A 57,671-nucleotide genomic window follows, 5' to 3' on the forward strand; every position below is an offset into this window, starting at 1 on the left:
TTTGGACAACCGAACTCTATTTTTAAACGTTTTAATCGCTGGTCAAGTAGTGGTAAGTTACTCACTATATTCAAATTATTATCACTGAATACCGATATGGAATGGCTATTCATCGATGGTTCCCATATTCGTGCTCATCAACATTCTGCGGGTATTGCTGATCAGGCAATCTCTAAAAGTGCAGGAGGAAACTCCTCCAAAATACATTTAGTTGTAGATTCAAATGGGAATCCTATTGATTTCATTATTACTGATGGAACACACATGATGTTAAGTCGCACCTGATTTAATTTCAAAACTCATTTAAATGAGGCAGAGATTGTATGTGCAGATAAAGGCTACGATTCAGAGCCATTAAGACAGCAGATTAGAGCAACTGGAACAAAAGCGAATATACCTAAAAAATCCAATAGCCAATCAAACAATGACCATATGGATTGGTATTTATATAAAATCAGGCACTTAGTAGAAAATATGTTTTGTAGGTTAAAGCAATTTAGAGGGATAGCCACTCGATACGACAAGTTAAAACGGAACTATGAAAGTTCTGTTGCATTAGCTTGTATATTTTTATGGCTCCCCTTGTAGGTTAAATTATGAACCCTAAATGTCAACAGACCCTAAAGTAAAACTCATTCCAAACGATGGTTTTGCAATTCAGCCTGTTGATCTATAAAAATTTAGTCTTGCGCTGTTTTCCATACTTTAAATGCCATTTGCATTTGTTGTTGAATTTGTACAGGGACTTTATTGCGTTCTAAATTGGAAAAATCACCACGATAGGTTTCTGCCACAATTGAATTTGCCAAATCTTCGATTGCAATTCGTCCTTTGTGCTGATATTGCGCAATATCTGCTTCAGTGAGTGCAATATCCCAACAAGATACAACTGAGCTCATATCGACAGCAATACTGAGATAGTATCGGTCTTGGGCTTGGTAGAGTTCCCAAAAGTGTGCTTGTTGCTCAATAAGTTGCATAGTCATTCATCAATTGTTATAAACATATTAAATTTAACTACCTACTAATAGCTTTATTAAAAGCGTAAATGACTAATTTTCCAATTCTATGATGTTTATATGCCTCTTCAATTGTAGTCACATGGTTTTTTGAATGCGCATAAGCATGCCTCCACTCTAAAAGTTGAGAATATTTCTCATTAGGATGCCTACCATTCATCATCTTTTGATATCTTTGCATTTCTTGGGTAAAGACTAATTCCTTAGATGGTGAAAAAAGTTTTAAGTAATTACATAAGTCTTTTCTCTGTATTTTACTATTTAATTTTTTATAGTTCTTTTCTATAAAATGTGAAAAATCAGTATGAACTGAATCAGCATGTTCAATCATTATTTGTTTAACGAGATTTTCATATATCGCACAAATTGCAACTAAAAGTAAGCCTGCTAAATCTGCACGTATCGGAGTATTAGCTAGATTTGAACTAGGCGCTATCCTATCAAAGTCTGTTACTAATTTATCTACATATGCCAATTCTAGTTTTAGAGTTTTGAAATCCACTTTAATGTCTCAAGCAAGAATTTTTTTAGCAGCTTCAATACGTGCTTTTAAAACAGCATTATCTGCCGTTGGTCCAACAGTATTATTCATAAATTCTTCTATTTTTAATAAATTTTCATATTTGGTTAATAAATAGCTATCGTCAATATTATCCTGCTCAAGTAGAGCCACAAACACAGCTTCAAGTATTGCTGTATTTATTACTCCCTTTGGTCTAAATGGATTAATAATATTATTTACTATAACTCTACAAACCTTAGGAAATCTGTCGACAAACAATTTTGCTTTGGGACTATCAAAACTCCGATTATTTTTCATAGTCAAATTTAAAAATTTAATCATTGGTCTTTCGTATGATGACCAATTATTAAATAGTCCAAACAATCTCAATATTATCTCAATATCTTTTTGATTTTTATGTGGTTTTTTAAAACCTAGAATTTTAAGCCAATCTGGATTTAAATTTAAATTTTGCAATACAGAAACAATATTTCCTCTATAAACAGCGTTACGAATTTCTTGTGGCTTTAACTGTGTACCACCTGTATTTAATCTTTGAAAAATATAAAAGACACAATCATTATTTTCAATTGGAGAAATTTGCCTGATATTTATTGCCCTTAAAGTAGAATTTTTTATTTTTCTTTGATCCTTTGGATCTAATTCCAGAAATGTTTTATCATTATAAGAAGATGTATCAGATAACCCTGTTAATTTAAAAACTTTCCTCTTCCCTTGATCATCTTCTTCACCAAAATACCCTTCTAAAAAGTATTTCACTGACAAAATACGTTGCTGCCCATCAATTACTTCTAAATTATCTTCATCATTTACGTAAAAAAAAACTTGTGGAACAGGAAGCCCCATTAAGAATGATTCAATTAATCTAGATGCTTGATCAATTTTCCATACAAAGTTACGTTGATAGAAAGGAATTATCAATTCATTACTATCAAGTTTCATTGTTAACAACTCTAAAGACGGATCTGATGGGTTAACTGACAAATCAAATTTTATATCTGGAATAATATCATTTTTTGTTTCCTCATCTAGTTGTTTTTCTATAAGCTCTTCAAAATTAGTATTATTTTCAACCATCACACATCCCATTGAAATCATTTAAAAAAACAATATATCTACAATGAATATTTTTATCTAGTATAAAACATAAAAAAACCACCCTCTCGGGTGGTTTTTTAATCGCCAACTGCGTCTTATTGAGCGCGGTTTTTGATTTTGCGGATGGTTTCCAACTGAGCAGCAGTTTCTGCAAGCGCAGCCAAAGCAGCAGCAGCGTCCAAATCGCTTTTTTGATTTGCAAGCAACTGTTCAGCATTTTTACGTGCTTCAAGAATTGCAGCTTCATCTAAGTTGTCAGCACGAACTGCAGTATCTGCAAGAACCGTAACGACATGCGGTTGAACTTCTAGAACACCACCAGATACATAGATTAACTCTTCTGTACCGTTTTCAAGCAGAACGCGAATCGCGCCCGGCTTGAGCAAAGTGACTAACGGCGCGTGACCAGGCATAATACCCAATTCACCGCCAGCACCTTTTGCGATAAGCATTGTCACAGTGCCTGAGTACAAAGACTCTTTAACACTTACAACATCACATTGCATAGTCGACATGTGAATCTCCTAAATGAGAGTTGCTAATTAAAGCTTCTCGGCTTTAGCGATCACTTCGTCAATACCACCAACCATATAGAACGCTTGTTCTGGGATGTGATCGTATTCACCAGCTAGAAGACCTTTAAAGCCACGAATTGTTTCTTTAAGTGGTACAAGTTTACCAGGAGCACCAGTAAACACTTCAGCTACGTGGAACGGTTGAGAGAAGAAACGTTGAATCTTACGTGCACGGTATACAGTAAGTTTGTCTTCTTCAGCTAACTCGTCCATACCCAAGATTGCGATGATGTCTTTAAGCTCTTTATAACGTTGCAATACGTTCTGTACAGAACGTGCAATTTCATAATGCTCAGCACCAACAACCAATGGATCTAACTGGCGTGAAGTAGAGTCAAGTGGATCGATCGCTGGATAAATACCAGAAGATGCGATGTCACGGCTCAATACTACAGTTGCATCTAAGTGAGCAAATGTAGTTGCAGGCGATGGATCTGTTAAGTCATCGGCAGGTACATATACCGCTTGGATAGATGTAATCGAACCAGACTTAGTCGATGTAATACGTTCTTGAAGAACACCCATCTCTTCTGCAAGCGTCGGTTGGTAACCTACTGCAGATGGCATACGACCTAAAAGAGCAGATACTTCAGTACCAGCCAATGTGTAACGGTAAATGTTGTCAACGAACAACAATACGTCACGGCCTTTACCGTTTTCATCTTTCTCATCACGGAAGTATTCCGCCATCGTCAAACCAGTTAACGCTACGCGTAAACGGTTACCTGGTGGCTCATTCATCTGACCGTAGACCATTGCTACTTTGTCAAGAACGTTAGAATCTTTCATCTCGTGATAGAAGTCGTTACCTTCACGAGTACGCTCACCAACACCAGCAAACACAGATAAACCTGAGTGTGCTTTCGCGATGTTGTTGATCAATTCCATCATGTTTACAGTTTTACCAACACCGGCACCACCGAATAAACCAACTTTACCACCTTTTGCAAACGGGCAAAGTAAGTCAATGACTTTAATACCTGTTTCTAAAAGGTCAGTAGAAGCTGCTTGTTCAGCATAAGAAGGTGCTTGACGGTGAATCGGTAAACGCTCTTCAGTCGCTACAGGACCAGCTTCGTCGATTGGGCGACCAAGAACGTCCATGATACGACCTAAACATGCAGTACCTACTGGTACAGAAATTGGCGCACCAGTATTAGACACGTTTAGACCACGTTTAAGACCTTCAGTAGATCCCATTGCGATGGTACGAACTACACCATCACCAAGTTGTTGCTGAACTTCTAAAGTAGTTTCAGTACCGTCAACTTGGAGAGCGTCATAGATCTTAGGAACGCTGTTGCGTTCAAACTCGACGTCGATAACCGCGCCGATGATCTGAATGATACGACCGCTACTCATTGCTGTCTCCTCAATTCAAAATAATGTTAAACGGCAGCGGCACCACCAACGATCTCAGAAATTTCCTGAGTAATCGCGGCTTGACGCAGCTTGTTATAAATGAGTTGTAGGCTCTTGATAAGCTCACCTGCGTTATCAGTTGCAGCTTTCATTGCAACCATACGTGCAGATTGCTCACATGCGATGTTTTCAATCACACCTTGATAAACCATAGACTCAATGTAACGAACCAATAAACCATTTAAAAGCTCTTCAGCTTCTGGTTCATATAAGTAATCCCAACCATATTGACGGTTAAGATCTTCGTTCGTATCAGCCGCAGCCAAAGGAACGAGTTGTTCGATTTTTTGGTTTTGAGTCATGGCATTGACAAAGCCGTTTGACACAAGATAAATACGATCTAATTCGCCTTTATCGAATGCATCTAACATCACCTGTACAGAACCAGTTAACTGTTCAAGACTTGGTGCATCACCTACGTTTGTAGTTGCTCCAAGTACTTTACCGCCGTAGTTTTTAAAAAACGAAACCGCTTTTTGACCAATCAAAGCAAATTGAACTTCAATTGACTGCTCTTGTTGCTGTTGGACGTGTTTAACCACTTTTTTGAACAAGTTAATGTTCAAACCACCAGCAAGACCACGATCTGAAGAAACAATGATATAGCCAACGCGTTTTACTGGGCGTTCAACCATATAACGATGTTTGTATTCAGGATTCGCTTGTACCAAATGAGCAATTACACGGTGCATATTTTCGGCATACGGACGGCCCTGAGCCATGCGCTCTTGCGCACGACGCATCTTAGAAGCTGCTACCATCTGCATCGCGCGAGTAATTTTCTGCGTGCTTTTGATACTAGCTACTTTGGCGCGAATTTCTTTTAAATTTGCCATACGCTTAACCTAGTATTCGAAAGCCCTTTCGAGCTTCCGAAGGTTGATCCGTGAACCAAACCTTAACTAGATTCAACATCGTTGAATCTTAGTAAGTTTGAGTCGCTTTAAAGCTTTCAATACCTGCTTTAATTGCAGCTTCGATGTCTTTGTCGTAGTTACCAGTTGCATCGATGTTTTGCATTAACGCAGCATGCTCTGAACGGAAGTAAGAGATCAACGCAGTATCAAAGTCTACGATTTTCTTCACTTCAACGTCAGCCATATAGCCTTCGTTAGATGCATAAATTGAAACTGCTTGGTCAGCAATTGAATATGGAGCATATTGTTTTTGCTTCATTAATTCAGTTACACGTTGACCATGTTCAAGTTGCTTACGAGTTGCTTCGTCAAGGTCTGAAGCGAACTGAGCAAACGCAGCCAATTCACGGTATTGTGCAAGAGCGGTACGGATACCACCTGACAATTTTTTGATGATCTTAGTTTGAGCAGAACCACCAACACGTGATACAGAGATACCCGCGTTCACAGCAGGACGAATACCTGCGTTGAATAATGATGTTTCTAAGAAGATCTGACCGTCAGTAATCGAAATTACGTTTGTTGGTACGAATGCAGATACGTCACCCGCTTGAGTTTCAATAATTGGCAATGCAGTTAATGAACCAGTTTGGCCTTTAACTTCACCATTCGTGAATTTCTCAACATAGTCAGCAGATACACGAGAAGCACGCTCAAGTAGACGTGAATGAAGATAGAACACGTCACCAGGATAAGCTTCACGACCTGGTGGACGACGAAGAAGCAATGAAATTTGACGGTAAGCAACAGCTTGTTTAGACAAGTCATCATAAATGATAAGCGCGTCTTCACCGCGGTCACGGAAGTACTCACCCATTGTACAACCAGCATAAGGTGCTAGATACTGCATCGCTGCAGGATCAGCAGCAGCTGCTGCTACAACAGTCGTGTACGCCATAGCGCCAGTTTCTTCAAGCTTACGTACTACGTTCGCAATTGTTGATTGTTTTTGACCAATCGCAACGTATACACATTTAATGCCTGACTGCTTTTGAGCAATGATCGCATCGATCGCCATTGCTGTTTTACCAGTTTGACGGTCACCGATGATCAACTCACGCTGACCACGACCAACAGGGATCATTGTATCTACTGATTTATAACCAGTTTGTACAGGTTGATCCACTGATTGACGCCAAATAACACCTGGTGCTACTTTTTCAACAGCATCAGTAAGTTTTGCATCAATAGGGCCTTTACCATCAATTGGGTTACCCAAAGCATCTACTACACGGCCTAAAAGTTCTGGACCAACCGGAACTTCTAATACACGACCTGTGCAACGAGCTTTTTGACCTTCTTGAAGGCTTAAGTAGTTACCTAAGACAACGGCACCCACTGAATCCTGTTCTAGGTTCAGTGCCATACCAAATAAGCCGCCGTCGAATTCGATCATTTCACCGTACATTGCATCAGCAAGGCCGTGAATACGCACAATACCGTCGGAAACCATAACAATGGTCCCTTCGTTCTTAGCGGTCGCGCTGGTGTCCAGATCGCCGATACGCTGTTTAATGAGCGCACTGATCTCGGATGGATTCAGTTGTTGCATTGCGCTATACCTCAATCTTTTTAAAGTTCAGTCTTCTGTTCGCAGTTATTTTTAACAATTACGCTAGAAGACGAGTCCGCATTTTTTCAAGCTTGCTAAGCGCAGAATCATCTATCACTTGGTCGCCTGCACGAATAACAACACCAGCAATCAATGCTGGGTTTACTTCAACTGTAATTTTCACAGCGCTGTTCAAACGTTTTTCTAACGCATGAGCCAACTTCTGTTCTTGCACTGAGTCCAGCGGGAAAGCTGACTCAATCACAACATCTACAGTGTTGTTATTTTGCGATTTGAGTTGTTCAAATTCTGTGTCGATTTCAGGTAACAATGCTAAACGGCCATTGTCTGCAAGAAGTGTCAAAAAGTTTGACACAGCTTCAGTTTGTTCATTACCTAAAACTTTCGCAAAAAGACCAACCTGCTCAGCAGGTGTCAACTCAGGGCGATTTAAATAAGCGGAAAATGCTTCATCTTGCACCGCAGCACTGAGCAGTTGTAATGCATTTGACCAAGCGTCAGTTGCATTTTGCTCAGATGCATAAGCAAATGCTGCTTTAGCGTATGGGCGTGCCAACGTCAAGAGTTCAGCCATATTCGCCTCTCTTAAAGTTTAGCAGCCAGCTGATTCAGCATGGCATTATGAGCTTCTGCGTCAACTTGTTGGTTCAGAATTTTCTCTGCACCAGCAACTGCAAGAGCAGCAACTTGTTGACGTAATTCTTCACGAGCAGAATTGATGTCTTGGTCAACAGCATCTTTCGCTTGTTGACGAATACGCTCACCTTCAGCAGATGCTTGAGTACGCGCTTCTTCGATCAATTGTGCCGCACGACGGTTCGCTTGTTCGATCAATTGAGCCGCTTGTGCTTTCGCCGCATCAATTTCTTGCTTAACTTGTGCTTGTGCATCAGCAAGATCAGCTTTCGCTTTCTCCGCAGCGTTTAAGCCATCAGCGATTTTACGCTGACGCTCACTAATCGCATTGATTAGTGGTGGCCATACAAACTTCATGCAGAATGCGACAAATATCGCAAATGCAATCGCTTGGCCAAACAATGTGAGGTTGATATTCATTGCAAATTCCTCAAATAGTGAATTTCGGAATTAAGCTGATTAACCTACAAATGGATTAGCGAAGATGAAGAACAAGCCAATACCAACACCGATCATAGGCACAGCATCAAGAAGACCCGCGATTAAGAACATACGAGTTTGAAGTTGTGGAGCCAATTCTGGTTGACGAGCTACAGCTTCAAGGAAGCGACCGCCTAAAAGACCAAAACCAATCGCAGTACCTAAAGCACCAAAAGCGATCAAGATAGCAGATGCAATTGCAACTAGACCTAAAGTGAGTTCCATGATAATTCCTCAGAGGTTAGGTTTATACCAAATTAAATTAAAAAAATTATACCTAACCACCTGATGACAGTTAGGCAATACCATTAATGTTTTTCGCTTGCCATGCTCAAGTATACGATTGTTAGCATCATGAAAATGAAGGCTTGCAACGTAATAACAAGAATGTGGAAGATAGCCCAAGGCACAGACAACGCCCATTGGATCCAGAAAGGTAACAACGCGATCAAGATGAAGATCAACTCACCCGCATACATGTTACCGAATAGTCGGAGCGCCAATGAAATTGGACGTGCAAGGAATGTTACCAATTCTAGAATCAAGTTCACTGGAATCAATAACGCTTTTGCAACTGGGTTACTTGGATTAAATGGGTTAAGTGCTAATTCACCAACGAAACCGCCGATGCCTTTTTCACGGATACTATAGAACAAGATCAACGCAAATACAGACAATGACATACCAAGGGTAATGTTAGGATCTGTAGATGGAACAACCTTGAAGTAAACGTGGTGAGGGTCCATGCCAAATACACTTGCACCAATTTGTTGTGCTAGATAAGGAATCCAGTCAACAGGAATTAAGTCCATCGCATTCATGAGGAAAATCCACACAAAAATGGTCAAGGCTAAAGGTGCAATTAAACGTGATTTACCATGAAACGTATCACGAACACTTGAGTCAACAAACTCGATAATCATTTCGATTGCAGACTGGAACTTGGTAGGAACACCAGAGTTTGCAGCTTTCGCCACACACCAGAATATCAAACAGAAAATCAAACCAAGGCCAATTGACCAACCCATTGAATCCAAGTGAATAGCAGTGAACCCCATCTGTTGAGCTTCTGCACCATTCTCAGCCAATTTCCAAGTACCATCTGGCATTTTGCCATAGGTCATATTGGTCAAGTGATGCTTGATATACTCGGTCGAAGTCAGGGCATGTTCTTCAGCAGCCATAAATCACACCTGGTCAATGTCAAATAATAAATAGGGTTAACGAATATCGCGTGCTGCATGATATCTCGTTAATCCCCAAAAAAATTTTCAATTTCTGCTGCGCTTATACTCGTTTTTGTTGCCGTGCTACCCAAAATGGAGCAACCCACGACATCGCCTGCACGAGAATAAAACCACAAAACAATGCTACCGGGGATAACGGTTTAACATTGCTTAAAATTAAAATGAAACCAACGATCACAATTGCAAATTTGCCCATCAAGCCTCGATACATGTTCGAAAGAACCTGTTTTGAAGCACGTGCACCAGCGGCTCGAAACGACTGCCAAGAAAAATAACAACTGGCAAGCCAACATAACAGTGCACCTAATGCTGCACTTAAAGCCGCAGTCGAGTCTTTCAAGACCCACGCTACCAAGGCTGAAACAGGTATCATTAATGCTTGTAAATAGACCAAAGCTTTTGCTAATCGTCGGTCAATCAAGCGACTAGTTTGGCTCATTTTTTATCCACTCACAGCATAAATGCTTGACAAGTTTAGCTGATGATCGTTTTTAATCGCAGGCATTATAGAGTTACACCCCTGAACATGCAATCTTTTCCCGACCTTAGTCGTGTTTTTTTCGATATACAGGTTGCTTTTCATATGAGCATTTGTTGATTAATTTTTGCATCATTTTCGTGCATTAAGTACGCAGGCTTGTGTCTGTTGTGCCAAAGCTTGCCATGCAACCACAAAATCTTGTTGTTTTGCTAAAGTCTCATCAACGGATTGAAAAGAAATTTCTCCCAATTTTCGATATTGACTTGGACTTGCACTGGCTTCTGCAAGCAAACACATTTTTTTGTAAGGACGCGTATCATTTAAAAACTTGATTTGTGTAACAGTCGGTGCCACATGTGGATCATCCGTCATTGCACCTGCAAATTTTAAATTGAGAGAACGTTCAAGATATTGGTAAGCATCGTGATATGCCCAATAAGGACGTGCGGCACCCGCTGTGGTAATTTTTTGTGAAGCGAGCAACATTTCATTGGCAAATTTTTTCGCGTTATTCCAATAAGCAGTTTTATTTTCAGGATGCTGTTGTGATCTCAAGGCAGCAATAAAGAAGCCTATGCGTACTGCATTGTTTGGATCTAACCAAACATGAGTATCTATCGTGTCTTTAAGTGCAATGCCTTTCGGATTTCTAAGTGGAAGCGCCTGAATAATACCTGAGTCAAGAATCGAGATAGCTTTAGCATTGTCTCCAAGAACTTTTTCTAAAGGTGCTTCGTGTGCTTTACCCAACCAAACCACCAATGAAGCATCCATAATCGTCTTTCGATTATCTGGTGTTAACTGTACATCATGCCCGGTCTGATTCCCTAACAGCAAAACAGGTTCTTCTACTCCTTGGGTGATTTCTTTTGCAATCAGATAAATAGGATGAGTAGAGACCACCAAAGGCGCTTGAGCCCAAGTGACACTAGCAAATAATGCACATAAGCAAAAAGCGATCATGCGATTCATGGGAGTGTATTACCAAAAAAAATTTATGTTATAGTATAACAAAAGTTAAAAAATACCTACGCCATTCGTAAGTTGATAGAGCTTCATGTTAATATTTATGATTCTCTTCATTCAAATAAGAAGTTTTGAGGTCTGATATGAGCTTATGTTCACACGAACACCATGATACTTTGCATGGTGTACACGATCATCTCAATGTACAAGAGCGTTTATCAGAAGCAGAAAACCTTTGTGCAACCTCAGGCGCGCGTCTTACTCCCTTACGTAAAGAAGTACTGGAGTTGATTTTGAATGCATCAGGACCCGTTGGTGCATATGACCTTTTAGCCAAGATGAAAGGTGCTGCGGAACGACCAGCAGCCCCTCCAACGGTATATAGAACACTCGACTTCCTTTTAGAAAAAGGATTTATTCATCGTTTAACCTCTATTAATGCCTATATCCCTTGCTGTCATCCACGTGAAGGACATCAAGCTGCTTTTTTGATCTGTACTGAATGCCATACAGTGAAAGAAGCTTCAGCAATAGGTTTGATTCAACAATTGAATCATTTGGCAGAGTCCGACCAGTTCAAAGCACATCATAGTATTATTGAGATTTCAGGAATATGTCAGCAGTGCTCAAGCAAAGCGTGAACACCCCCCTTGTTCAGCTAAAGCAGATCAATGTCCAGATTGATGATCGTGACATTTTAAAAAATGTAGATTTTTCGCTACAAAAACAAGAAATTGTCACGCTTATTGGTCCCAATGGTGCGGGTAAATCCACATTGATCAAAGTTCTGTTGGGTATTTTAAAACCCAATTCAGGGAGTATTGTCAGTTCATCAAAACTGAAACTCGCCTATGTACCTCAAAAATTCAACCCCTCTCATAGCCTTCCATTAAGAGTAAAAGATCTTCTTGATCTGGAAAAATGTGATAAAGCCATTAAAGCAGAAATCATTCGCGATACAGGCATAGCCAAACTCGAAAACTCTAAAGTACAACAACTTTCCGGTGGCGAACGTCAACGCGTTTTATTAGCACGAGCATTATTACGTCAACCTGATATTTTAGTCTTAGATGAGCCTATGCAAGGTTTAGATATCCAGTCTGAGGCAGAGTTATATGGCTATGTTCGAAGTTTACCTGAACGTTATGGTTGTGCCATCTTGATTGTCTCTCATGATTTACAATGGGTGATGCAAGGAACACAACGTGTTGTATGTTTAAACAAGCATATATGTTGCAGCGGCTTACCAGACAGCATTCAACAACATCCTGAGTATCAGGCTTTATTTGGTGACACTTTTGGCAAGCAACATGCCTTTTACCAACATCACCATGATCATTGTGCACATGGTGACTCTGCCAAAACCTGTGAACACGGTCCACATCCTCACATTCACCCTGAACCGGAAGCTTAAACCATGATGGAATGGTTAGAATTACTCTTACCTGCTTGGATCATGGGCACACTGTTGGTGTTTCTAACTGCACCACTGGGCTGTTTGATGTTATGGCGCAGAATGTCTTTCTTTGCAGATACCATGGCTCATGGTACTTTGCTGGGTGTGGCTTTGGCAGCAGTGTTAAGTTTACCGCTCTGGGTCGGTGTTACTTTTACCGCAGTACTTTTGGTTGCTGTGCTGTGGGTTCTACACGACCCTCGCCTGCCAAATGATGCTTTACTTGCTTTATGCGCAGCCACCCTACTCTGTTCAGGTTTATTGCTGATCCAGCACTTACCTGCTTTACGCCCAGAACTATTGAGCTATTTATTCGGTGACTTACTGACGATTGAATGGTCTGACTTAGCTGTTTTCGCGGCTGTCATTATTGGCGCTTTGGCAATTTTGTATTCTCACTGGCAGGCGCAAATTCAAATTGCGATTGATCCAGATATTGCAGTCAGTGAAGGTGTTAATGCCAAATGGCAACGTTTAATTTTTATGTTGTTATTGGCATTGTTCACGGTACTGGCTTTACGTGCGGTCGGCTCGTTGCTGATGGGTGCTCTTCTGGTTATTCCTGCTTTAGCTGCACGTTTGATTTCGCACTCACCTAAACAAATGGTGATCGGTGCTTTTGTGATTGCACAAATTGGTGTCACTGTAGGCTTATGGTCAAGTGCAGCATTAAATATTTCAACAGGTCTAAGCATTGTTTTGACCATGTCTTTATTGTTTGCACTGATCTTCTGCACGATGAAAATTAAAAAAGGATGATTTCAATCAAACCTTAACATCGCTTATAGGGTTCATTGAACATCCAATACTTAAAATAGGCTTTGAGCTGAAATGTATAAGCCATAAAGCGCGATTGTGACTAAAATTAAACCGCAAAGCCCTAATATTTTGGGATAAATTCGACTTTTAGACAACTGATTAAAAGACAAATAAACTATAGATAAGGTGAGGAAATCCAAGATAATCCATGTGATCACGAGGATAACTAAACTTACATTCAGATCTGAATGAACATGGATAAATTGTGGAAAAAACGAAGAGAAAAAAATAATATCTTTAGGGTTTGAAATACCGACCAGAAAACCTTTCGTTAAACCACCCTCTACTGGCGAAAGTACAGTAGTCAACTGCTGGTCTTGCTGAAACCACACCTCTTTTAGAATGCCATAACCTAAATAAGCAATATAAAGACATCCAAGGATTTTGATGATCAGGAAAAGTGTTTCATTAACACTCAACATTCCCTTTAAAATTAAAATGGAAATTGCAATCAGTACCAAAGATGCGAGATTTGTTCCGACGATGGTTTGTAATGATTTGCGATAACCGCCTTTTAAGCCCGCACTTGCCACCAAAATCATGACTGGTCCTGGTGTTGCAATCATAATAATTACACTGATGGCATACAGATAAAATTCTAAATAATTCAAGTGACCCTCGGCTTAACAGATATTCTATTGGATTTATTTTTAATTGTTCAATAACTCAAACCATGAGACTTTTACTGATGTACTAAACTCAACAAACCAGCAGCACAACTAAATAACACTGCGAAAGTACGATTCATATACTTTTGCTGCTTGGGAGATTTAAGCAATCTCAAGACTTTTGCAGCCAACCCTGTGTAGCCAGCCATCACAATTAAATCGATCGTAATCATCGTGATCGCCATAATCACATATTGAATCCATTGTGGTTTAGACAGATCTAAAAATTGCGGCAATACTGCAAGTAAGAATACGATCGCTTTTGGATTACTGATATTCACCACAAAGCCGTATAGAATCAACTTGGGAATGGATTTAGTCGGTTGTTCAGTTGGGATATCTATAGACTGTGTTTTAGCTGTCCATTGCATATAGGCTAAGTAGAGTAAATAGCAAACTCCAAACCATTTCACAGCAAGAAAAGCCATCGGTGTAGTGGCAAATAATACCCCTACTCCAGCAGCAACAATTATAATTTGCACCAGTAAAGCCAGCTGTAAACCAATAGCATTCCAGTAACCACGGCGAAAACCATAATTTAGACCACTCGACATTGACGCAATAGCGCCAGCACCAGGTGATATACTAATCACCCAACACGCCAACATATATGCAAACCAAACTTGATAGGACATAACAAAAAATAAAATATTTTGAACAAAGCATTATAGCGGTTTTAAAACGACACATTTCGATTAATTTAATTGGTAAAAAGTATAAGACTTTACTACCCAGCTGTTGCCAGTTCATGCACAATAGCTAGATTGATAAATAAAAATTGAGGAGCCATCTCGATATGACAGCCCAATCTGTAATTTTACCTTTACCCTCTGACCATGCTCGCTTCATCGTTTTAAATTTAAAAAATCTGTCTATTGATGGCTTAAAAAAGCGTCTCAATGCCTTATTGAGCACTCGTGATCGCCTGATCACGCAACACCCCGAAGCTGAGATTAAAACTGCAATCGCTTTCGGTCCTGAACTATGGTCAAAGCTTTATCATACTTCGCCTGAAGGGTTTAAGCAGTTAGAACCGATTCAAGGTGCCTTTCAAATGCCCGTTGTTCCTGCGGATGTTCTGATTCACATTGCTTCTGCACGCACGGACATTTGTTTTGCACTAAGCCAATCCTTTTTTGATGGTATTCAAGATCAAGTTGAAGTTTTAGATGAACGTGTATGTTTCCGTTATCTCGATGGTCGTGACCTAACGGGATTTATTGATGGTACCGAAAACCCTCAATTTCCAGATGATCGTGCGGAGACTGCTTTATTGGGTGAAGATTCAGGTATTTTCGAAGATGGATCTTTTATTTTTGCGCAGCGTTATGTGCATGAGCTTGAAAAATGGAAACGTTTAAAAGTAGATGCACAGGAAAATGTGATTGGTCGTTCTAAATTAGAAAGTATTGAGATGGACGATGAACACAAACCTGAAAATGCACATATTGCTCGTGTTGTTATCGAAGACAATGAAGGTGAGGAATTAGAAATTCTGCGTCACTCTCTCCCTTATGGCGATGGACAAGGTGAGCAAGGCTTATTTTTTATTGCTTATACCAAAGATTTAACCCGTATTGATCGTATGTTAGTCAATATGTTTGGTACTCAAGGCGATGGAATTCATGACCGTTTATTACACTTTGTGACTCCTGTCGATGGTGCGTACTTCTTTGCACCGAATGAAGAAGTGTTGGAAGAGATTTTGGAAGATTAAAATAGATAAGGAATAGTTAAATATGACTATTTCTTATATTTATTCAATATTTTAAATCCAAAGAAAGATCTATTAATTTATGCAATTTAAATACCTTGTAAAGCTTAATTATTGAGCTAAACAAGCTTTATCTAAGTGTTTAATTTCATCCAATCTAGCTTTATCAATAACGAACAGACATGATTTAAAGTTGATTAAAAGAGTAATTTTGTCAATAATATTTACTCTCTATCAACCCATAGATACCATGAAATATCTACAGCCAATAAAAACACAGTTTTAAAACTCATCATACCCAGGTCGATTAATATTTAATCTGAAATTCTTTTTTTCAATACTTGGTTCATTTCCCACACATTTCATTTCTTCACTTTTACTAAAATCATCATTAATAACAAAAGATTGGATACAATAATTTTTCAATTTATTTTCATTTATACCATTAAATCTTTTGACTTGATGATCCAATATTGGAAACTTGCCTCCCATCGTTATAAATAAAGTATTTTTATAATTATTCTTGTTATTTTCACCACCTGATAAAAATATTACTTGCGCAGGTCCTGAACCTTCGTAATTATTAAAATTTACAGCAATCAAACCTAATAAATATTCTTTGCTTCCAATTTTTTTAACTGCAGTCATCAAAATTCGAGCTTGATCCTCTCCAGAATAAAATAGTTTTAAATCCTTTTGATTAACTGGATATTTATCTAATTGGATGAATTTATCATTGATCATTAACGCTTTAGAATCTAATGGTAATTTAACTTGTTTATATTCATTAGTTAAAAGGTCACTATTGACTTTCGATTCACTCATCTTTGGTGAATCTGAGTTTAACATCTTATTTTCTGCCTTTTGACAGGCTACAAGTGAAAATAAAATCAACAATGGGATAAATTTTTTAATGTACATAAGATGCCTTTATATATCCTGAATATTCGGTTGATAACCCTGTAAATGTAAATGGTTATCGTGATCACCATTTGTAAAAGTGACATGGGGCAAAGTTCTGTTTGGCTGACCTTTTCTCTTCATCACTTGCGATCCAAATGATTTATAACCAAAAAGATATAGTGCATTTACAAATCTTACATTCGCATCCCAGTCAAATCTATCGACGTGGCTCACAAGAACTGGACCATCTTTATGGCAACCATTAATTCCTAGATAGCGAAAATCTCCATTAATCCCGTTGAAGTGTGAATCACTACCTACCGATCGACCATCTCGAGCACTAAATCCAGAACCATGATAATAACCGTATCCTAAAGAGCACATAGCACCAATAACTGCTGCAAACGCATCTCCCTTAAGATAATATCTTGATCGACCTGGTAAATAAATATCCCACAAATATCCGACTTTACCATCCGGACTCTTGTAGGATTTGAGCGTCCTTTGGTCTACCAAATAAACATTTCCACCTACGACCCCGTTACCTTTTTTACGTTTAGGTGCAACGATAAATTCAGTTTTGCCAATATGATGTGATTGTCCATTTTTATCATAATAAATATATTCAGCAAAACCTGTTGCAGCCGCATTCTCTCTTTTGATTTTACCATCAGAGTAAATATGATAACGCGTCGTATCACTTGTTGCAGGTGTTTGATTAGAAACAGTTGTTAAAGGTTTACCCCCATTCTCTGTATGAGTATTTTGTTGGGACACTTTGGGTGGCTCTTGTTTAACTTCGGGTACTTTAGCAGGAGCTGGTGGATTAGGTTTACTTTGGGACGGCGCATTAGTAACAGGGTTTTGTTGTGGAACTTTTTGCCCTGATTCTAATCGTCTCGATTCCTTGATAAAACCTTCATTTATTCTAAATATCCTATACGGACTTCCATTAATTACCCGAGCTTTTACCAATGAATTCGAACCAACACCAAAACCATATACAAAACCAACTAACATTTTTAAGTTAATTACACCTGCAGCATTGGTTTTTTTTGAAATTTGCCGCCCTCGATAAAAAATGGTTACAGCGGTATTTGGAACAACTTGATCATCTTTTTTGACAATCATCTGAAAGCTATGAACAGGAAGTCTCACTTTTATTGTCTGATTAGAGAGTGATTCTTCAACCTTGAAGTGATGAATCTTTTGGTATTTTCCATCCCCTGAAACAGAAACCTCTATATCTTGACCGACTTCTGCTGAAATATTATGTTTTATGCCACTCCCATCTGCAGAATGCTTTTTAATATTATTTTTATAGGTAAGAAAAAAGCCCATATTTGAGATTGGTTTTCCAGTATCAGCTTCAACAATCTGTATATTGAAGTTCACATCTTTCGTTTCAACTGCTTTAGATTCTTCTGAAATACTTGGAGCTTGCTCATTTCTAACTTCTTGAGGCGTTTTATTCGCCTGTGGTTTGGGTTGAGGAGCACTATTCTGTTCTAAAACAACAGGGACTGATATTTGTTTGGTTAATTTGATTGTATAACTTTCCTTCTTATCTTTTTGCTGCGTAATCTCAAGTGCTTTTCCATCAACAATTATTTTTATTTTAGTGCCCGGATGCCTAACAATTACAGGAATTTTTCCTTCTTCACTTGTTTTATAATCATTAGAAATCTTTCCAATTTTGCTATAATATTTTCCTTCTTTGTATTCAGACTCTACTATAATTTTTTTACCTGAAACAGCATTCCCTTGTTCATCCACAACATTTATATAAATTTTACGATTACAACAGCTTTCTAAATCATAATGAGCAAATAATGATATATATTCACCCACTTTTGTTCCAAAAGCATCAGCTTGGTTACCTAGCCCCTGTACAAACTCTAAAACATATTTAGGACCTTTTAAGTGTGCTCCTGCAATGCATCCTGACTCTGTAATTTCAACCCCATTAATACGAACGCCATAAAATTCATTTACATTTCGATTGTTCAGCCGAGTGCAGAGTGTATTGATCCATTTATTAAATGCTTTTATTTGAACCGTTCGATCTTTGAGAAAAACACTTTTCGAAGTTACATCATCTAAGCCCGTCCAACTTCCACTCCAGTCATTCACCGAAAATGATTTCTGAAAAAGGCTATTAGGATCATTACTAAAAGTATATGGTGGCTTAAAATACCCCAAATCATAAAGTGCACTTTCGCCAAATTGAAAATAACCAATAAATCCATAACCTGCGGTTTTACCATTATGTACTTTTCTAGCAGTCAAATTAGGATCGACAAGGTCAGATAAACTCAAATCTGATGAAGACTCTCGACGAGATACTGCATATATATATGCTTGCCTATCCTCACCAAATGACTTTCCGTTTACTGGAGAAACAAAACTCATAATGCCCCCTTAGATTCTTGATCAATTTGTTTAAATAAAATTAGAACTTTATTTTTTGTTTTATCACTCATATTTGTAGAAAATTTCATTTTATTTTTATCAAAATTGAAACTCAGATCTTCATTTAGGTTGAGCATTACATCACCTAAACTCTTACCGTCATCAATAATATAAAATTTCTGAGGTTTATTTTTATTTGTTAATGAGATAAGTAAAATATTTTGATCTGAACTTTTGATATTCCAACACTCATCAGGAATATGTAACCAATGACCTGTATTTAGATCTATCTTATTTTGCTTTAAAAGCTTAGAGACAAGCTCTTTAATATCTTTACGCTGAAAGCTACATTTATCAGACTCTATATAATTAAAGCTTACGACTTCATTATCAATGTTCCGTTTTGGAAATTCCTTGATAACTTCTGCATTACACCAAGTCACAAATAATAAAATGAATAAGAAAGAAAATATTGTTTTCATGATCAAGCCTTACTTTCCAAAATTACAAAAATCTGCTTCTAAATCTTCACTACAAGATTCATTTTGATCTTCTATTGCATCATGATCATCTGCAGCGCCACAACAGCCCTCACCCTCACAACTACTATGATCTGAAGTGTCATCAATATCGTTCTTTATAACTATTAATTCTTTTAAATCTTCACTATCATGCCCAAGAATAATTGCTTCGACATCGTCAGCACTATCACTGAAAAACCGTTGTGTGCGTCCAAGTTCATCCAAAACACCAATAAATTCAGTTTTTCGTGAATGATTTACGAACTTAAATCTGACCTGCTGTTTTAATTCATCTTTACTAAAAATATTACTAAAATCAAAACGTCGGCTAAAAATTCCACTCTCAGGCATTTTCGGCAACTGCGCATTCACTGTTGCCCCACTGGTAAACAACTGTTGTCCTGACTTCACCTCAAACTTTCCACCAGTTTTAATAAAGACACCACTCCCATTAACCACTAGCTGAGTACCACCCGCTTTTAGATCAATCTCTTTAGAGCTGGTTAACTCAATCTTATCTTCAGTTGCAATCAACTTAATGACTTTCTTTGCAATGATTTCAATCAAATCATCCTGAGCCTGTACTTTGATCGGTCCTTTTGCAGCAAAAGCACTTAAACCTTTCTGTGCGGCAAACAAACTAATTTTATCTTGTGCATGACCCACAATATTCTTCTGAGCGCTCATGTTAATCGAACCATTTGCACTTTCAGCTATATCTTGAGAAGCTTGAAGAATAATGTCTTCTGGTGTGGTTAATGCAATCCCATTTGGCGAAGCCAATAACATCAATGCTTGACGGAAAATTTTACCTTGTTCTTGTTTGGCGTTGTCGCTGCTATCTTCCAGACCTTGTGTATAACCCTCCATAAAGCCTTGCAAACTACTCAAAGCCTCCAACGGTTTAATTTCAAGTTTGTTCCCCTTATTGAATGTTCCACAAGTACTCATGATGTCAAAATCTTTGATTTCGACATTGGATAAAACCTTACCCACATTACTAATGGATTCAAAAGGATTAGATTTAATATTATCTTTTAAGCTTGCCAGCTTGCCTTTAATAATATCTGTACCGTGTTCTTCAACATTTTCAATAAACGCTTTTAAGTTTTCAACCGCTTCTTTTGCATCAGAAAAATATTCATTAAATTCATCTACAATGCCTTTTGCATTACCACCTAAAGCACCAATGTCTTTAATAAATCCACCACAATCTTTTAAAGCATTCAAAGGATCACTACTCACCCCTTCTTTAAATAGATTCAAAGTTGTGTTGAGCGCCTGCCCTGCACTTTTTAACTCAAGTGATTGAATGAACTTAGGCAAACGATTAATGACATTCAATGCATCGGTTTGTTGCTTTACAGCAATCTCACTTAGCACTTTCATACTTTCAGCCCCTTGATTCAACAAGGACTGTGCTTGGGCTGCTTCTAAATGATCTGCAATTGCATTTTCTTGGGCATAGGTTGTGATAAGCATGCCTTTTCCTGCACGTACCGCCCCATAAGCATCTGTTCTTAATTCAAAACCTTCACCACGCCCATTGCTGGTCTCTTTATCTTTCGGATGACTTAAATTTCCCAAGTTAAGTTGAGTGGCTGCGTGACTACTTTGCAGTTGGGCACTGATTTGCCCGGTCGTGTCATCAAATCGGAGTTGGTTAAAGCCTGAACCACCGACTTCAGATGAGCGGATACCACTGAGTTTCTTGGTATCAGGAAGCTGACCTTTGACATCAAACATGGTTTGATGACGTTCTGCTTCATGTAAACGCCCCATCACAAAAGGACGATCTACATTGCCATCAAAGAAATCAATCACCACGATTTCACCAATCCGAGGATGAAAACGTGTACCGTAACCTTCTCCTGCCCATGAGGTTAATACATCCACCCATGCTGAGTCAGTATCGTTATCATTGGAGCCTGCACCACCATCATGACTATTATCATCAGTACGGGTAAACAAGAAACGAACTTTAATGCGTCCCCATTGGTCCACATAAATTGTTTCGCCTTGCGGACCTACCACTTTAGCGCGTTGCGGGAATGCAGAAGGTCTGTGTGTTAATGGATTGTATTCTGGAACGACTGGAATTCTGCGTCGTACCAATGACAGCTCATTGGCTTGACGCTGATCTTTAATTAAATGATTCCAATAGTTTAAATTAAGCAGTTTAGAAAGTTGATCTTGCAGTTCTTTCGGTAAGTTATTCTGATTATAGAAGGTTTTACCGAGAACCAAGAACTCGCGATCTGAACCTTCATGCTGATCAATTTCCGGATGCTCTCTCAACTCAAACCAATAACCAACTTGTGCATCACGTACTGAACTGATTGCGGTAAAATATTTGGCTTGTAGTTCTTGGTATTGTGAAAGTTGAGTATTGAGTTTATCCACTTGAGCTGAGCTAGAAGCTGTGGTTTGATCTTCACCCTTGAGATCACTGGTCCACGCTGGACTAATGGTCCAAGCCTGTTCTAAACTCAACGTTTCATTGTCTTGTTGTTCGCTATGCTGATGATTGCTGAGTTGGCTATCACCCTGATCTTGTGCGAGATTGTCAGCTTGCCAGCGTTGCACTTGTACAGCTGTAGATTGGATTGATCGTTGTGCAATTAAGCTGGTAATGGTATCAAATCGTTCTGTTGCATGACTACGATGGAAGCGTATACTGCGCCTAGGCATTGCTTCATATTGACTATTGTCATCAATCAATCTTAATTTCTGGGTTTGAATTTGTGCAGCAGAAACTGGAACTATGCGTTCAGATTCATCAACCAACCAGTTAATTCCCTCACTGCGCCATAATCTTGTTAAAAATTCGTAATCTGTTTCGTTTGACTGCATCACAAAAGGACGCACATCATATTGTTTTTTTAAACCACGACTATCTAAACTCAAACTAGATGCAAATAATGCACTTTTGGTTTGCCATTCCTTGAATAAAACTTCAGATATTTCCAAAATACTTTTATTCATGAAAACGCGACTATTACGGCGTTTATGCCAAAGACTGGTCGCATCTTCAAGCGTGAGCTTGTAAATACTTAATGCACCGTCACTTTGTCCTTGACTTGCACCAGTAATGATTCCTGTGGTTCGATAGAGTTCCCCAAAGTCAGTGACTTGGTCAACAGCGACCTGACAACCTATAAATTGTTTTAAAGCAATATGTGCATTGGTTGAAAGGCAAAGTAATTCTGCCTTCAATCCTTGATTGATATATTGTTGTCCCTGAATGCACTGTAGAAATACACTGCCATTTAAGGCTTGATTTGAGAATTGGACATGGACAGCCCTTGTCTGCAACCCTAACCCAAAACTTTCAAGTAAAGTATTAATATTTTTCAACATTTTAGTTATTGATATTCAATGACATGTTGGCTTATTGTAAATAAAAACTCACAGAAAGACATACAGAAATTGTTAAAATTTTTATTTTTGTAACTGACATACTCAAAATTGATCTTATTTTTATGAGAAAAATACAGATATTTAAATCAATCTAAATCTCCAATTTTACCCGTTTATCCTATTACAAAAGGGGCAATTTGCCCCTTCTATAAAAAATTAAAAACACTTAAAAAGGAACGCGCTTATAATCACGATAAGTTGGTTTCCAAAAGTTCTGTTCAATACTTTCGAGTAATTGCTCATCACTCATTACCGTCGCAACACCATCTTGCATTGCTGCTTGAGCAACTTTAAATGCAATAATTTTAGAAACTTTCTGCAATTCGTTTAAATCAGGTAATAAGTCCGCATGGATATCGTTTAACTTCGGTGAGCAATCTGCCAAAGCGGAACTTGATGCCATCAGCATATTGTCTGTCACACGCGTTGCTTGAACAGCCACAACACCTAAACCAATACCCGGGAAAATATAAGAGTTATTGCATTGTGAAATATTAAAGGTTTCTCCATGATAATTCACTGGCGCAAACGGGCTACCTGTTGCAATTAATGCTTTACCTTCTGTCCATTGGATAATATCAGCAGGCACAGCTTCTACACGTGAAGTTGGGTTCGATAAAGGCAACACAATTGGATATTCACAATTTTCAGCCATGGTTTTAATGATTTCTTCTGTAAATAAGCCCGGTTGACCCGATACACCAATCAATACTGTTGGTTTGGCATTTTTAACGACATCCAGTAGAGAAATAATTTCTTCTGGATTGCCCCAATGTGCAACATCATCAGGCTTTTGTGCAAGCTTACGCTGGAAGTCAAGTAGGTTTGGCTGATTTTCTGTGATGAGACCAAAACGATCAACCATAAATACTTGTGCACGCGCTTCAGCATCAGTTAAACCTTCCGCCACCATTTGCGCAATGATCTGTTCTGCAATACCACAGCCTGCTGAACCTGCACCCAAGAAAGTCACTTTTTGATCTTTCAATTGTTTACCTGCCGCACGGCTTGCCGCAATCAGTGTTCCTACACATACTGCTGCTGTACCTTGAATATCGTCATTAAAGCAACAAATCTTATCACGATATTTTTCTAATAAAGGCATGGCATTTTTTTGTGCAAAATCTTCAAACTGAATCAAAGCTTTTGGCCAACGACGTTTTACCGCAGCAATGACTTCATCGACAAACTCATAGTATTCGTCACCACTGACACGTGGTTGTGACCATCCCATATAGATTGGATCATTGAGTAATTGTTGATTATTGGTTCCCACATCTATTGTAATTGGCAAAGTATATGCAGGGCTAATACCACCACAAGCGGTATAAAGTGATAATTTTCCGATTGGAATCCCCATACCACCAATACCTTGGTCACCTAAACCAAGAATACGTTCACCATCTGTTATCACAATCACTTTAACATTCTTACGATTAACGTTATGGATGATCTCATCAATATATTTACGATCAGGGTATGAAATAAATACGCCACGATGACGTCGATAAATATCCGAAAAACGCTGACATGCCTCACCCACTGTTGGGGTATAAATAATCGGCATCATTTCACTTAAATGATTTTCAATCAGGTGGTAAAAAAGTGTTTCGTTGGTGTCTTGGATATTTCGTAAATAAATATGCTTATTGATTGCTTCACTGAAAGAACAATACTGCTGATAAGAACGTTGACTTTGTTCCTCGATACTTTCAATCACATGAGGAATCAAACCATGTAAGTTAAACTGGGTTCTTTCTTCCTCTGTGAAAGCTGAACCTTTGTTGAGTAATGGCAGTTCTAGTAAGGCATTGCCTGCGTAATGAATATATAGAGGATATTTTTTCAAGGTTTCCGTTGGCATTTCCATTCTCATTGAAGCAGTCATTCTGCTTCTATCTTTTGCTAAGCTACGACTTTGGTCGCATACAAGCTTAAGCCTATTTTTCGCTAAATGGGTATTTAGATACGTGATAGTGATATTCAAAGTATTTTACAGAATGATAAATTATTCTCATTTTTTACAAATTCTTTAAATATTTAATACAATCTATTGTTTTTTATATCAATAACAAAGAATTAATCCAAATTTTAAAATTTATCGATTTCCAATGTCATTGAGCTACGATTGATTTTTTTCGTATTTCAATTTATTTTGTCCTTAATTGAATGAAGCAAAACCAATAACAATGAACACAAATATTTTTATACTTCTACTAAGCACTGCAGTCATCTGCACAGGTTGTCAAACAGCCAAAAAAGTATCTTCTGGTGTTTCCAAAACCACTGAAAAAGTGAAAAGCTTGGTTGGTCTAGGCGAAGCAAAAGTTCCAGAAGTCGATAAACAAGGCGTAGTCGATGTCAGTAAAGCAACCTTAGAAAAGCTTGAACAAATGAAACTCAATATGCCCACTGGACAATGGGTCTATATTGAAAACGATTTACAAGGAATTTATACCCTACAAAATAAATCTGCTGACGGCAATATTTTATATTTACGTCTAAACTGCAAAATTCCTTCGCAAAAATCTGGATTTAGTATTGAAGATAAAGATGCTAAGGAATTACTTAAAGCACATGATCCCCAAGCAGGACAAGTTCAATTTTTAATCGACAATAAAAATTATGGCAATCCTTTTGATCTGGTCAATGCGAAAAAAATGCCAAGTTTCCAAGCTGCGCTCAGTAAGGCTAAAGTGATTAAGATTTTTAATAATTCTAAACTTTACACCTTTAACAATGGTCATGCTGAATTGCTCAGCAAACCTGTTAGTTGCATGTAAGTATCCTACTAAATTATTTAGGCATATCCACAAAAACAGCTGTGAGTCGACGCACTAACGGCAAAACAACCAATACCACTGGATATGCCACGGCCCACGAAACCATCCATGCCGAAAACCATTTTGCCAAAAAACCATCCACTAGACCCACATTAATGAACATATTGATCAATGACACCATACCACTCATTAAACAGGATAAGAAAAAAGGCATGATCCATGCAGCAAATTTTGCAGGGAGTTTTGGAATATTTCCGATAATCGTGGGAGGAATATTTGACATGAGGACTCAAAATTGAATAAACATGACAATTTTATGCTTTTCAGGTGGGTGAAACAATCAATCATTCCACATTACATCCAACACATTTTGCCACTTTGTTTCATTAGGTAAGCGCATTGGTTCATCGTAGAACATGGCTATGCTATTTAAAGCAGATGCTAAAGAAATGATTGTGTTTAAAGGCAGCCAAGTATCGTCGCCAATATCAAAAAATTTCGAATTCATTTGTTCATTACAAGTTAACCAAGATTCGCCTTGTTGTGCGGTAGGGATATTTTTGTCGTAGCGCAAGATCAAGTGTTTGCTGTCAACAAACCAAAATAACAGAATGATTTGTCCTTAATTTGGAATATCCAGTTCAAAATAGCCTGAGTTTGAAAATTCAAGATATTGGACTTAACTAAACAACCGAATAATTTGTTCTTTTTTCATTTCCTGATGATCAAATTGATCCAAAAAGCTCACCAACATCATTTGTTATCCTTTTTTGAAAGAAGATCTATCTAACGTGAATTCGATGCAATCAAATCTTCAACTCATTGAAAGATAATAAATCTATGTGGATTTTTGCTGGATTTTCATCCGATTTTGGATGAGGAGCTCCGCAAGGGCTCGCCATACTTGTTTTGGCATGAGGAGCGAAGCTTCGTAAGCGCAACCATCAATATAGTTTCATTTCTCTGATCAATAAAATGAAGGCGATCAATAGATTGTTTGATGATCTAAAGCTTGCACTGCCACGCTTTAGTGCTAAAGTTTAAATTCTTTTGCGTAAGCGATGCCTCACTTTTCAGAGATGAAAAGTGACAAAAATCTTTCGTTGAGCGAGGGGTACATCCTTTACCCCCGCTCAACATGGCGACATCCATGTCGCCTGAAGATAGCAAGACCATCAATAATTCAAAAAGTACAAAATAAATGAATCATCCAAATCACTTGTATGAATAATCAGGCGGTTTGGATGTATCATCTTTCATCAAGGATTTTTATCGAACTCAGGTTATCTAGGCTGTCAGTTGATCATATAAAGGGCGAGAATAGATCAAATATCTCAGACTAAGATCTTTCTGATTGAATAAGTTTTATTCTATACAAATGCATTCACCTAAAAGGCTCAAAATTTGCTATATTTAGCGTTTTTCTGCGACATTTATTTCTCTATAGATTATGAATACGGCCATACAAGCAGCTCTTGATCATGCAGTGCAATCCCTACAAGCTGAAGGGACTCTTCCATCTGACTGGAAAAACACAAGTGTTTTAACGCGAACCAAGGACCGAAGCCACGGTGATTTCGCATCAAACATTGCCATGATGGGTGCAAAAGTTGCGGGTATGAAACCACGTGATCTTGCTGAGAAAATTTTAGCAAACCTCCCAGAAGTGGTTGATATTGCAAAAGCTGAAATTGCTGGACCTGGTTTTATTAACTTCTTTCTCAATGCAGATCAACGCTTTGCTGTACTTGATCAAATTCAAGCACAAAAAGATCTGTTTGGTAAAACCCAAGCCAATGCAGCTAAAAAGATTCAAGTTGAATTCGTTTCTGCCAACCCAACCTCTAGCCTGCATGTCGGTCATGGTCGTGGTGCAGCTTACGGGATGACTGTTGCTACATTACTCGAAGCAACAGGTGCTAAAGTTGATCGTGAATATTATGTCAACGATGCAGGACGTCAAATGGACATCCTTGCGACCTCTACTTATTTACGTTACTTAGAATTGACTGGGCAAACTTTAGTTTTCCCAAAAAATGCCTACCAAGGTGATTACGTTAAAGAAATTGCTCAAAGCATTATCGATAAAGATGGTGATGCTTATGTGCGTGCTGTTGCTGATATCTATAAAGATGTTCCAGAAGACGTTCAATACGCTGAGGAATTGGATGCAGATGGCAATAAAGTTGTGCTTTCAGGCGATAAAGAAAAGCATATTGATGGCTTGATTCAAAATTCACAAACATTGGTTGGTGAAGGCTATCGTGTGTTCCATCAAGCTGCATTACATGCCATTTTAGATGACATTAAAGATGACCTTGGTGAGTTCGGCGTAACTTTCAACCAATGGTTTAGTGAAGCATCGTTGACTGATAAAATTGACGAAGCCCTACAAACTTTAGATCAACGTGGCTATCTTTATGAAAAAGATGGCAACATCTGGTTTAAATCGACTGAATTTGGTGATGAAAAAGATCGTGTTGTAAAACGTCGTAATGGGCAAACCACGTATTTTGCTTCTGACATTGCTTACCATTTGAATAAGTTACAACGTGGTTATACTGATCTAATTGATATTTGGGGCTCAGACCACCACGGTTACATTTCACGTGTAAAAGCAGCCATTGATGCAATGGGTTATGACTCATCAAAACTCACCGTGTTATTGGTCCAGTTTGTAAGCTTATGGCGCGGTGGTGAGATGGTACAAATGTCATCTCGCTCTGGTCAATTTGTGACTTTACGAGATCTTCGTAAAGAAGTTGGAAATGATGCAGCACGTTTCTATTATGTTATGCGCAAATCTGAACAACACATTGATTTTGACTTAGATTTGGCTGTATCACAAAGTAAAGACAATGCGGTGTATTATATTCAATATGCACATGCTCGTATTTGCCGTATGTTAGAAAAAGCGGCAACAACAAATATTCAATTTGATCCTGAAAGTGCGCGTCAATTTGCTGCAAAATTAGAACTTGAAGCAGAGGCTGAGATTTTAGCGAAACTTGCGGCATACCCTGAAGTGATTATTCGTGCAGCAAACAATTATGAACCGCATCAAGTAGGTAACTACTTGAAAGAACTTGCAGCTTTATTCCATGGTTGGTACAACGAGAATAAAGTTTTAGGTGATGATGCTGAATTGACGCAAGCACGTTTATTGCTTTCTGCCAATGTTCAGCAAGTTCTTCGTAATGGTTTAGAACTGCTTGGTGTTTCTGCACCTGAAAGCATGTAAGTCAGCAATAAATCATTACTTTACATCGCGCTCAAGCGAAACTATGCTTGAACGCGATGTTAAACAATAAATAATAAGAGGATTTCTCGTGTTTGGAAAAACGCAACGCGGTGTGTCTGAAAGACCAACCAAACCTAAACAACCATTGATTCCTAAATGGTTAGGGATGCTTGTGGTCATTTTAATCGTGTTAAGTTTTGGTGTCGCTCTGATGCTCTGGAAACCGTGGGCGCCTGTTCAACCTCGAAATGAAATTACGTCTGAACATTATCAAGAAGATACCAACAAAGACTATCGCTTTTATGATTTGTTGCCACAACAACAAGTGACGCCGATTCCTGAACAAGCGGTTCCAGAGAATAAAAATCAGCAGCAACCCGTTATTGTTGAAGCACCTTCTCAAACTCAAACTGACAATGTTGATGTCGGTATCAATGCTGAACGAACAGCACCTGCTCAACCTGAATACATCTTACAAGTTCGTAGTTATGATGATCCCGATGCCGCAGATGCTCGACGTGCCGAAATCATTTTAAATGGTTTATCTGCTGATGTTGTACAAAGTACTGAGGGTGGCAAAACTTGGTATCGTGTGATTTCTGGTCCATATGAATCACAGAATGCCGCAGTCATCGCTCAGCAAACCTTACAACATAGTGGAATAGATTCGATTGTGGTTAAACGTTAATTGTTTTCTCTATCATTGAACTAAGCTATTTATTAAAAACAGGATGCATTGACATTCTGTTTTTAAATTCAAATTTTATCTATTCAATCTGTTTAAATTATTCGTCTATTTTTTACTCAAAAAAATATAATTCGACTAAATATTTACCCAAGTTGATCAAAATTAGAGTAATCTACCTCCCGCAATACATTACCCATGTATCCGCAGAGAGATCAAAAGTCACCAATACTTTTGATTTGCTGTCCTGTAGTTGGCGTGACGATCAAATCCGAATATTACAGGGCGCTCCGAGCTTAACATGGGTAAACGTCTATTTTTCTCATGAACTTATCTAACGATCATCATTCCTCTCTTTCATAAAAAAATCTTCATCTAAACTTCACTTAAAATTCATTCGCCTAAATATTTCAATTTCAGTACACTCAACACGAGATGATAAATATTTAATTGCAATGAATCATAAAAAGCAGATTTTATGCGTTGAAGATGATGCAGCGATACTTATGCCATTACGCTATGCACTTGAGCGTGAAGAGTGGCAAGTCACTTGGGCAAATTCTGGTCTACAAGCCATTGATTATATTCAACAACAAGCCTTCGACTTTATTATTTTAGATATTGGTTTACCAGATTTAAATGGCTTTGATGTGTGTAAAAGAATTCGCCATTTCAACCACACGCCGCTGTTGTTTTTGACAGCACGTGATGACGAAATTGATCGAATTATTGGTTTAGAGATTGGCGCAGATGACTATTGCACTAAACCGTTTAGCTCAAGAGAAATTGTCTCCAGAATTAAAGCCATTTGGCGCAGAATGGAGATTCAAAATCAACCCCAACAAAATACCCCAATAACGCCACATTTAATATCTAAACATTCTCAAACATGGCAGTGCAATGATGAGTCTTTCCAGATTCAATACTTAGGCACCATACTGCAATTAACACGTTATGAATATCGTTTACTCAAACTGTTGATTCAACATCCTGAACAAGTATTTAGCCGACAACAATTGATGGATCAAGTTTGGGAACATCCTGAGCATAGCTTAGATCGAACTGTTGACACTCATATCAAGAGTATACGCAATAAACTCAAACAAATATCTGCTGAACAGGATCCAATTGAAACTCACCGTGGCTTCGGATATAGCCTGAAAAGGCTGGACTAAAGCATGTCGATATTTATCCGTATTTGGTTCTTCTTCGGGTTAATTATCTTGCTCGGTTTATGGTTTATGTCTTATACCTTTAATCAGCAAGTAAAGCCCAATGTACGACAGGTTGTCGAAGATACACTTGCGGAAAATGCCAATATTATTGCCATGCTGGTTGCAGAAGATGTCTATGAAAATAAGGTTGGAACTGCCCAGTTTGATGAGAAAATTCAAAATGCGCTCAATCGAAAAATCAACGCCAATATTTGGCAACATAATAAGAATGAAATCAATCAACAAATTTATATCACTGATCAAAAAGGCATAGTGATTTATGATTCACAAGGCATTGCAACAGGGCAAGACTATTCAAAATGGAATGATGTCTACCTGACATTAAGAGGCAAATATGGTGTTCGTTCAACCCGAAGTTATGAGGAAGATAGTAACAGTAGCACCATGTTTATTGCTGCACCTATCTATTATCAAATTGATCAACAACAAAAGTTGATTGGTGTCGTCAGTATAGGCAAGCCCAATATATCCGTACAACCTTACATCCAACGTGCTGAAAATCAACTGATCCGCCAAGCCATATGGATTACGTTGTTGAGTTTATTTTTAGCCAGCCTAGTGGCTTATTGGCTTAAACATAGTATTGATCGTGTGCGTAAGTATGCTCAAGCGCTGGCACCTGTCAACCAAACTCCGCATTTTCGATCCGCCAAAGAACTCAATCAAGTTGCTCAAGCCGTGGAAGATATGCGAGAAAAACTGGAAGATCGCGCTTATGTCGAACACTACGTCAACACCCTGACACATGAGCTAAAAAGCCCTTTAACTGCGATCCAAGCCAGTGCTGAGTTGCTTAAAGAAGATTTGCCTTTAACTGATCAACAAAATTTTGCCACACATATTCATGAACAAAGCCAGCGTTTACAGAGCTTGATTGACCGTATGCTGTTACTGACTCGCTTGGAAAAATCAAGGCACCAAATTGAGATTCAAAATTTTAATTTGTCTGAATTAATCCATCAGACTTTAGATCGGCACGCCAGTCAAATGCAGGCTAAAAAAATTCAATGTTTATTAGATATTGAAGCCGATTGTATGATTCATGCAGATCGTTTTTGGCTTCAACAAACGCTTGGCAATATTTTAGACAATGCTTTGGATTTTTCTCAGGATTCGGCAAAAATTCTGATTCAGCTACATCGGCAAGCACATCAACATATTGAATTAAATATCTTTAATGAAGGTGTATGGATTCCTGATTATGCACTTACACAGGTGTTTGATACATACTTTTCACTTCCTCGACCAATCAGCCAACAACGTAGTTCGGGTATTGGACTCAGTATTGTTCAGCAAGTCATTGAACAACATCATGGTCAGATTAACATTTTAAATATCGAGGAAAATCAGATTCCAATTCTGCAATCTCATCAACAAGGCGTATTGGTCAAGATTTTGCTTTAACCACAAAGATTTGAATATTCACCTAAACTTCACATAAAACACAAAGTCAGCTCAAACAAAACACATTTCGGCTTCGCATACTGAACCTAACAAAAACAACGGCTCAGGAACACCGTGATGCGATCCAATTTTCTCACCTTTAAAATTATTGCAATTGCCATTTTGATTGCGCTGTTTTGGATAGGTCTACTCTTCATTAGCACTTTGGTGTCAGAACGACAGGGATACCAACAAGCTTTTCTCAGAGAAATTTCACAAAACAACATCAGCCCACAAACTGTTATTTCACCTTATATTCGTGTGCCCTATACCGAAATCAAAACCTGTTTGGACGACAAAAAAGTCACTTATTCCTGTACAGAAGAACAATGGGTATACATCAGTGCAGACAGCACACAATGGACTGCTGATTTTAAGGTTTCTGATGATGCCTATAAACGCACCATCTACCGAGCAATTAGCTATACTGCAAATTTAACCGCTAAAGGCACTTTTCAAAAGCCCACACTCGAGAATAAAGACTATCAATGGAATCGTGCTGAGATTATGTTTCCTGTGCATGATCCACGAGGTTTAGACACGCAACCCTCGTTAAAAATACTCAATAAGAATTATATTTTTGAAATGAGTCCCAAAGGCAGTGATGCTTCTGGTTTTGACTTTATGCGTATTTCTACAAAAAATTATCCTGAATTAATCAATGCGATTCAAAATGGTTTTTCTTTTGATTTAGCCACCAATATCACAGGTCTTGGCAAATTTAGCTTGGTTCCCACCAGCCGTAGTGTCAGTTATCAAGCCAAAGGCAACTGGGCGGACATCAAGTATTCAGGACAAAATTTACCCTTTGCTAAAACCAGTACCCATCAACAATTTACAGCACAATGGAAAAACATTGCACTGGGTCAGCAAAACATCAGCAAACTGATTGAATGTGACACCAGTGATTGCATTCGCCAATTCAGCCAAGGCTATTACACTCAAGAAAATGCCTATGACGTTGAGCAAAGTCAACGAATTGGCTTATCAACCGAATTTTTAGAATCCGTCAATGTTTATACTCAAACAGATCGAGCAATTAAATATGGTGTCGTGATTATCATCATTACCTTTGGTTGTTTCTTCTTATTTGAGGTGCTTAAAAGCCTTCGTATTCATCCAATTCAATATTCTTTGGTGGCAATCGCACAAGGTCTTTTCTTTGTTCTACTACTTTCTATCAGTGAATACTATGCCTTTGCATGGGCTTACTTTGTCGCAGGAGTTGCCTGTGTTGGTCTCATGACATGGTATTTGTTCTATGTGATGAAAGGTTTTAAAGCTGCTGCCTTATTCGGTGTGATCCTCAGTTCACTCTACGCTGTGATGTATCTGTTATTGCAGTCCTCAGGCAAGACCTTCTTGATCGGTTCGATCATTTCATTTGTATTACTCGCGGTCGTCATGTTCCTTACACGTCACATCGATTGGTATCAAATCAACAATAAGCCTGAGCGAGCGCTTAAATCCTACATTCCTCCTCAATCTTAATTGCCATGCAGTGAATGTCTGTTCATTCACTGCTTAATCATTGTTTTAAATTCATCGAGATGGTCATGAATCTTTTTATTAAACAAAAAGCGCCAGAACAACTACAGCAACTTTGCCCTTTACAATCCTCAGTTGCGTTTTGCTTAAATCAATTACGCATCGCAAAAATTCAGTTTTTGAACTTAGGTAGCCTGATCATTTGCCCTGAGTACGATTGTTTTATCGTTTTTAAACATAAAACTTTAATTCGCATAGATGCATTTACGCACTCATAACAAAGTTGGTTTGCAGATGCATCTTGATCACGTAAAATTTAGCCCATAAACAAGATTTGAGAGTAATCATGACTGTACAACGTTTGCATGTAGAAAAGCGCTTTTCTGAAATTGCGATTTCAGGCAATTTAGTCCATTTGGCAGGTCAATTGGCAACAGATTTAACCTTGGATATTAAAGGACAGACTCAGCAAACTTTAGATATGATTGACCGTTTTCTTGCAGATGCAGGAACAGACAAAAGCCACATCATGTCTGTGATGATCTTTTTGAAAGATATTGAAAATGATTATGCAGCAATGAATGAAGTTTGGGATGCTTGGTGTTCTGATATTGAAGCACTTCCAAGAACTTGTGTGGAAGCAAAACTTTATCGACCTGATGTTTTGGTGGAGATGACGGTAGTTGCGGTAAAACCTGAATCATTGTAGAAATTAATTTGAACATTTAAAAATGCATGCTGAGACATGCATTTTTTATTAACCATATACACGATTAGAATAAAGATCAAACTTCCCCAACAGTTGTTCCTCTAGCACGTGTGAATGACTCATTTCAGCGAACTCACTTAAAAAATCTTCACGCAAATCCTGATATTCAGGAATACCGATATAACGAATCACTCTGTAGCCTGCAGATTGTAACAATGCATCTTTATAGGTATTTTGGTGAGCACGTTTAATTGCATTGATATCTTCTAAAGCAATCACAGCCAAAACTTTACAGTCTTTGTCCAATACAACAAAATCTGCAAACATTTGCTGATATTTACGGCGTGTGTGTAAATATTTTGTTGTTAACAATGCATCAAAAGACACATGAGCCAAAATATTAGCTTCAGGTAAAATTTCTTTTAGTCGAGTAAAAGTAATCTGTTCATGTGAATTAAATACTGCTCTTCTCCGCAGAGCACTATCAACTTGCTGCTTATTTTTCAATCCTTTATAAGCAATCGCAATCACAGCGGCAAATAGTATCAAACTCGCAACAATCAATATGTCCATATTTCATTTCCTAATTCTTTATTATAATTTGGTCAAATAAGACCAGTTCTTGTGTATCTAAAGATACTTTTTTACTGTCAGTTCAACGCCACATATGAGATATAAATTTGCTTAATTTAAAAAATAACAACTCATATCACAGTTTTAAAATATTTGTTGAACTATTATTTATTTTCCTCATTTATTCCTACAAATAAATGAATTGATTTATGGCTTTTATACCTTGTATCTATTACGAATACAACTAAATCCGATAAAACTTTAGTTTGATTGTAGGACAATTAAAACCAGAATTTGTGTACTTTTCGTACACAAATTTTTTCAACAGTTTAAGCAAAGTTATCCACAGTTTTGTATTTTAATTATTCAATTCGAATTTAAAGAGGGTGGTATACACACTAGCTTCTATTAAGTAACTTTTTCTACAACTACATCAAGACCCGAAAGTTGTTTTAATTTTGATGTTAAGTCATTAATAATAAATTCTTGAAATTCATTTGAAGTAGAGTTCTGAAAAGCAACCTCAATTCGATTATAACCTTCAAAACAATGATAGATCTGACGATTCAAGATACAAGCACAAGAAGGATATCGATCCATATAATCAGTAAATTCAGAAAAATACATGTCTTTTACTGGACGATATAAATTTAGATATATCTTATAATCAGGCACATACCCATAATATTTGAAGATGTCTTGCTTACACTCTTCAACAAATTCACTCGAATACAATTTTTCATCTTCCATTTTTAAAATTTTTTTAGAAATATCTAAAAATAATTCACCACTATCAGATGATGTAATTAACCAATGATGATACATTTCTTGTTTTTGTTTCAACCATGTCTTTGTTTTTAAATTAAAATACCAAACATATAAGTTTTTAATCGCTTTACCATTTTTGAGAATATTTCCGTCTCTCATTTCAATTAGGTCATGATTCCACATTTTTGTATGATGATTGTGCAAACAAGGTGGCGATTCACCCAAAGCATCTATACATTCAATATCTTTCGTTTTTACATTCAGCTGATAAATTTCAGTGATATTTTTTTTCTGTCTCTCTCCAGAACCAAGACCACCAGTAATGTATACCAAATTCTTGTTTTTATCATAGACTGTATCATGATCATATACTGGTGGAAATTGCTCTTCAGGATAGTTCCAAAGCTCTATCTTTTTCAAACCATCAGCTTTAATACAAACATCATTATAAATTTTAAAATCAGGATTATAATAATCTTTATAATCATAACACTTCCAATCAGGGGCTGCTGTATTACCGCCTATATCAATAACATCTATGTCTTTATTAAAAATAGAAACATGAGAACTACCTAATCTACTATGTGCAGCAACCCAAAATGGCTCGTTGAGATCAATTTTTTGATTTTGTAGATACTCTTGTAACTCATGTACCCAGATAATATTACTTTTTATTAACCAATGAAAAACTTCACTTTTATTCAACTCTTTTGTTACAAGTTTTTTATTATTTATTGAATTTAAAGCATCTATATCTGTTTGAGTAAATTTCCATTCAGTAATCTTTTTTTGAATTTTTTCCTCATATGCTTTAAGTCTAATTACATATTCAGCTTCTGTGACTTTGTCATCTGCTTTATTTTGATTCATTTTTAAAAATTAAGAGCATAAACACCCTTGAAAGGAACCTTTACTATATCTTTTGCCTATATTTAAATCAATAAAAAGAGGGTGCTTTCGCACCCTCTTGCACACTCACTAAAACTTAAGCTCTACTTTTCGGCTTAGATTTTCCTTTACTGTTTCCACCAAACGTTTTTTTACGATCCCCTGTTTCACGCGGTGGCAAACCTGTATGTTGTGTCAACACTTGCCCTTTTTGTGGGCGATTTGGCTGATTGGCATGTCGTGACTGAGTACGTGCAGTATTTTCACCCGTACGCTTTTGTGAATCACCTGCCAATGTTGAGTTCTTCTTACGTGCAGATTGATACTGACCATCCGTACCTTGCGGTTGATAGGTTGGGATCAAATGCTGTTTAGAGTTGCCAATCAAATCAGCACGCCCCATTTCACGTAAGGCATCACGTAATAAAGGCCAGTTATTTGGATCATGATAACGTAAGAATGCTTTATGTAAGCGACGACGCTTTTCACCTTTGACAATATCGACATTTTCAGTATAACGCGCCACCTTCGCCAACGGATTTTTGTTGGTATGGTACATAGTGGTCGCTGTTGCCATTGGTGATGGATAGAAAGTCTGAACCTGATCGGCACGGAAACCATTTTTCTTGAGCCAGATCGCCAGATTCATCATGTCATAATCTGTAGTTCCTGGATGCGCAGCAATAAAATAAGGAATAAGATATTGTTCTTTACCCGCTTCCTTACTAAAACGATCAAACATCTGCTTAAAGCGGTCATAAGTTCCGATTCCGGGTTTCATCATCTTCGACAATGGACCTTTTTCGGTATGCTCAGGGGCAATTTTCAAATACCCGCCCACATGATGTTGAACCAGCTCTTTGACATATTCAGGATTTAATACAGCAAGATCATAGCGCAAGCCAGAACCGATCAGAATTTTTTTAATACCTTTGATTGCACGGGCTTTACGGTACAACTGTGTTAGAGGCGCATGATCAGTATGTAAATTTTGACACACGCCTGGATAAACACAGGAAGGTTTACGACAATTTTTTTCAATTTCTGGATCTTTACAATGCAAACGGTACATATTCGCCGTTGGACCACCGAGATCAGAAATAATGCCTGTGAAGCCAGGTGCTGTATCACGAATCTTTTCGACTTCACGCAAAATTGATTCTTCTGAACGGTTTTGAATAATTCGCCCTTCATGCTCAGTAATTGAACAGAAAGTACAACCGCCAAAACAGCCACGCATAATATTCACGGAGAATTTAATCATGTCGAAGGCTGGGAAGCGTGCATTACCATAAGCAGGATGTGGTAGACGTGCATAAGGCAAATCAAACACATAGTCCATTTCTTCAGTGGTCAATGGAATCGGTGGCGCATTCAGCCAAACATCACGTTCACCATGTTTTTGCACCAATGCTCGCGCATTTCCCGGATTGGTTTCCAAGTGTAAAATACGGTTTGCGTGTGCATACAACACAGGATCTTCTGCCACTTCTTCAAAAGCAGGTAAACGAATTACCGCCAGCTCGCGCGGTGGTAATTTATGTTTAATCGCCTTTGAAGCAGGCTGTAAACGTACAATTTGAGTATTTTCATCCAGATGATCGCCTTCACGTACCACAGGATTGGCAACCAATTCTTTTTGGAAATTTTGATATTGGCTCAAAGAATTGCCTTTATTCTGCTCAATCTCACATCCATCCAAATCTTCGGTCATCACATACGGGTTAATGATCGGATCAACTCGCCCGATTGAATCCACATCATTGGATGCAATTTCAACAAATTTGGCTTTTGAAGCACGATTGCTCTTATTGACGATGAATGCTGTGCCACGAACATCGGTAATTTCATGAATTTTTTGACCTTTGGCAAGGCGATGCATCACTTCAACAATAGAGCGTTCACCATTACCATACATCAATAAATCTGCTTTAGAATCCATCAACACTGAACGACGGACTTTATCTGACCAATAATCATAATGGGCGATACGGCGTAAAGACGCTTCGATGCCGCCCAACAATACAGGTACATCCGGAAATGCTTCACGACAACGTTGGCAATACACCGTTGCAGCACGATCGGGACGTTTATTCGGCACATTGTCTGGAGAATAAGCATCATCTGAACGAATCTTACGATCTGCTGTATAGCGATTGATCATCGAGTCCATATTGCCTGCTGTAACACCCCAAGCAATATTTGGTTTACCTAGAACTTTAAAGGCTTCGGCAGATGTCCAATCGGGTTGAGCAATAATGCCAACACGGAAACCTTGCGCTTCAAGTGTTCGACCAATAATCCCTGAGCAGAATGAAGGATGGTCAATATATGCATCCCCACACACTAAAATAAAGTCACAACTGTCCCAACCGAGTTGATCCATTTCTTCGCGAGACATAGGCAAAAAAGGTGCTGGTTCAAAGCACGATGCCCAATATTTGTCATAATCAAACAACGCAACAGGCGCTGTCTGAGCAGTATAAGCGGTCGACATGGTAAGTTTTCTCGATTGGCGGTTGGCGATCGGAAGAGATCTAAGATGAAAGCCAATCATTTTACCATGAATTTTGCTCATGTTGCTTGATTAAAAAGTAAACATTTTATTTTTAGCAGTGATTTCTCTATTTTCATTTCATTCAAATGTCGAAATGAAATGAATAAACTGTTTTAAATGAGGATCGTGAATCAATCAATAAAAGCTCAGGGCAATTTAGTTCGATTCAAGCTTTGTCGAATCTGAGTCAGTTTGCTTCTGCATTTGATTTAATTTTAGCGCGACCAATAAGCCAATACCCAGTACAACAGTTATGCTCACGGTTAAACCCGACCAGCCATATTTTTCCCAAATCAAGCCACTACCACTGCCCAACAGGCTTGAACCGAGATAGTAGCAGAACAAATACAGCGAAGAACCGACTGCACGATATTGTAAAGACTGTATAGATACCCAACTGCTTGAGGTGGAATGTGCCGCAAAAAAAGAAAAAGTGAAAATAAATAGCCCAATTAACACAGTCCATAAAGATGGAATGAACATTACCCATAAACCTAGCGCCATACTACAAAACATCGCAATCAAAACTTTTGCACGTCCAAATCGACGGCTCCAGCCAGCTGCACGTGGTGAGCTATAAATACCTGATAAATAGGCGATCGAAATCAAGCCAATCCACGTCTGAGACAACTCAAAAGGTTTTTCTAAAAGATGATAGCTCATGTAATTAAACACAGTGACAAAGCAACCCATCAAAATAAAACCTTCGATAAATAGGAATCTTAATTTTGCATCAGAGAGGTTTTTCTTGAACGATTCGATAAAGCGAGAGAATTGAATCGGATAAGATTTAAAGTGTTTAGACGCAGGGAGTGCAACATAGAAAGTGATGGCGATCAATAAATTGAGTATGCCAATAATCATAGTAGCTGTTTGCCATGAAATATAATCCAGTAAAACGCCTGCGATTAAGCGCCCACCCATACCGCCAATCGCAGTACCTGAAATATACAAACCCATTGCAAAGCCAACATCTTTTTGTGCGATTTCTTCGCCAATATAGGTCATCGCTACTGATGCAACTCCACTCACTGCCAGACCAATCAGCATTCGTGTGGCAAGGAAGATTTCCCAATAGGGTAGTAATGAGCTAATTAATAATAAAATGGCTGTTGAAAACAAAGAAATCGCCATGATCTGTTTACGACCATAACGATCTGAGATTAACCCTGCAAACAAAAGCCCCAAAGCCAATGTAATGGTAGAAAATGAAAGTGGGAAACTGCTATGTGTAGGGGTCACATGAAAGAATTTTGCCAGAAAAGGCATCATCGGCTGAACACAATACAATGATGAAAATACCGCAAACCCTGCTAGAAATAGTGACAACAAAATCGCCAGAAAGGGACGAGTACCATACTCAATATACGCTGTAGATTCAGATGCATCAGACATTGTTTTTCCTCATGTCTGATCAGTATACGCCTATTTTGAATAATTGATAAAAGTGAAAAAATTATCGGAGATTCATTCCTTGTTTAGCAAAGAATAAAATACCGATAACAAACTAAATTTTATAAAAATAAAACTTAAAAATGAATTTTAAAATATAAAAAAGAGCATATTTTTAATACACTCTTCTCATAATTTTAGAGACTTTTCTAATGTTCACTGAATCATCAGAAAAACCTTAAACTTTTTTCTCTTCGATGTTCAGCGCATTGATTGCCAAGACAGCTTGAGTACGATTTTGTACACCCAACTTACGGAATATTGCGGTCACATGCGCTTTAATCGTCGCTTCAGAAACATCCAGTTCATATGCGATTTGTTTATTCAGCAAACCTTCGGCAACCATCATTAAGACACGGAATTGCTGTGGCGTTAGAGATTGGATACGCTCTGCCAAAGCTGTTTCATCTGCAGCACGAGGGTCAAAATTCATATTCGCAGTCGGTAAATTTGGCGGCAACCAAATTTCGCCTTCTAATACTTGGCGAATTGCTTCCCCAATATGGCTTGGATGCGCAGACTTCGGAATATAACCCATTGCACCGTGCGCAATCGCACGCTGAATAATCGATGCTTCTTCGTGGGCTGATACCACAATAATTGGAATCGCAGGATACTGTGCACGAACATGGACCAATGCAGAGAAACCCGATGCGCCAGGTAAATTTAAATCCAATAAGACTAAATCTGGTTCAGGACCATTTTCCAAACGCTCGTAGAACTCATTAACAGCCGCAGTTTCACTGATTTGAGCTTGTGGCAAACTATAACGAACCGCCTGAATTAACGCATGGCGAAACAGTGGATGATCATCAACGATTAAAATATTCATAAGCGAAGTGAGAGATCTCTAGCACAGTTCTTTTATTCTAACCGCACTATTGCTATTTAAGATACGTTAATATTAACGAATTTTTGAATTATTTGTGTGCTTTAATGAGAATTCCCTACTCTTTTTCGGTTATTTCTCAAAATACAGATTTAAATATCACTTTTAAATATAAAATAAACATCTAAAAATGAATTGCTTATTCAAATAAATAATATCAAATAAGTTCAGCAATTTAGACTATATCTTCCCCTTAAAATGAAGCGTTTTCCTGTATATCTCAAAAACTGATAACCAATCTGTTTTTCATTATTTTACCAATCTCACTGAATATAGATAAATAAATGGCATTCCGAGATTCAATTTATTAGGTTGCCAACATGTCTATTTATACTCAACAAAAACCCTTAAATATTGTTGCTGTATCAGGGGGCTTAAATAACCCTTCAAAAACAGAAAGTTTAGTTCAAGCCATTTTAGATGAGCTCGGTCAAGCAACTCCGATCAATGTGCATTTTATTAAATTCAGTGAAATTGGTCATTTACTGGGTGGTGCAATTTACCGTAACCAGCTTCCACAACGTGTACAAGATGATTTAGCAGCCGTCGAAGCAGCAGATGCCTTGATCGTCGGCACACCAGTTTATCGTGCATCTTTCACGGGTTTATTTAAACATTTCTTTGACTTTGTTGAACAAACAGCACTGGTGGATGTGCCGGTATTACTGGCTGCTTCAGGCGGAAGCGATCGCCATGCATTGGTATTGGAACATCAGCTTCGTCCATTATTTAGCTTTTTCCAAGCCCAAACCCTACCGATTGGTGTCTATGCAACCGATCGTGATTTCACACCTGAATACACCATAAAAAGTGAACATATTCAAGATCGTATTACTTTGGCTGTTGCACGCGCATTGCCAATTTTGGAATGGGCTCCTGCAAAAGGGCAACGTGCTGAGGTTGTCAAAGCTAAGACGGAACAAGCCAATCAAAACTTAGGGATTAACAAACAAATCGAGCAAGATGAGGTACTACCTTCAGCTGCAATCCCAAACTTGGATGCAGCAGAAAACCGTCTTCATGCAAAATCCAAATCACCACAATCACAGGTTGCTTAATTGCAACCTTGTTGCCGCAGATAATAAAAAATAGAGGGTCATGTTATGTCACAGTTTTCATCAAACCATACTCCAGCCATTAAGTTTGCATATTGGGTACCCAATGTCAGCGGTGGTTTAGTGGTCAGTAATATTGAACAACGTACTGACTGGAGCTATGACTATAATGTCCGCTTAGCACAAGCGGCTGAAAAAAGTGGTTTCGAATATGCCCTCACCCAAATTCGTTTCACCGCAGGCTATGGCGCTGAAAATCAACATGAGTCTGTAAGTTTTAGCCATGCTTTATTGGCGAAGACAGATAAGTTAAAAGTGATTGCAGCCATCTTGCCTGGTCCATGGAAACCTGTTTTGGCTGCAAAACAATTGGCAACGATCGACTATCTGACTAATGGTCGTATTGCCATTAATGTGGTGAGCGGTTGGTTTCGTGGTGAGTTTGATGCCATCGGTGAACCATGGCCTGAACATGATGAGCGCTATGTCCGTTCTGAAGAATTTATTCGAACTTTAAAAGGAATATGGACTACAGATAACTATAGTTTCGATGGCAAATATTATCAGTTTAAAGACTACACCTTAAAACCAAAACCTTTGCAAAAACCGCATATTGAAGTGTTTCAGGGAGGAAGTTCTCGTGCAGCACGTGATATGGCATCTCGTGTATCTGATTGGTATTTTACCAATGGCAATACTCCTGAAGAATTAAAAAAGCAAATTGATGATATTCGAGAAAAAGCCAAGCTGAATGGTCATTCAGTAAAAATTGGGGTCAATGCTTTTATTATTGCCCGTGATACAGAGCAAGAAGCCAAAGCAGTGTTACAAGAAATTATTGATCAAGCCAATGTTGAAGCAGTCAATGCTTTTGGTGATGCAACCCGTGAAGCAGGTGCCGCCTCTAAAGAGGGTGAAGGCAACTGGGCAAAATCAACTTTTGAAGACTTGGTACAATATAACGATGGCTTTAAGACCAATTTGATTGGTACTCCACAACAGATCGCTGAACGAATCGTTGAGTTAAAAAGTGTAGGCGTTGACTTAGTTCTTTCAGGCTTCTTACATTTTATTGAGGAAGTTGAATATTTTGGAGAAAAAGTGCTGCCTTTAGTACGTCAACTAGAAGAAACTCAAAAAGCGCAAATTACTGCGAAATCAGCCTGATCATTTCTAGCGCCAGAGTTTGTGCCGTAGAAAACAACAATAAACAACTAAAACAAAATTTGCAGCTTATCCCTCATGACTCGGCTTGAGGGATTTTTTTTTGACATCGCTAAAGTTTCATGGTCGTTCAGTATGAACAGCCCTATCAGCTATAAAATATCGTTCTTCACCGATTGATTTGTTTTAATCATCTATTTTGCTTCAAGTATTTAATCGACATACATATACTCAACAAGCTTGATCTTGGAAAATCTCTAATCCACATTAAAATAATCTCTTTTTGCCTGTATAGATTGGAATAAGTGGTTATGGCTTTTTTAAAGAAAACAAAAACGATCTTTTACGTCCTGATCAGTAGCATGGGACTGACGACTTATGTAAATGCCAATCAGCAAATAACCACAGCAAAGGTTGAAAATGCAATGACTCAGGCATTTCAGCCCTTAATGCAAAAATATGCAGTACCTGGGATGGCAATTGGAGTACTGTACCAAGGCAAAAGTTATGAAAAATACTATGGTGTACAATCACTTGCTGACAAGAAATCAGTCAATAAAAGTACCCTGTTTGAATTAGGCTCTGTGAGTAAACTGTTTACTGCAACGGCGGGCAGTTATGCGCAAAGTGTATCTAAACTATCACTTCAAGACCATCCAGGAAAATATTTACCTGCATTAAAAAATTCAGAAATTAATCAAGTCACACTTTTGCAGTTGGCAACCTACACTACGGGTAATCTACCATTACAATTTCCTGATCCAATCAAAACCGATGCACAAACGCTTAAATACTTTCAAGATTGGAAGGTCAATCAACCCGTTGGTCAATTTAGACAATATTCAAACCCTAGTATCGGGTTATTTGGTGAAGCTACTGCAAAAGCCATGAACATTCCGTTTAGCACATTATTAGAGCAAGTTATCTTTCCTCAACTTCAACTCCAACATAGTTATGTCAACGTCCCAAAAGCACAACAAGCCCAGTATGCTTTTGGCTATGATCAAAACAATCGCCCAATTCGAGTTAATCCGGGACCTTTCGATGCTCAAGCCTATGGGGTGAAATCAAACCTTCCTGATCTTCTACAGTTCTTAAAATTGAACTTAAATCCAGATCAAGCGAAGGCATCCATTCGACCTGCAATCGAAGGAACGCATATCGGTTACTTTAAAATGGGAGGGATGACCCAAGCACTTGGATGGGAAACTTTCGACTATCCAGCAAGCTTAGAAACATTATTAGAAAGCAACTCTGACCGTGTGGTGATGCAATCAAACCCAGTTGAAAAAACACTGGTCAAATCAGGGGCAAGAGTATTCCATAAAACAGGATCAACAAATGGTTTTGGAACCTATCTGATTTATATTCCTGCGGAAAAATTTGGCTTGGTCATGCTGATGAATAAGAGGATTGCAAATGCCGAACGTATTCAAGCCGCTTATGAAGTATTGAATACCTTGAAACATACCTCTAAACCCTAATTTTTCCTGATTGTCGAAAAGAGGTATGCACCACGTACCTCTCGGCAATCCAAAGCTTGTGCTGTCTCAGCTTCTTACCTCTAGTCAATTTTTTGAAAAAAATACAGTAAATATAATTTTTAGACCAATAAAGTCAATATGATAAATATATTGTTTGATAATCTAAAGCTTGCAATGCCACGCTTTAGATCTATAGTTTAAATCGGTTTGCGTAGGCGATGCTTCACTTTTCAGAGATGAAAAGATGACAAAAATCTTTCGTTTAAAAGGGTTCTTGCGCTGCAAACAAAGCAGTGCTTTGTTTTTGCTCATATACCCCCGCTCAACATGGCGACATCCATGTCGCCTCACGATAGCAAGACTGTCTGTGAATCAAAAAATACAAAAAACTGTTTATGCAAAACTTTCAAAAATCCATATAAAAAGCATATGCTTGTATGAATAATCAGGTGGTTTGACTATATCTAAGTTTGGTTACATAGACAAATGAAATGGCTGAGCTTAGTCAAGAATAAAAACTAGGATTAGGGACTTTTCCAGTCAACACCCACTCCCCAACCTCTTGATATTTATAGTCGATTGGATCATGTAAAGTTTGTGTGCGTACATTTCGCCAAAAACGGTCTAAATTCAATTGTGCTGTGGTTGCACGCGCACCCAAAACTTGGAAAATATTTTGGGTCACAAATAATGAGCTATTCGTTGCCGCTATTTTTGCAGTCGCAATTGCGATTGACACCTGACCCCGTTGCTGTTCAGTTAAATCTTCACCAATATTCCAAGCCGCTTGCAATGCTTCAACTGCCTGCTCTGTCAGTAAGCGTACGCTTTGTAGCTGGACATAAAAATCAGCAAAATGCTTTTGGATATACGGATCATGTATCGCTTGCTCAGCCAAAGATTTTGACCATGCTTTTTGTGTTTGTATCGATTGTCGAGCGACTTCAAATGCACCCTCTGCGACACCTAGGAAAAGATGCACAAAAATCAATTGAGCAATCAGTGGACGTAAACTTGAATACGGCGTACTTAATGGTCCAGGATTTAAAAGCAACTCATTTTTATATACTTTCACTTGTTCAAAATGGCTAGTTCCACTGTCTGTCTGACGTTGTCCCATATTGTTCCAATCCCCTAAAAAGCTTACTCCTTCTCGTTGGGTTGGAATCACAGCAATCAGTAACTGATCTGCATCATTAAAACCAGAACATAGTAAAATATCTGAGTCTATGGAACCTGAACAGAAACTTTTATCACCATGAAAAATAAATTCATTTTCAGACACTTGTTGAACAGTAGTTCGTTTATCTAAAGGGTTGAGCGTATTCCCCCAAAATAAATGTTGTTGCACAGTTTGCTCAAACCATTGCTGATACTGCTCAGGTTGAGCAAAGAGCTGAACGGTGGCGATCAATAAATGATGAAAAGCATAGACATGTGCTAAGGAACTATCCACTTGAGCAATAGTTTGAACTGTCTGAAAAATTGTCTTCCAATCTGCGCCTTGCCCACCATATTGTTGTGGAATAGCCAGGCTCAATAAACCACTTTTGCGGATCAAATCACGTTCAAACTTCGGATTGCCTCCTGCTTTGTCTCGCTCAGCTGCTGTTTGTGCAAATTGCTTTGCCAGTTCTTTTGCAATATTCAAAGCCGAAAGATTTAAAACAGATTGTGGTGCATTCATCATTTTAACTCTTATATCCAATTTATTGAGCTTAGCAGATCAAGCAAGATGACCTTATCACAATGCTTGCGTTACTTATTCGATCCTTTGAAAATAGCACTTAAAAAATACCGCCAGTATTGAGCTGACGGTATCAAACTTTAGCCTAACCAAAAGCTACTCGCGAGCTTGATCAAGTGTGAGCTTTGACTTCTGTAATCAATTGATCCACTACACTTGGATCCGCCAAAGTCGAGGTATCGCCTAAACTGTCTAATTCATTGGCAGCAATTTTTCTTAGTATCCGACGCATAATCTTACCTGAACGGGTCTTTGGTAAAGCCGGTGCCCAATAAATGGCATCTGGTGTTGCGACAGGTCCCAATACTTTACGAACCCAATTGACCAGTTCTTTACGCAATTCTTCTGTTTCAGCCTCGCCCGCTTGTAAGGTGACGTAAGCTGCAATTCCTTGCCCCTTGATCTCATGAGGCATACCCACTACGGCAGATTCAGCAACTTTTTCATGCGCTACCAATGCACTTTCAATTTCAGCCGTACCTAAACGATGACCTGAAACATTCAATACATCATCGACGCGCCCAGTAATCCAGTAATAACCATCTTTATCCCGTCGTGCACCATCACCTGTGAAATAACTTCCAGGATAGGTTGAGAAATAGGCTTCAATAAATCGCTCAGGATCTCCCCAAATGGTGCGCATTTGCCCCGGCCAAGAATCTTTGATAATCAAGTTCCCTTCAGCTTCTCCTTGCAGTTCCTGACCTTCTGCATCAACCAGCGCAGGTTGTATTCCAAATAAAGGACGTGTTGCAGAACCTGGTTTTAGTGCAGTTGCGCCTGGCAATGGTGAAATTAAAATTCCGCCTGTTTCGGTTTGCCACCATGTATCGACAATCGGACAACGGCTTTCACCCACTACGGTATAATACCAATTCCAAGCTTCAGGATTTATTGGTTCACCTACTGAGCCCAATAAACGCAAACTACTGCGGTCACTCTCACGAACGAATGCATCACCCTCACGCATCATGGCGCGAATTGCTGTCGGTGCTGTATAAAGAATCGTAATATTATGCTTATCGACAATATGTCCAGTACGTGCCCAAGTTGGATATTGTGGAATCCCTTCAGACATTACTGTGGTAGTACCGTTAGAGAGTGGTCCATAAAGCACATAAGAATGCCCTGTAATCCATCCAACATCAGCAGTGCACCAAAACACATCATCTTGCTTAATATCAAATACTTCTCTAAAGGTTGAATTCACATAAGTCAGGTAACCCCCTGTAGTATGTAAAACACCTTTCGGTTTTCCTGTGGAACCTGAAGTATATAAGATAAATAAAGGATCTTCGGCGTTCATGGCTTCTGGCGGGCAGATGTCTGTCACCGTCATAATTTCCATGTGATACCACAAATCGCGTCCCTCTTTCATTTGAATAGGGTGCCCAGTACGATGGACGACAATCATTTTTTCAACAGAACTGGTCCCCGCAAAAGTCAAGGCAGCATCCACATTTTCTTTCAATGGAATAGTTTTTCCGCCACGCATCCCCTGATCAGCGGTAATGACTAATTTGGCTTGACTGTCATCAATTCGGCTAGCCAGAGAGTCAGGAGAGAATCCTCCAAAAACCACACAATGCACCGCCCCTATACGTGCACATGCCAACATCGCGATTGCAGCTTCGGGAATCATCGGCATATACAAAATGACCCGGTCACCTTTGGTTATCCCGTTTTTTTTCAATACATTGGCAAAACGACAGACTTCATCATGCAGCTCTTCAAAAGAAATAATTTTATGTCGTGATGGATGATCACCTTCCCAGATGATTGCAGGTTTAAGTGGATGCTCTTTGAGGTGACGATCTAAACAGTTGGCACTGACATTCAACTCACCATCCGCAAACCATTCAATCTTAAAATGATCTTTGTCAAAACTGGTATTTTTAACTTGAGTAAATGGTTTGATCCAATCCAGTTTTTTTGCTGCTTCTGCCCAAAACTCGTCTGGATGCTCCACTGACTGTTGATAACGTTCAAAATACTCTTGTTCATTGGTTCTTGCGGTTTTTACAAATTGTTCTGGAACTGGATATATTTCGTTCATATTCTGCTTCCTTGATCTGTCATCTCATCACGAGATGTATGCCTACGTTATTGATTTTATTTGCTGCATGTGTTCAGTATTACGATAGCGCAATTTGATTAACAATTGTGCTTTGGTCGTAGACACGGGGGTCACTTTAACCATCGGAAAATGTTAAGTCATTTGCCAAAACATTCGAATTTTCAATATCTATGTCGCTTTTTTGATCTTATAATTTGTGGTGATAAGTGCATATGGTTTTTTTCAGAAAAAAACATTTCCTTACTGAATTTCTTCAACTGGACACAATCATCATGCAAACACAAGAATCCTCTTCATTTTTCTCAAAACAGGTCATACCACAAACTGATCATCCACTATCGATACACGGTCGTTTTAATCGTTTGAGTTATATTGCTTGGTTCGGGATCTTACAGCTGTTTTTTACTTTTGCACTGTTGAGTCTAAGTGTGATGCTGGGAATTTTGAATTTGGATTCAATGCATTTCAGCCAACATGCCATCCATTCTCTTTCTACACTCAGTCAAATGAGTTATATCTTATTGAGCTGCACATATTTATATTTCATGTTCGTGGTGGTGATTCGTCGACTTCATGATCGCAATAAATCAGGTTGGTGGATAGTGCTGTGTTTGATTCCAATCATACAGTTTTTTATGGCATTTTATTTGCTCTTTGCACGTGGTTGCAGCAAAGCCAACCGTTTCGGTCATCCCCGCCCATCTGCATTCATTGAAAAATTACTCGCTTGGTTGATGATCATTAGTTTTGTGATTGGATTATTTGCATCCACCAGTATCGTGTCTTTTATGGTAGATACAGGAGAAATTGGCAGTCCCACTACGATCATTCAAAAGAGTACTGAATATTTTTAAAGCGGATCGATTTTGCAATCAACTTTATCAATGCTGGTAAAATTCTCATCAATATTATTTTATTTTCCGGTTATACGAAAAACTGTAATCAAGGCTTAACTTCTTTAAAATTTCAGGCAAAATATGCCAATTATTTTATTGGACATCATTGTGGCTGAAGATGCAAATGCATTGAGTACCGTTGCGCAAGACACGACTCAATTGATTAGTTCTGCAGGTGAAAAAACTGCGCAAACAGTAATTCAACATACCGAAAAATATAAAGATGCATACACAACCATTGATAAATTTGTAGATGGTTTTTGGGAACGTATGCCTTATTTATGCATTGCGTTGATTGTCATCACCATTTTTTGGTTATTGTCTAAGCTGTTTAAATTCTTTGTTCGTCGAACACTCGAAAATCGTACCTATACACGCCAAAATTTAGTTTTAGTATTGAACCGTGTAGGCAGTACAGCGATTATATTTTTTGGTTTTTTAATTGCCATGGTCATCGCAATTCCTGGTTTTACACCCGGTCAATTGATGAGTGCCTTGGGGATTGGTTCGGTTGCGATTGGTTTTGCCTTTAAAGATATTTTCCAAAATCTACTTTCAGGTATTTTAATTCTTTTAGGCGAACCGTTCAAAATTGGCGATGACATTATCGTGAATAACATGGAAGGTACGGTTGAAGATATTCAAATCCGTGCGACCTTCTTACGTTCACCTGACGGTCGCCGTATTGTGATTCCAAACGCAACGGTTTATACCAGCGCAGTCACGGTCAATACGGCTTATCAGCGTCGTCGATGTGAATTTGTAGTTGGTATTGGCTATGAAGATGATGTACAAAAGGCGAAGGATATTATCCTTAAATTACTGGATAAAGATCAGCGTATCCTGAGCCAACCGGGCTTTACTGTAAACGTAACTGCTTTAGCTGATTTCTCAGTCAATTTAACAGTTCGTTGGTGGGTAGACACCACTCAAGTTGTCACTGCTGCATCGATCAGTCAAATTCAAGAAAATGTACTTGAAGCCTTTGCAGAAAATAATATTTCTATTCCTTACCCAGTTCAGGAAGTTAAAGTATATCGTGGTGATCCATCTAGCGACGATCTTGAATCAGCTCGTGCTAAATAAGCGTCCAATTACATAAGGAATCGCAGTTTCAGTGCGTAGAATACGGTTGCCCAAGCTGACAGCTTGGCAGCCGTTTTTAATGAGTAAATCAATTTCATAGGGAATAAAACCGCCCTCTGGACCAATAATTACAGTACATGCATGTTCAATCGCAAAAGGCATCTGTTGTTCCGTATAGGGATGTGCCACATAAGCTGGGCTGTGTGCGTGAATCAACTGTGGTAAAACATCTTCCACAAAGGGCTTAAAGCGTTTATATAACTCTATTTTTGGGGCAATGGTATCCCCTGCTTGTTCCAACCCCAACGTTATATAGTGTTCAAGTTGTTGTAAAAAAGGCGTTTGCCAATAGCTTTTATCGACGCGATAACTATGTATAAGTATAATTTGCTGCACGCCCATTGTGACTGCATCCATAATCAAACGCCGCAATACTTTCGGACGTGGTAGAGCGACAATCAAAGTCATGGGTAATTTTGCAGGAATGACTTCTTTTTGAATCGGTCTAATTAAAATCTCTTGTTCAGAAACAGCAATGATTTCCGTTAAATAGCGATCTCCATCTCGAACACCTACTTTCAATGTATCGCCAACCTTGACTGCGAGATGGCGATGTAAATGTTCAAGTTGTCGATTGGAACTGATTTTCCAAATATCGGACTGCGTTTGACGAGGATCGAGAAGAACAATATTCATAATAAAGTCTGGTTCATTTGGCTTGATGCATTGCAATTTTTTACAACAACGGATTTCACAACTACAGCGTATTATAGATAGCGATCAATCACGGCAATATGCTTCTGTAAAGAACCTTTATTACGATTCAATACTTCAACTGCATGCTGACTCAACTGTTGGGAAAAATCCTGATCTTCCAAGCAACGAACCAATAGCGCAACAACCTCATCGACTGTTTGTCCAACTTTCACAGCATCTGCCTGTAAGAATTCATCTACGATTGCTTGGAAATTAAAATAACGTGGTCCAATCACAGTGGGAACATCTAAAACCATTGGTTCCAAAATATTATGACCACCCCCCGGTTCATTTAATGAGCCACCAACAAAACATGCTTGGCTCAAGGCATACCACAACCACATTTCGCCCATGCTATCGGCTAAATAAACTTGCGTATCCGTTTGGATTGTCTGTTCTAAACTACGGCGATGAGTGATTAAATCTAAGCTTTGTGCTGTCGAAAAAACATCATCAAAGCGTTCAGGATGACGGGGTACAACGATCAATATCCAGTCTGGATAACTTTCTAAGTATGGCTTAAATGCCATCAGTAGTTTTTCTTCTTCAGGCGCATGCGTACTGGCAATGGTTATAATTTTTCGATTACTCAAATGCCAATCATGTTGAAGCTGCTCAGCCTGCTGTAAAAATTGCACTGGTGCAGAAATATCGAATTTAATGCTTCCAACCACTTCTGTTTTAACTTGCTGAGTACCTAAATCAACAAAACGCTGTTGAGTTGCCCGATCCTGTGCCAATAAATAATCCAGTTTTTGTAGCATCGGTAAAGTCAGACTTGGTGCTTTGGCATAACCTTTGGCTGACTTTTCTGAAAGTCTGGCATTGACCAAAATACACGGCACTTTAAATTGTTGGCTTTGATCAATTAGATTAGGCCAAAGTTCTGTTTCAACCAAAATCAGCAGTTTTGGCTGGTATTTTTGATAAAAATCAGCAATCAGATGCTTCTGATCCGCAGGTAAATATACCGCTTGAAAAAGCGACAGATACGGTGCTTTTAAAAATAATGATTTTGAGCGCGCTTGTCCTGTTTTTGTTGTATTGGTCACTAAAACAGCATGACCTGCCTTTAGATAATGCTCAATTAACGGTTGTGCTGCATTGGTTTCACCTACAGAGACACAGTGAAACCAAATTGCATGTTGATTTTTTACTGATTGAAATGGACCAAAACGTTCGAGACATTCTTGTTGGTATTCCGCCATATTTTGTGCACGTTTTTTAATTCGCCAACGATATAAAGGTTTGACGATTGCAAGTGCTGCGTTATACCAGAAAGGAGTAGTCAAACAGAATGCCTCTATACAAATCAATGGGCAAATATAACAGAGCATTATTCAGTTGTTAATGAATAATATTTAACGATTTGTTGTCACGGCACTGGAAAACTTTTTGCTAAAGCCAAGACATGTAATCCATTAGTACAAAAGCATGCTTTGTTTAGCTGATCAGAAATGAAATCTGATCGAAATTTTATGGGTTGAAGCATAGATATTTATACTACAACCCAATCTGATCTTTTGCGATTGCGATATGAACGAGATCCTATGATGCAAAGCTTTGCATATTTTAGCCACATGAAGTCAGCTACATACGCTCTAGTAAAAAAATCGTTTTAGCTCATAAAACAACAATGTGATTAAGCTAAAGCTGGATAATCAATATAGCCTTCTGCTGTTTGCGAACCAATCATATTTTCAAACACCAATTCATTCAAAGGTGCATCCTGAACCAGGCGCTCAAACAAATCAGGATTGGCAATATACGCCTTACCAAATGACACAGCATCTGCCTGACCGGATGCTAGTAATTGAATCGCATCTTCACGACTTAAACGCATATTGGCAATATACGGTACGCCACCTGAACGCTGCTTCATATATTGACTGATACTGTCTTCAGCCAAATACTCACGGGTAAAGAAAAATGCAATTTTACGCTGACCAAGTTGCTCAAGTGCATAACCAAAAGTTTCACGTGGATCAGCATCACCCATATCATGTTCATCGCCACGCGGTGCGAGATGCACACCAACACGACCTGCGCCCCATACTTCGATTAAAGCGTCTACTACTTCGAGTAAAAAGCGGGCGCGATTTTCTACCGAACCACCATATTCATCCTCACGGTGATTGGTTGAACTTTGTAAGAATTGATCGATCAAATAACCATTGGCTGCATGTAATTCCACACCATCAAAACCTGCTTGTTTGGCTTTGATTGCAGCTTGTTTATATTGTTCCGTAATGCTGTGAATTTCAGAAATTTCTAAAGTACGTGGAATCACATAGTCACGTTTAGGACGTAGTAGACTGACCTGACCTGCTTGCTGAATCGAACTCGCAGATACAGGGGTTTCACCATTAAGTAAATCTGGATGTGAAACACGACCAACATGCCATAACTGCGCCACAATTAACCCACCTCGATCATGTACTGCTTGAGTCACAGGTTTCCATCCTGCTACCTGTGCTTCAGTAAATAATCCAGGGGTATTGAGATAGCCATTGGCTTCTTCTGAAATGACAGTAGCTTCAGAAATGATTAAACCTGCACTAGCACGTTGTGCATAGTATTCAACCATCATTGCTGTAGGTACACGATCAGCGGTGGCACGGCTACGCGTTAATGGAGCCATCACCACACGATTTTTGAGATGTAAATCGCCAAGTACAAGGGGAGAATTGAGTTCAGCCATATTTGCCTCATCACTCGCTGTCCCAAATTTGAGACCTTAAAGCGAGTTTTGTAGATAATCAATATATTGCTGAATGAGCGCTTCATTGCGTGAAAAGTATGACCACTGACCATATTTTTCTGCCTGAATTAATCCTGACTGTTGTAAAACAGACAAATGATTTGACATGGTAGATTGAGAGACATTACCGAGTCTTTCGATATTCCCTGCACACACACCACGCCCAAAGCCACCGCACTGCTCTTCAGACAAATATTGTTGTGGGTTTTTAAGCCACTCCAAAATCTGACGTCGAGTCGGATTCGCCAATGCTTTAGAAATTAAATCAATATCCATCTTAGACACATTCAATTCAGAGCAAAGCTCCATTCAGCATCTTTGCATTTAATATATCGCATTTTTTCGATTTTAATATCGATTTTTTTAGATATATTGCAAAAATACAGATAAAGCTTTGCTTTTGTTAAAATTTTAAATTAAAGACCTTGTTTTAAACTGGCTTCAATAAATTTATCCAGATCACCATCCAATACTGCACCGGTATTTGAGTTTTCTACGCCTGTACGTAAGTCTTTAATACGAGAGTCATCCAATACATATGAACGAATCTGACTTCCCCAACCGATATCCGATTTGGAATCTTCAAGTGCTTGAGCTGCCTCATTACGTTTACTCATTTCCAATTCGTATAATTTGGCACGTAATTGTTTCCAAGCATGGTCACGGTTGGCATGTTGTGAACGTTGGTTCTGACAAGCCACCACAATTCCTGTTGGTGCATGAGTTAAACGGACGGCTGAGTCTGTTTTGTTAATGTGCTGACCACCCGCACCTGATGCACGGTAGGTATCTGTACGCACGTCAGCAGGATTAATATCAATTTCAATATTATCGTCAACTTCAGGTGAAACAAATACCGCTGAGAATGAGGTGTGACGGCGGTTACCAGAGTCAAATGGTGACTTACGGACTAAACGGTGCACACCTGATTCGGTACGTAACCAACCATATGCATACTCACCTTCTACACGGATTGTTGCTGATTTAATACCCGCAACATCACCATCAGATTCTTCCATCAACTCTGCTTTAAAGCCATGACGTTCAATCCAACGCATATACATACGTAACAGCATAGAAGCCCAATCTTGCGCTTCGGTACCACCAGAACCTGCTTGGATTTCTACATAGCAAGGATTCGGATCCATTGGATTACTAAACATACGACGGAATTCAAGTTTTGCCAACTCTTCTTCAGCCGAGCTCAATTCAGCTTGTACATCAGCCAATAAGCTTTCATCATCTGCTTCAACTGCTAGATCAAGCATAGCTTGGGCATCATCTAACTGCGTTGCCAAACCTTCTAATACATTGATGACGTTTTCAAGCTCGCCTTTTTCTTTCGCCATAGCTTGTGCACGGCTTTGATCATTCCAGATCGCAGGATCTTCTAACTCGCGGAGAACCTCTTCTAAACGCTCTTTCTTTAGATCGTAGTCAAAGATACCCCCGTAGTGTTAGACCACGGTCATTTAAGTCTTTTAGCTGAACTAGATAAGGATTAATTTCCACGAGTTTTAATCTCACATTTGACGTCTTTTAATTCGCAGGCATTCTACCACAGAGTACAAAAAGTTGAGATATGGCTTTTTATAGTTCCATATAAAGCTCAGTAATGCTCTTCAAACATGAGGGAAATAAATTAATCTTCACAATCTCTTTAATCACTTTGTAACCGTCGATTATGGTGTTCAAAAATGATACTACTGATAAATTAATTAAGAGCTCGTTAATGCCTACATACTTTTTTATTACAAAGTATGTCCATCACTTACCCAAAGCCTACTAATATCCACATTATCCACACAGTTTTAATAAAACAAAACACAATATTTAAATTATATTTATCATATATTTAATATTAATTATTTACATATACTCACTATTGTTACAGTCTCGTTACCATCACATGGTTGACGATTTTTGAATTTCACCTAAACTCGAAATTGTAACTAAACATGTATAAATCAATTCTTCTTCATAGGGGGCAAATTCCATGAAAAAATTAGCAATTGCATCTGCAATCTTTTCCGTAGCCGCTTTAACTGGCACTGCACATGCTTACCAAGCAGAAGTAGGTGGTTCTTATACTTATAATGATTGGGACAACTCTGATGCTACTCATAACTTCGGTGTAGATGGTACTTATTACTTTAAACCAGTACAAACACGTAACTCACCGTTGAATGAAGCTGCATTCTTAGATCGTGCAAGTAATGTAAAAGCCAATGTAGAATATGCAAAAAACAGCGGTGTAAAAGACAGCCAATACGGTGCTGGTCTTGAATACTTCGTACCAAACTCTGACTTCTATGTAAGTGGTCGTATTGGTCGTGACGAACATGAAGTCGATCGTACAGACATCGACAATAAAGTAACAACTTACGGTGCTGAAGTGGGTTATTTACCTGCACCAGGTTTATTACTTGCTTTGGGTGTAACGGGTTATGACGTTAAAAACGGTGATGACGGCGCAGACCCAACTGTACGTGCTAAATATGTAACTAAAGTGGGTCAATATGATGCTAACTTTGAAGCATTTGGCGCATTCGGTGATTTAGACGAATATAAAGTACGTGGTGACTTATATTTAGATAAAACTTTAAGTGTTGGTGCTGATTACTATAACAATGATCTTACGAAACGTGATGAATGGGGTATTTCTGCGAAGAAATTCTTCAATCAAAACGTAAGCTTAGAAGGTCGTGTTGGTTTCGGTGATGACTACAACACTTATGGCGTTCGTGCTGGATACCGTTTCTAAGCCTCAGTACATTAAACAACGCTCTTTATGAGTAACAAAAGCCAATCAACTCGTTGATTGGCTTTTTTATATGTGTATGCATCATTAATTAAATATGTTTTCGAATAGAGCTATTCTCTAAAATTAAAAGAAAAAATTTTTTGATTAAAAGGTTAAATCAAAATACTTTTATTATCTTAAAATTTTAGATGCAGTAACAATCTCTACGGGCAAAGGTTCTTCTAGGTTTAAAGTTGATAGAAACTGTATCATTTCATTAAAACTATTCTCGTCCCCCAAAACTATTTCATCTATTCCTAATAAATCACCATTGGAACGTT

53 protein-coding genes and 1 pseudogene (1 of these 54 running past the window's edge) are annotated in these 57,671 nt (G+C 38.5%); 19 read left to right on the plus strand and 35 right to left on the minus strand.

What is annotated here, in order from left to right; all coding sequences use genetic code 11:
• Positions 1-588: pseudogene (locus ACINWC743_RS23835) on the plus strand (IS5 family transposase); the annotation flags it as partial.
• A 92-nt stretch (positions 589-680) separates the two neighbouring features.
• On the opposite strand, the gene ACINWC743_RS08340 reads toward ACINWC743_RS23835, so the two are convergent.
• The 13 genes from ACINWC743_RS08340 to ACINWC743_RS08400 all read right to left on the minus strand — a co-directional run bounded on the left by ACINWC743_RS08340 (position 681) and on the right by ACINWC743_RS08400 (position 10,943).
• Positions 681-980 carry a hypothetical protein gene (locus tag ACINWC743_RS08340; RefSeq protein WP_009585125.1) on the minus strand — a complete coding sequence of 100 codons (300 nt, stop codon included), beginning with the start codon at positions 978-980 and terminating at the stop codon, positions 681-683.
• A 37-nt stretch (positions 981-1,017) separates the two neighbouring features.
• A complete protein-coding gene (locus tag ACINWC743_RS08345; protein ID WP_009585150.1) occupies positions 1,018-1,521 on the minus strand; it encodes a HEPN domain-containing protein in 504 nt (167 codons plus the stop codon).
• A gap of 9 nt (positions 1,522-1,530) precedes the next feature.
• On the minus strand, positions 1,531-2,619 hold the full coding sequence (locus tag ACINWC743_RS08350; protein WP_009585133.1) for a DUF262 domain-containing protein: 1,089 nt from the start codon (positions 2,617-2,619) through the stop codon (positions 1,531-1,533).
• Between the two features lie 116 nt (positions 2,620-2,735).
• Positions 2,736-3,155: a F0F1 ATP synthase subunit epsilon gene (locus tag ACINWC743_RS08355; protein ID WP_004831982.1), complete on the minus strand. Its 420-nt coding sequence runs from the start codon at positions 3,153-3,155 to the stop codon at positions 2,736-2,738.
• 27 nt (positions 3,156-3,182) lie between these two features.
• Positions 3,183-4,577, minus strand: a complete 1,395-nt coding sequence (gene atpD, locus ACINWC743_RS08360) for a F0F1 ATP synthase subunit beta (protein WP_004831984.1) — start codon at positions 4,575-4,577, stop codon at positions 3,183-3,185.
• A gap of 26 nt (positions 4,578-4,603) precedes the next feature.
• On the minus strand, positions 4,604-5,473 hold the full coding sequence (atpG, locus tag ACINWC743_RS08365) for a F0F1 ATP synthase subunit gamma (protein ID WP_004831987.1): 870 nt from the start codon (positions 5,471-5,473) through the stop codon (positions 4,604-4,606).
• Positions 5,474-5,561: 88 nt separating this feature from the next.
• Positions 5,562-7,106, minus strand: coding sequence for a F0F1 ATP synthase subunit alpha (gene atpA / locus ACINWC743_RS08370; protein ID WP_004831988.1), 1,545 nt, complete (start codon positions 7,104-7,106; stop codon positions 5,562-5,564).
• A gap of 58 nt (positions 7,107-7,164) precedes the next feature.
• Positions 7,165-7,701, minus strand: a complete 537-nt coding sequence (locus tag ACINWC743_RS08375) for a F0F1 ATP synthase subunit delta (protein ID WP_004831989.1) — start codon at positions 7,699-7,701, stop codon at positions 7,165-7,167.
• Positions 7,702-7,712: 11 nt separating this feature from the next.
• Complete coding sequence (locus ACINWC743_RS08380; RefSeq protein ID WP_004831990.1) at positions 7,713-8,183, minus strand: F0F1 ATP synthase subunit B; 471 nt, start codon at positions 8,181-8,183, stop codon at positions 7,713-7,715.
• Positions 8,184-8,222: 39 nt separating this feature from the next.
• Complete coding sequence (atpE, locus tag ACINWC743_RS08385; protein ID WP_000424060.1) at positions 8,223-8,468, minus strand: F0F1 ATP synthase subunit C; 246 nt, start codon at positions 8,466-8,468, stop codon at positions 8,223-8,225.
• Positions 8,469-8,551: 83 nt separating this feature from the next.
• Positions 8,552-9,427 carry a F0F1 ATP synthase subunit A gene (atpB, locus tag ACINWC743_RS08390; RefSeq protein WP_004831991.1) on the minus strand — a complete coding sequence of 292 codons (876 nt, stop codon included), beginning with the start codon at positions 9,425-9,427 and terminating at the stop codon, positions 8,552-8,554.
• A 103-nt stretch (positions 9,428-9,530) separates the two neighbouring features.
• Positions 9,531-9,929, minus strand: coding sequence for an ATP synthase subunit I (locus ACINWC743_RS08395; protein ID WP_005034576.1), 399 nt, complete (start codon positions 9,927-9,929; stop codon positions 9,531-9,533).
• Between the two features lie 171 nt (positions 9,930-10,100).
• A complete protein-coding gene (locus tag ACINWC743_RS08400) occupies positions 10,101-10,943 on the minus strand; it encodes a metal ABC transporter substrate-binding protein (protein WP_004831993.1) in 843 nt (280 codons plus the stop codon).
• Positions 10,944-11,080: 137 nt separating this feature from the next.
• Between ACINWC743_RS08400 and ACINWC743_RS08405 the strand changes: the two genes are divergently transcribed.
• Genes ACINWC743_RS08405 through znuB form a run of 3 tightly spaced genes read left to right on the plus strand, consistent with a single transcriptional unit; the run spans position 11,081 to position 13,152 of the window.
• Positions 11,081-11,578 carry a transcriptional repressor gene (locus ACINWC743_RS08405; RefSeq protein WP_004831994.1) on the plus strand — a complete coding sequence of 166 codons (498 nt, stop codon included), beginning with the start codon at positions 11,081-11,083 and terminating at the stop codon, positions 11,576-11,578.
• Positions 11,551-12,351: a zinc ABC transporter ATP-binding protein ZnuC gene (gene znuC, locus ACINWC743_RS08410; protein WP_005034580.1), complete on the plus strand. Its 801-nt coding sequence runs from the start codon at positions 11,551-11,553 to the stop codon at positions 12,349-12,351. Before ACINWC743_RS08405 ends, znuC begins: the two co-directional genes overlap by 28 nt.
• Positions 12,352-12,354: 3 nt before the next feature.
• Positions 12,355-13,152 carry a zinc ABC transporter permease subunit ZnuB gene (gene znuB / locus ACINWC743_RS08415; protein ID WP_009585113.1) on the plus strand — a complete coding sequence of 266 codons (798 nt, stop codon included), beginning with the start codon at positions 12,355-12,357 and terminating at the stop codon, positions 13,150-13,152.
• Positions 13,153-13,202: 50 nt separating this feature from the next.
• Here the strand turns inward: znuB and ACINWC743_RS08420 are convergent, their stop codons facing one another.
• Positions 13,203-13,823, minus strand: a complete 621-nt coding sequence (locus ACINWC743_RS08420; RefSeq protein WP_035300732.1) for a LysE family translocator — start codon at positions 13,821-13,823, stop codon at positions 13,203-13,205.
• A gap of 71 nt (positions 13,824-13,894) precedes the next feature.
• Positions 13,895-14,515: a LysE family transporter gene (locus ACINWC743_RS08425; RefSeq protein WP_035300734.1), complete on the minus strand. Its 621-nt coding sequence runs from the start codon at positions 14,513-14,515 to the stop codon at positions 13,895-13,897.
• A gap of 161 nt (positions 14,516-14,676) precedes the next feature.
• On the opposite strand from ACINWC743_RS08425, the gene ACINWC743_RS08430 reads away from it, so the two are divergent.
• Complete coding sequence (locus tag ACINWC743_RS08430; protein ID WP_005034588.1) at positions 14,677-15,597, plus strand: Dyp-type peroxidase; 921 nt, start codon at positions 14,677-14,679, stop codon at positions 15,595-15,597.
• A gap of 279 nt (positions 15,598-15,876) precedes the next feature.
• Here the strand turns inward: ACINWC743_RS08430 and ACINWC743_RS08435 are convergent, their stop codons facing one another.
• The 5 genes from ACINWC743_RS08435 to ACINWC743_RS08455 form a co-directional block, all read right to left on the minus strand.
• On the minus strand, positions 15,877-16,515 hold the full coding sequence (locus tag ACINWC743_RS08435) for a hypothetical protein (protein ID WP_009585136.1): 639 nt from the start codon (positions 16,513-16,515) through the stop codon (positions 15,877-15,879).
• A gap of 9 nt (positions 16,516-16,524) precedes the next feature.
• Entirely contained in the window at positions 16,525-18,909 is a 2,385-nt protein-coding gene (locus ACINWC743_RS08440) for a hypothetical protein (RefSeq protein WP_005034600.1), read from the minus strand.
• Entirely contained in the window at positions 18,906-19,391 is a 486-nt protein-coding gene (locus ACINWC743_RS08445) for a hypothetical protein (RefSeq protein ID WP_035300737.1), read from the minus strand. The genes ACINWC743_RS08440 and ACINWC743_RS08445 overlap by 4 nt, the downstream gene beginning before the upstream one ends.
• Positions 19,392-19,400: 9 nt before the next feature.
• Positions 19,401-22,790: a type VI secretion system Vgr family protein gene (locus tag ACINWC743_RS08450; protein ID WP_009585124.1), complete on the minus strand. Its 3,390-nt coding sequence runs from the start codon at positions 22,788-22,790 to the stop codon at positions 19,401-19,403.
• A 226-nt stretch (positions 22,791-23,016) separates the two neighbouring features.
• Positions 23,017-24,714 (minus strand): NAD-dependent malic enzyme, encoded by a 1,698-nt coding sequence (locus ACINWC743_RS08455; protein ID WP_005034606.1) that lies wholly within the window; start codon positions 24,712-24,714, stop codon positions 23,017-23,019.
• A 325-nt stretch (positions 24,715-25,039) separates the two neighbouring features.
• Between ACINWC743_RS08455 and ACINWC743_RS08460 the strand changes: the two genes are divergently transcribed.
• Entirely contained in the window at positions 25,040-25,633 is a 594-nt protein-coding gene (locus tag ACINWC743_RS08460) for a hypothetical protein (RefSeq protein ID WP_004832007.1), read from the plus strand.
• 13 nt (positions 25,634-25,646) lie between these two features.
• Here the strand turns inward: ACINWC743_RS08460 and ACINWC743_RS08465 are convergent, their stop codons facing one another.
• Positions 25,647-25,916 (minus strand): DUF2798 domain-containing protein, encoded by a 270-nt coding sequence (locus ACINWC743_RS08465; RefSeq protein ID WP_004832008.1) that lies wholly within the window; start codon positions 25,914-25,916, stop codon positions 25,647-25,649.
• Between the two features lie 57 nt (positions 25,917-25,973).
• Positions 25,974-26,207 carry a hypothetical protein gene (locus ACINWC743_RS24820; protein WP_227510957.1) on the minus strand — a complete coding sequence of 78 codons (234 nt, stop codon included), beginning with the start codon at positions 26,205-26,207 and terminating at the stop codon, positions 25,974-25,976.
• Positions 26,208-27,083: 876 nt separating this feature from the next.
• On the opposite strand from ACINWC743_RS24820, the gene argS reads away from it, so the two are divergent.
• The 7 genes from argS (at position 27,084) to ACINWC743_RS08505 (ending at position 34,434) form a co-directional block, all read left to right on the plus strand.
• Positions 27,084-28,874, plus strand: coding sequence for an arginine--tRNA ligase (argS, locus tag ACINWC743_RS08475; RefSeq protein ID WP_005034609.1), 1,791 nt, complete (start codon positions 27,084-27,086; stop codon positions 28,872-28,874).
• A gap of 88 nt (positions 28,875-28,962) precedes the next feature.
• Complete coding sequence (locus ACINWC743_RS08480) at positions 28,963-29,562, plus strand: SPOR domain-containing protein (RefSeq protein WP_005034611.1); 600 nt, start codon at positions 28,963-28,965, stop codon at positions 29,560-29,562.
• 452 nt (positions 29,563-30,014) lie between these two features.
• Positions 30,015-30,734, plus strand: a complete 720-nt coding sequence (gene creB / locus ACINWC743_RS08485; protein WP_009585103.1) for a two-component system response regulator CreB — start codon at positions 30,015-30,017, stop codon at positions 30,732-30,734.
• Between the two features lie 3 nt (positions 30,735-30,737).
• Positions 30,738-32,198 carry a two-component system sensor histidine kinase CreC gene (gene creC, locus ACINWC743_RS08490; RefSeq protein WP_009585127.1) on the plus strand — a complete coding sequence of 487 codons (1,461 nt, stop codon included), beginning with the start codon at positions 30,738-30,740 and terminating at the stop codon, positions 32,196-32,198.
• Between the two features lie 117 nt (positions 32,199-32,315).
• Positions 32,316-33,728 (plus strand): cell envelope integrity protein CreD, encoded by a 1,413-nt coding sequence (creD, locus tag ACINWC743_RS08495; RefSeq protein WP_009585140.1) that lies wholly within the window; start codon positions 32,316-32,318, stop codon positions 33,726-33,728.
• 65 nt (positions 33,729-33,793) lie between these two features.
• On the plus strand, positions 33,794-34,003 hold the full coding sequence (locus ACINWC743_RS08500; RefSeq protein ID WP_004832020.1) for a hypothetical protein: 210 nt from the start codon (positions 33,794-33,796) through the stop codon (positions 34,001-34,003).
• A 68-nt stretch (positions 34,004-34,071) separates the two neighbouring features.
• Positions 34,072-34,434 carry a RidA family protein gene (locus tag ACINWC743_RS08505; RefSeq protein WP_004832022.1) on the plus strand — a complete coding sequence of 121 codons (363 nt, stop codon included), beginning with the start codon at positions 34,072-34,074 and terminating at the stop codon, positions 34,432-34,434.
• A 48-nt stretch (positions 34,435-34,482) separates the two neighbouring features.
• Here the strand turns inward: ACINWC743_RS08505 and ACINWC743_RS08510 are convergent, their stop codons facing one another.
• The 5 genes from ACINWC743_RS08510 to ACINWC743_RS08530 all read right to left on the minus strand — a co-directional run bounded on the left by ACINWC743_RS08510 (position 34,483) and on the right by ACINWC743_RS08530 (position 41,504).
• Entirely contained in the window at positions 34,483-35,007 is a 525-nt protein-coding gene (locus tag ACINWC743_RS08510) for a DUF2726 domain-containing protein (protein WP_009585145.1), read from the minus strand.
• 408 nt (positions 35,008-35,415) lie between these two features.
• Positions 35,416-36,645, minus strand: coding sequence for a hypothetical protein (locus ACINWC743_RS08515; RefSeq protein WP_009585137.1), 1,230 nt, complete (start codon positions 36,643-36,645; stop codon positions 35,416-35,418).
• Positions 36,646-36,760: 115 nt separating this feature from the next.
• Positions 36,761-39,160, minus strand: coding sequence for a YgiQ family radical SAM protein (locus ACINWC743_RS08520; protein ID WP_035300748.1), 2,400 nt, complete (start codon positions 39,158-39,160; stop codon positions 36,761-36,763).
• Between the two features lie 216 nt (positions 39,161-39,376).
• Positions 39,377-40,615, minus strand: coding sequence for an MFS transporter (locus ACINWC743_RS08525; RefSeq protein ID WP_009585118.1), 1,239 nt, complete (start codon positions 40,613-40,615; stop codon positions 39,377-39,379).
• Positions 40,616-40,850: 235 nt separating this feature from the next.
• A complete protein-coding gene (locus ACINWC743_RS08530) occupies positions 40,851-41,504 on the minus strand; it encodes a response regulator (protein ID WP_004832028.1) in 654 nt (217 codons plus the stop codon).
• Positions 41,505-41,881: 377 nt separating this feature from the next.
• On the opposite strand from ACINWC743_RS08530, the gene msuE reads away from it, so the two are divergent.
• The 3 genes from msuE to ampC all read left to right on the plus strand — a co-directional run bounded on the left by msuE (position 41,882) and on the right by ampC (position 45,264).
• On the plus strand, positions 41,882-42,619 hold the full coding sequence (gene msuE, locus ACINWC743_RS08535) for an FMN reductase (RefSeq protein WP_004832030.1): 738 nt from the start codon (positions 41,882-41,884) through the stop codon (positions 42,617-42,619).
• Between the two features lie 45 nt (positions 42,620-42,664).
• Positions 42,665-43,783 (plus strand): dimethylsulfone monooxygenase SfnG, encoded by a 1,119-nt coding sequence (gene sfnG, locus ACINWC743_RS08540; protein ID WP_009585143.1) that lies wholly within the window; start codon positions 42,665-42,667, stop codon positions 43,781-43,783.
• A gap of 308 nt (positions 43,784-44,091) precedes the next feature.
• Positions 44,092-45,264, plus strand: a complete 1,173-nt coding sequence (ampC, locus tag ACINWC743_RS08545) for a class C beta-lactamase (protein WP_009585129.1) — start codon at positions 44,092-44,094, stop codon at positions 45,262-45,264.
• A 505-nt stretch (positions 45,265-45,769) separates the two neighbouring features.
• Here ampC and ACINWC743_RS08550 read toward each other — a convergent pair.
• Both ACINWC743_RS08550 and acs read right to left on the minus strand, forming a co-directional pair.
• Entirely contained in the window at positions 45,770-46,954 is a 1,185-nt protein-coding gene (locus ACINWC743_RS08550; protein WP_009585134.1) for an acyl-CoA dehydrogenase family protein, read from the minus strand.
• A gap of 169 nt (positions 46,955-47,123) precedes the next feature.
• Positions 47,124-49,067, minus strand: coding sequence for an acetate--CoA ligase (gene acs, locus ACINWC743_RS08555; protein WP_009585117.1), 1,944 nt, complete (start codon positions 49,065-49,067; stop codon positions 47,124-47,126).
• A gap of 293 nt (positions 49,068-49,360) precedes the next feature.
• Between acs and ACINWC743_RS08560 the strand changes: the two genes are divergently transcribed.
• Complete coding sequence (locus ACINWC743_RS08560) at positions 49,361-49,942, plus strand: DUF805 domain-containing protein (protein ID WP_009585132.1); 582 nt, start codon at positions 49,361-49,363, stop codon at positions 49,940-49,942.
• A 123-nt stretch (positions 49,943-50,065) separates the two neighbouring features.
• Entirely contained in the window at positions 50,066-51,070 is a 1,005-nt protein-coding gene (locus tag ACINWC743_RS08565; RefSeq protein WP_004832039.1) for a mechanosensitive ion channel family protein, read from the plus strand.
• Here the strand turns inward: ACINWC743_RS08565 and ACINWC743_RS08570 are convergent.
• The 5 genes from ACINWC743_RS08570 to prfB form a co-directional block, all read right to left on the minus strand.
• Positions 51,053-51,766, minus strand: a complete 714-nt coding sequence (locus ACINWC743_RS08570) for a 16S rRNA (uracil(1498)-N(3))-methyltransferase (protein WP_009585128.1) — start codon at positions 51,764-51,766, stop codon at positions 51,053-51,055. The two genes, ACINWC743_RS08565 and ACINWC743_RS08570, sit on opposite strands and share 18 nt — an antisense overlap.
• 71 nt (positions 51,767-51,837) lie before the next feature.
• Positions 51,838-53,118, minus strand: coding sequence for a 3-deoxy-D-manno-octulosonic acid transferase (locus ACINWC743_RS08575; protein ID WP_009585122.1), 1,281 nt, complete (start codon positions 53,116-53,118; stop codon positions 51,838-51,840).
• A 350-nt stretch (positions 53,119-53,468) separates the two neighbouring features.
• Positions 53,469-54,527: an alkene reductase gene (locus tag ACINWC743_RS08580; protein ID WP_005034642.1), complete on the minus strand. Its 1,059-nt coding sequence runs from the start codon at positions 54,525-54,527 to the stop codon at positions 53,469-53,471.
• A gap of 36 nt (positions 54,528-54,563) precedes the next feature.
• Positions 54,564-54,863 carry an ArsR/SmtB family transcription factor gene (locus tag ACINWC743_RS08585; protein ID WP_009585144.1) on the minus strand — a complete coding sequence of 100 codons (300 nt, stop codon included), beginning with the start codon at positions 54,861-54,863 and terminating at the stop codon, positions 54,564-54,566.
• A 140-nt stretch (positions 54,864-55,003) separates the two neighbouring features.
• A protein-coding gene (gene prfB / locus ACINWC743_RS08590) for a peptide chain release factor 2 (protein WP_100250478.1) occupies positions 55,004-56,099 on the minus strand; the annotation gives its coding sequence in 2 pieces (ribosomal slippage) (positions 55,004-56,026 and positions 56,028-56,099; 1,095 coding nt in all).
• A 484-nt stretch (positions 56,100-56,583) separates the two neighbouring features.
• On the opposite strand from prfB, the gene ACINWC743_RS08595 reads away from it, so the two are divergent.
• Positions 56,584-57,351, plus strand: a complete 768-nt coding sequence (locus ACINWC743_RS08595; protein WP_009585116.1) for a putative porin — start codon at positions 56,584-56,586, stop codon at positions 57,349-57,351.
• 171 nt (positions 57,352-57,522) lie between these two features.
• Here the strand turns inward: ACINWC743_RS08595 and ACINWC743_RS08600 are convergent, their stop codons facing one another.
• On the minus strand, positions 57,523-57,671 hold the final stretch of the coding sequence (locus tag ACINWC743_RS08600; protein ID WP_009585121.1) for a BsaWI family type II restriction enzyme. Its footprint extends 460 nt past the window's final position; only the last 149 of its 609 coding nucleotides appear in the window; its start codon lies beyond the right edge, outside the window; the stop codon is at positions 57,523-57,525.

The organism is Acinetobacter sp. WC-743, assembly GCF_000335555.1.
Classification (GTDB): domain Bacteria; phylum Pseudomonadota; class Gammaproteobacteria; order Pseudomonadales; family Moraxellaceae; genus Acinetobacter; species Acinetobacter bereziniae.

Excerpts from the sequence above, each read along its gene's own strand:
- ACINWC743_RS08450 (WP_009585124.1), bottom strand. The coding sequence starts at position 22,790 with ATGTTGAAAAATATTAATACTTTACTTGAAAGTTTTGGGTTAGGGTTG.
- ACINWC743_RS08525 (WP_009585118.1), bottom strand. The coding sequence starts at position 40,615 with ATGTCTGATGCATCTGAATCTACAGCGTATATTGAGTATGGTACTCGT.
- ampC (WP_009585129.1), top strand. The coding sequence starts at position 44,092 with ATGGCTTTTTTAAAGAAAACAAAAACGATCTTTTACGTCCTGATCAGT.
- sfnG (WP_009585143.1), top strand. The coding sequence starts at position 42,665 with ATGTCACAGTTTTCATCAAACCATACTCCAGCCATTAAGTTTGCATAT.
- ACINWC743_RS08425 (WP_035300734.1), bottom strand. The coding sequence starts at position 14,515 with ATGTCCTATCAAGTTTGGTTTGCATATATGTTGGCGTGTTGGGTGATT.
- ACINWC743_RS08430 (WP_005034588.1), top strand. The coding sequence starts at position 14,677 with ATGACAGCCCAATCTGTAATTTTACCTTTACCCTCTGACCATGCTCGC.
- znuB (WP_009585113.1), top strand. The coding sequence starts at position 12,355 with ATGATGGAATGGTTAGAATTACTCTTACCTGCTTGGATCATGGGCACA.
- ACINWC743_RS08550 (WP_009585134.1), bottom strand. The coding sequence starts at position 46,954 with ATGATGAATGCACCACAATCTGTTTTAAATCTTTCGGCTTTGAATATT.
- ACINWC743_RS08460 (WP_004832007.1), top strand. The coding sequence starts at position 25,040 with ATGAACACAAATATTTTTATACTTCTACTAAGCACTGCAGTCATCTGC.
- atpD (WP_004831984.1), bottom strand. The coding sequence starts at position 4,577 with ATGAGTAGCGGTCGTATCATTCAGATCATCGGCGCGGTTATCGACGTC.
- znuC (WP_005034580.1), top strand. The coding sequence starts at position 11,551 with ATGTCAGCAGTGCTCAAGCAAAGCGTGAACACCCCCCTTGTTCAGCTA.
- ACINWC743_RS08595 (WP_009585116.1), top strand. The coding sequence starts at position 56,584 with ATGAAAAAATTAGCAATTGCATCTGCAATCTTTTCCGTAGCCGCTTTA.
- ACINWC743_RS08400 (WP_004831993.1), bottom strand. The coding sequence starts at position 10,943 with ATGAATCGCATGATCGCTTTTTGCTTATGTGCATTATTTGCTAGTGTC.
- ACINWC743_RS08380 (WP_004831990.1), bottom strand. The coding sequence starts at position 8,183 with ATGAATATCAACCTCACATTGTTTGGCCAAGCGATTGCATTTGCGATA.
- ACINWC743_RS08570 (WP_009585128.1), bottom strand. The coding sequence starts at position 51,766 with ATGAATATTGTTCTTCTCGATCCTCGTCAAACGCAGTCCGATATTTGG.
- ACINWC743_RS08585 (WP_009585144.1), bottom strand. The coding sequence starts at position 54,863 with ATGGATATTGATTTAATTTCTAAAGCATTGGCGAATCCGACTCGACGT.
- ACINWC743_RS08455 (WP_005034606.1), bottom strand. The coding sequence starts at position 24,714 with ATGCCAACGGAAACCTTGAAAAAATATCCTCTATATATTCATTACGCA.
- acs (WP_009585117.1), bottom strand. The coding sequence starts at position 49,067 with ATGAACGAAATATATCCAGTTCCAGAACAATTTGTAAAAACCGCAAGA.
- ACINWC743_RS08520 (WP_035300748.1), bottom strand. The coding sequence starts at position 39,160 with ATGTCGACCGCTTATACTGCTCAGACAGCGCCTGTTGCGTTGTTTGAT.
- ACINWC743_RS08340 (WP_009585125.1), bottom strand. The coding sequence starts at position 980 with ATGCAACTTATTGAGCAACAAGCACACTTTTGGGAACTCTACCAAGCC.
- ACINWC743_RS08510 (WP_009585145.1), bottom strand. The coding sequence starts at position 35,007 with ATGGACATATTGATTGTTGCGAGTTTGATACTATTTGCCGCTGTGATT.
- ACINWC743_RS08505 (WP_004832022.1), top strand. The coding sequence starts at position 34,072 with ATGACTGTACAACGTTTGCATGTAGAAAAGCGCTTTTCTGAAATTGCG.
- ACINWC743_RS08515 (WP_009585137.1), bottom strand. The coding sequence starts at position 36,645 with ATGAATCAAAATAAAGCAGATGACAAAGTCACAGAAGCTGAATATGTA.
- ACINWC743_RS08405 (WP_004831994.1), top strand. The coding sequence starts at position 11,081 with ATGAGCTTATGTTCACACGAACACCATGATACTTTGCATGGTGTACAC.
- ACINWC743_RS08465 (WP_004832008.1), bottom strand. The coding sequence starts at position 25,916 with ATGTCAAATATTCCTCCCACGATTATCGGAAATATTCCAAAACTCCCT.
- ACINWC743_RS08530 (WP_004832028.1), bottom strand. The coding sequence starts at position 41,504 with ATGAATATTTTAATCGTTGATGATCATCCACTGTTTCGCCATGCGTTA.
- atpE (WP_000424060.1), bottom strand. The coding sequence starts at position 8,468 with ATGGAACTCACTTTAGGTCTAGTTGCAATTGCATCTGCTATCTTGATC.
- ACINWC743_RS08355 (WP_004831982.1), bottom strand. The coding sequence starts at position 3,155 with ATGTCGACTATGCAATGTGATGTTGTAAGTGTTAAAGAGTCTTTGTAC.
- ACINWC743_RS08580 (WP_005034642.1), bottom strand. The coding sequence starts at position 54,527 with ATGGCTGAACTCAATTCTCCCCTTGTACTTGGCGATTTACATCTCAAA.
- atpB (WP_004831991.1), bottom strand. The coding sequence starts at position 9,427 with ATGGCTGCTGAAGAACATGCCCTGACTTCGACCGAGTATATCAAGCAT.
- msuE (WP_004832030.1), top strand. The coding sequence starts at position 41,882 with ATGTCTATTTATACTCAACAAAAACCCTTAAATATTGTTGCTGTATCA.
- ACINWC743_RS08395 (WP_005034576.1), bottom strand. The coding sequence starts at position 9,929 with ATGAGCCAAACTAGTCGCTTGATTGACCGACGATTAGCAAAAGCTTTG.
- ACINWC743_RS08565 (WP_004832039.1), top strand. The coding sequence starts at position 50,066 with ATGCCAATTATTTTATTGGACATCATTGTGGCTGAAGATGCAAATGCA.
- ACINWC743_RS08350 (WP_009585133.1), bottom strand. The coding sequence starts at position 2,619 with ATGGTTGAAAATAATACTAATTTTGAAGAGCTTATAGAAAAACAACTA.
- ACINWC743_RS08375 (WP_004831989.1), bottom strand. The coding sequence starts at position 7,701 with ATGGCTGAACTCTTGACGTTGGCACGCCCATACGCTAAAGCAGCATTT.
- ACINWC743_RS08435 (WP_009585136.1), bottom strand. The coding sequence starts at position 16,515 with ATGTACATTAAAAAATTTATCCCATTGTTGATTTTATTTTCACTTGTA.
- creB (WP_009585103.1), top strand. The coding sequence starts at position 30,015 with ATGAATCATAAAAAGCAGATTTTATGCGTTGAAGATGATGCAGCGATA.
- ACINWC743_RS08445 (WP_035300737.1), bottom strand. The coding sequence starts at position 19,391 with ATGAAAACAATATTTTCTTTCTTATTCATTTTATTATTTGTGACTTGG.
- creD (WP_009585140.1), top strand. The coding sequence starts at position 32,316 with ATGCGATCCAATTTTCTCACCTTTAAAATTATTGCAATTGCCATTTTG.
- atpA (WP_004831988.1), bottom strand. The coding sequence starts at position 7,106 with ATGCAACAACTGAATCCATCCGAGATCAGTGCGCTCATTAAACAGCGT.
- argS (WP_005034609.1), top strand. The coding sequence starts at position 27,084 with ATGAATACGGCCATACAAGCAGCTCTTGATCATGCAGTGCAATCCCTA.
- ACINWC743_RS08500 (WP_004832020.1), top strand. The coding sequence starts at position 33,794 with ATGAATCTTTTTATTAAACAAAAAGCGCCAGAACAACTACAGCAACTT.
- atpG (WP_004831987.1), bottom strand. The coding sequence starts at position 5,473 with ATGGCAAATTTAAAAGAAATTCGCGCCAAAGTAGCTAGTATCAAAAGC.
- ACINWC743_RS08560 (WP_009585132.1), top strand. The coding sequence starts at position 49,361 with ATGCAAACACAAGAATCCTCTTCATTTTTCTCAAAACAGGTCATACCA.
- ACINWC743_RS08440 (WP_005034600.1), bottom strand. The coding sequence starts at position 18,909 with ATGAGTTTTGTTTCTCCAGTAAACGGAAAGTCATTTGGTGAGGATAGG.
- creC (WP_009585127.1), top strand. The coding sequence starts at position 30,738 with ATGTCGATATTTATCCGTATTTGGTTCTTCTTCGGGTTAATTATCTTG.